The 55,684-nt window shown below is 71.8% G+C and carries 52 protein-coding genes, 1 rRNA gene and 1 pseudogene (1 of these 54 cut by a window edge); 30 read left to right on the forward strand and 24 right to left on the reverse strand.

The window, feature by feature from the left end:
• From rrf to ABFX46_RS39790, 6 genes are all read left to right on the forward strand, one after another.
• Positions 1–114: ribosomal RNA gene (gene rrf, locus ABFX46_RS39765) — 5S ribosomal RNA — on the forward strand; the annotation flags it as partial.
• A gap of 52 nt (positions 115–166) precedes the next feature.
• On the forward strand, positions 167–319 hold the full coding sequence (locus tag ABFX46_RS39770) for a hypothetical protein (RefSeq protein WP_346049187.1): 153 nt from the start codon (positions 167–169) through the stop codon (positions 317–319).
• 62 nt (positions 320–381) lie between these two features.
• Positions 382–978, forward strand: coding sequence for a TetR/AcrR family transcriptional regulator (locus ABFX46_RS39775; RefSeq protein WP_346049189.1), 597 nt, complete (start codon positions 382–384; stop codon positions 976–978).
• Positions 979–993: 15 nt separating this feature from the next.
• Positions 994–2,031 carry an NADP-dependent oxidoreductase gene (locus ABFX46_RS39780; RefSeq protein WP_346049191.1) on the forward strand — a complete coding sequence of 346 codons (1,038 nt, stop codon included), beginning with the start codon at positions 994–996 and terminating at the stop codon, positions 2,029–2,031.
• Complete coding sequence (locus tag ABFX46_RS39785) at positions 2,032–2,547, forward strand: DinB family protein (RefSeq protein WP_346049193.1); 516 nt, start codon at positions 2,032–2,034, stop codon at positions 2,545–2,547.
• A gap of 167 nt (positions 2,548–2,714) precedes the next feature.
• Positions 2,715–2,921: a DUF397 domain-containing protein gene (locus tag ABFX46_RS39790; protein WP_346049195.1), complete on the forward strand. Its 207-nt coding sequence runs from the start codon at positions 2,715–2,717 to the stop codon at positions 2,919–2,921.
• Positions 2,922–3,051: 130 nt separating this feature from the next.
• On the opposite strand, the gene ABFX46_RS39795 is transcribed toward ABFX46_RS39790, so the two are convergent.
• On the reverse strand, positions 3,052–3,549 hold the full coding sequence (locus tag ABFX46_RS39795) for a 2-thiouracil desulfurase family protein (RefSeq protein ID WP_346049197.1): 498 nt from the start codon (positions 3,547–3,549) through the stop codon (positions 3,052–3,054).
• Between the two features lie 146 nt (positions 3,550–3,695).
• On the opposite strand from ABFX46_RS39795, the gene ABFX46_RS39800 reads away from it, so the two are divergent.
• Positions 3,696–4,892 carry a PP2C family protein-serine/threonine phosphatase gene (locus ABFX46_RS39800; RefSeq protein WP_346049199.1) on the forward strand — a complete coding sequence of 399 codons (1,197 nt, stop codon included), beginning with the start codon at positions 3,696–3,698 and terminating at the stop codon, positions 4,890–4,892.
• Positions 4,893–4,898: 6 nt separating this feature from the next.
• Here ABFX46_RS39800 and ABFX46_RS39805 read toward each other — a convergent pair whose 3' ends face one another.
• The 4 genes from ABFX46_RS39805 to ABFX46_RS39820 all read right to left on the reverse strand — a co-directional run bounded on the left by ABFX46_RS39805 (position 4,899) and on the right by ABFX46_RS39820 (position 9,126).
• Complete coding sequence (locus ABFX46_RS39805) at positions 4,899–5,717, reverse strand: SDR family NAD(P)-dependent oxidoreductase (RefSeq protein WP_346049201.1); 819 nt, start codon at positions 5,715–5,717, stop codon at positions 4,899–4,901.
• Between the two features lie 124 nt (positions 5,718–5,841).
• Complete coding sequence (locus tag ABFX46_RS39810) at positions 5,842–7,377, reverse strand: flavin-containing monooxygenase (protein WP_346049203.1); 1,536 nt, start codon at positions 7,375–7,377, stop codon at positions 5,842–5,844.
• Between the two features lie 2 nt (positions 7,378–7,379).
• The gene (locus ABFX46_RS39815) at positions 7,380–8,381 is read right to left on the reverse strand and encodes an AurF N-oxygenase family protein (protein ID WP_346049205.1); all 1,002 of its coding nucleotides are present in this window, start codon (positions 8,379–8,381) and stop codon (positions 7,380–7,382) included.
• 76 nt (positions 8,382–8,457) lie between these two features.
• Positions 8,458–9,126, reverse strand: a complete 669-nt coding sequence (locus ABFX46_RS39820; RefSeq protein WP_346049207.1) for a TetR/AcrR family transcriptional regulator — start codon at positions 9,124–9,126, stop codon at positions 8,458–8,460.
• A gap of 203 nt (positions 9,127–9,329) precedes the next feature.
• On the opposite strand from ABFX46_RS39820, the gene ABFX46_RS39825 reads away from it, so the two are divergent.
• The 3 genes from ABFX46_RS39825 (at position 9,330) to ABFX46_RS39835 (ending at position 13,941) form a co-directional block, all read left to right on the forward strand.
• Positions 9,330–10,100 (forward strand): ABC transporter ATP-binding protein, encoded by a 771-nt coding sequence (locus ABFX46_RS39825; protein WP_163062843.1) that lies wholly within the window; start codon positions 9,330–9,332, stop codon positions 10,098–10,100.
• A complete protein-coding gene (locus tag ABFX46_RS39830) occupies positions 10,097–12,607 on the forward strand; it encodes an ABC transporter permease (RefSeq protein ID WP_346049209.1) in 2,511 nt (836 codons plus the stop codon). Before ABFX46_RS39825 ends, ABFX46_RS39830 begins: the two co-directional genes overlap by 4 nt.
• A gap of 122 nt (positions 12,608–12,729) precedes the next feature.
• A complete protein-coding gene (locus ABFX46_RS39835) occupies positions 12,730–13,941 on the forward strand; it encodes a pyridoxal phosphate-dependent aminotransferase (RefSeq protein ID WP_346049211.1) in 1,212 nt (403 codons plus the stop codon).
• Position 13,942: 1 nt separating this feature from the next.
• Here ABFX46_RS39835 and ABFX46_RS39840 read toward each other — a convergent pair whose 3' ends face one another.
• On the reverse strand, positions 13,943–15,988 hold the full coding sequence (locus tag ABFX46_RS39840; protein ID WP_346049283.1) for an ATP-dependent DNA helicase: 2,046 nt from the start codon (positions 15,986–15,988) through the stop codon (positions 13,943–13,945).
• A gap of 188 nt (positions 15,989–16,176) precedes the next feature.
• On the opposite strand from ABFX46_RS39840, the gene ABFX46_RS39845 reads away from it, so the two are divergent.
• The gene (locus ABFX46_RS39845; RefSeq protein WP_346049213.1) at positions 16,177–17,154 is read left to right on the forward strand and encodes a DUF4192 domain-containing protein; all 978 of its coding nucleotides are present in this window, start codon (positions 16,177–16,179) and stop codon (positions 17,152–17,154) included.
• A 79-nt stretch (positions 17,155–17,233) separates the two neighbouring features.
• Here the strand turns inward: ABFX46_RS39845 and ABFX46_RS39850 are convergent, their stop codons facing one another.
• Together ABFX46_RS39850 and ABFX46_RS39855 are read right to left on the reverse strand one after the other, a co-directional pair.
• On the reverse strand, positions 17,234–17,401 hold the full coding sequence (locus tag ABFX46_RS39850) for a hypothetical protein (RefSeq protein WP_346049215.1): 168 nt from the start codon (positions 17,399–17,401) through the stop codon (positions 17,234–17,236).
• Positions 17,402–17,450: 49 nt separating this feature from the next.
• Positions 17,451–17,822 (reverse strand): hypothetical protein, encoded by a 372-nt coding sequence (locus tag ABFX46_RS39855; RefSeq protein ID WP_163062977.1) that lies wholly within the window; start codon positions 17,820–17,822, stop codon positions 17,451–17,453.
• A 151-nt stretch (positions 17,823–17,973) separates the two neighbouring features.
• On the opposite strand from ABFX46_RS39855, the gene ABFX46_RS39860 reads away from it, so the two are divergent.
• The 4 genes from ABFX46_RS39860 (at position 17,974) to ABFX46_RS39875 (ending at position 22,268) form a co-directional block, all read left to right on the forward strand.
• Entirely contained in the window at positions 17,974–18,807 is an 834-nt protein-coding gene (locus tag ABFX46_RS39860; protein ID WP_346049217.1) for a polysaccharide deacetylase family protein, read from the forward strand.
• Between the two features lie 35 nt (positions 18,808–18,842).
• The gene (locus ABFX46_RS39865) at positions 18,843–19,361 is read left to right on the forward strand and encodes a DUF1707 and DUF4870 domain-containing protein (RefSeq protein WP_346049219.1); all 519 of its coding nucleotides are present in this window, start codon (positions 18,843–18,845) and stop codon (positions 19,359–19,361) included.
• A 197-nt stretch (positions 19,362–19,558) separates the two neighbouring features.
• Complete coding sequence (locus ABFX46_RS39870; protein WP_346049221.1) at positions 19,559–20,926, forward strand: FAD-binding oxidoreductase; 1,368 nt, start codon at positions 19,559–19,561, stop codon at positions 20,924–20,926.
• Positions 20,927–21,002: 76 nt separating this feature from the next.
• On the forward strand, positions 21,003–22,268 hold the full coding sequence (locus ABFX46_RS39875; RefSeq protein WP_346049223.1) for a class I SAM-dependent methyltransferase: 1,266 nt from the start codon (positions 21,003–21,005) through the stop codon (positions 22,266–22,268).
• Between the two features lie 218 nt (positions 22,269–22,486).
• Here ABFX46_RS39875 and ABFX46_RS39880 read toward each other — a convergent pair whose 3' ends face one another.
• A complete protein-coding gene (locus tag ABFX46_RS39880) occupies positions 22,487–22,858 on the reverse strand; it encodes a DUF4267 domain-containing protein (protein ID WP_346049225.1) in 372 nt (123 codons plus the stop codon).
• A 297-nt stretch (positions 22,859–23,155) separates the two neighbouring features.
• Between ABFX46_RS39880 and ABFX46_RS39885 the strand changes: the two genes are divergently transcribed.
• On the forward strand, positions 23,156–24,163 hold the full coding sequence (locus tag ABFX46_RS39885) for an ATP-dependent DNA ligase (protein ID WP_346049227.1): 1,008 nt from the start codon (positions 23,156–23,158) through the stop codon (positions 24,161–24,163).
• A gap of 27 nt (positions 24,164–24,190) precedes the next feature.
• Here ABFX46_RS39885 and ABFX46_RS39890 read toward each other — a convergent pair whose 3' ends face one another.
• Positions 24,191–25,069, reverse strand: coding sequence for an alpha/beta fold hydrolase (locus ABFX46_RS39890; protein WP_346049229.1), 879 nt, complete (start codon positions 25,067–25,069; stop codon positions 24,191–24,193).
• Positions 25,070–25,232: 163 nt separating this feature from the next.
• Between ABFX46_RS39890 and ABFX46_RS39895 the strand changes: the two genes are divergently transcribed.
• A complete protein-coding gene (locus ABFX46_RS39895; protein WP_346049231.1) occupies positions 25,233–26,624 on the forward strand; it encodes an aspartate aminotransferase family protein in 1,392 nt (463 codons plus the stop codon).
• Between the two features lie 130 nt (positions 26,625–26,754).
• On the forward strand, positions 26,755–28,041 hold the full coding sequence (locus ABFX46_RS39900) for a cytochrome P450 (RefSeq protein WP_428831368.1): 1,287 nt from the start codon (positions 26,755–26,757) through the stop codon (positions 28,039–28,041).
• An 8-nt stretch (positions 28,042–28,049) separates the two neighbouring features.
• On the opposite strand, the gene ABFX46_RS39905 is transcribed toward ABFX46_RS39900, so the two are convergent.
• On the reverse strand, positions 28,050–28,388 hold the full coding sequence (locus ABFX46_RS39905; RefSeq protein ID WP_428831369.1) for an SDR family NAD(P)-dependent oxidoreductase: 339 nt from the start codon (positions 28,386–28,388) through the stop codon (positions 28,050–28,052).
• A 240-nt stretch (positions 28,389–28,628) separates the two neighbouring features.
• Between ABFX46_RS39905 and ABFX46_RS39910 the strand changes: the two are divergent.
• A pseudogene (locus tag ABFX46_RS39910) lies at positions 28,629–28,966 on the forward strand (MmyB family transcriptional regulator).
• Positions 28,967–28,988: 22 nt separating this feature from the next.
• Here the strand turns inward: ABFX46_RS39910 and ABFX46_RS39915 are convergent.
• On the reverse strand, positions 28,989–30,533 hold the full coding sequence (locus tag ABFX46_RS39915; protein ID WP_346049237.1) for a long-chain-fatty-acid--CoA ligase: 1,545 nt from the start codon (positions 30,531–30,533) through the stop codon (positions 28,989–28,991).
• Between the two features lie 364 nt (positions 30,534–30,897).
• Between ABFX46_RS39915 and leuS the strand changes: the two genes are divergently transcribed.
• On the forward strand, positions 30,898–33,366 hold the full coding sequence (gene leuS / locus ABFX46_RS39920) for a leucine--tRNA ligase (protein ID WP_346049239.1): 2,469 nt from the start codon (positions 30,898–30,900) through the stop codon (positions 33,364–33,366).
• Positions 33,367–33,489: 123 nt separating this feature from the next.
• Here leuS and lexA read toward each other — a convergent pair whose 3' ends face one another.
• Positions 33,490–34,188: a transcriptional repressor LexA gene (gene lexA, locus ABFX46_RS39925; protein WP_346049241.1), complete on the reverse strand. Its 699-nt coding sequence runs from the start codon at positions 34,186–34,188 to the stop codon at positions 33,490–33,492.
• 175 nt (positions 34,189–34,363) lie between these two features.
• Here lexA and ABFX46_RS39930 point away from each other — a divergent pair, with 175 nt between their 5' ends.
• From ABFX46_RS39930 to ABFX46_RS39940, 3 genes are all read left to right on the forward strand, one after another.
• Positions 34,364–34,696 (forward strand): LysM peptidoglycan-binding domain-containing protein, encoded by a 333-nt coding sequence (locus tag ABFX46_RS39930; protein ID WP_346049243.1) that lies wholly within the window; start codon positions 34,364–34,366, stop codon positions 34,694–34,696.
• 284 nt (positions 34,697–34,980) lie between these two features.
• Entirely contained in the window at positions 34,981–35,454 is a 474-nt protein-coding gene (gene nrdR, locus ABFX46_RS39935) for a transcriptional regulator NrdR (RefSeq protein WP_067636063.1), read from the forward strand.
• 119 nt (positions 35,455–35,573) lie between these two features.
• Complete coding sequence (locus ABFX46_RS39940) at positions 35,574–38,390, forward strand: vitamin B12-dependent ribonucleotide reductase (RefSeq protein ID WP_346049246.1); 2,817 nt, start codon at positions 35,574–35,576, stop codon at positions 38,388–38,390.
• A gap of 82 nt (positions 38,391–38,472) precedes the next feature.
• Here ABFX46_RS39940 and ABFX46_RS39945 read toward each other — a convergent pair whose 3' ends face one another.
• Positions 38,473–39,159, reverse strand: a complete 687-nt coding sequence (locus tag ABFX46_RS39945; protein WP_346049248.1) for a DoxX family protein — start codon at positions 39,157–39,159, stop codon at positions 38,473–38,475.
• A gap of 104 nt (positions 39,160–39,263) precedes the next feature.
• On the opposite strand from ABFX46_RS39945, the gene ABFX46_RS39950 reads away from it, so the two are divergent.
• Positions 39,264–39,725 carry an OsmC family protein gene (locus ABFX46_RS39950; RefSeq protein ID WP_346049250.1) on the forward strand — a complete coding sequence of 154 codons (462 nt, stop codon included), beginning with the start codon at positions 39,264–39,266 and terminating at the stop codon, positions 39,723–39,725.
• Between the two features lies 1 nt (position 39,726).
• Here the strand turns inward: ABFX46_RS39950 and ABFX46_RS39955 are convergent, their stop codons facing one another.
• Positions 39,727–40,692 carry a pirin family protein gene (locus ABFX46_RS39955; RefSeq protein WP_346049252.1) on the reverse strand — a complete coding sequence of 322 codons (966 nt, stop codon included), beginning with the start codon at positions 40,690–40,692 and terminating at the stop codon, positions 39,727–39,729.
• A 104-nt stretch (positions 40,693–40,796) separates the two neighbouring features.
• On the opposite strand from ABFX46_RS39955, the gene lplAB reads away from it, so the two are divergent.
• The 3 genes from lplAB (at position 40,797) to ABFX46_RS39970 (ending at position 44,225) form a co-directional block, all read left to right on the forward strand.
• Positions 40,797–41,846 (forward strand): lipoate-protein ligase LplAB, encoded by a 1,050-nt coding sequence (gene lplAB, locus ABFX46_RS39960; protein WP_346049254.1) that lies wholly within the window; start codon positions 40,797–40,799, stop codon positions 41,844–41,846.
• 118 nt (positions 41,847–41,964) lie between these two features.
• Entirely contained in the window at positions 41,965–43,464 is a 1,500-nt protein-coding gene (locus ABFX46_RS39965; protein ID WP_346049256.1) for a TerD family protein, read from the forward strand.
• A 98-nt stretch (positions 43,465–43,562) separates the two neighbouring features.
• A complete protein-coding gene (locus ABFX46_RS39970) occupies positions 43,563–44,225 on the forward strand; it encodes a nitroreductase family protein (RefSeq protein ID WP_346049258.1) in 663 nt (220 codons plus the stop codon).
• A gap of 7 nt (positions 44,226–44,232) precedes the next feature.
• Here the strand turns inward: ABFX46_RS39970 and ABFX46_RS39975 are convergent, their stop codons facing one another.
• The 7 genes from ABFX46_RS39975 to ABFX46_RS40005 form a co-directional block, all read right to left on the reverse strand.
• Complete coding sequence (locus tag ABFX46_RS39975; protein WP_346049260.1) at positions 44,233–44,865, reverse strand: HhH-GDP family DNA glycosylase; 633 nt, start codon at positions 44,863–44,865, stop codon at positions 44,233–44,235.
• Between the two features lie 62 nt (positions 44,866–44,927).
• Positions 44,928–45,632, reverse strand: coding sequence for a ribonuclease HII (locus ABFX46_RS39980; RefSeq protein ID WP_346049285.1), 705 nt, complete (start codon positions 45,630–45,632; stop codon positions 44,928–44,930).
• A 69-nt stretch (positions 45,633–45,701) separates the two neighbouring features.
• Complete coding sequence (locus tag ABFX46_RS39985; RefSeq protein WP_346049262.1) at positions 45,702–46,610, reverse strand: haloalkane dehalogenase; 909 nt, start codon at positions 46,608–46,610, stop codon at positions 45,702–45,704.
• Positions 46,611–46,642: 32 nt separating this feature from the next.
• Entirely contained in the window at positions 46,643–47,248 is a 606-nt protein-coding gene (locus tag ABFX46_RS39990) for a response regulator (RefSeq protein ID WP_346049287.1), read from the reverse strand.
• 5 nt (positions 47,249–47,253) lie between these two features.
• Entirely contained in the window at positions 47,254–48,441 is a 1,188-nt protein-coding gene (locus tag ABFX46_RS39995; RefSeq protein WP_346049264.1) for a sensor histidine kinase, read from the reverse strand.
• A 62-nt stretch (positions 48,442–48,503) separates the two neighbouring features.
• Positions 48,504–49,232: an ABC transporter permease gene (locus ABFX46_RS40000; RefSeq protein WP_346049266.1), complete on the reverse strand. Its 729-nt coding sequence runs from the start codon at positions 49,230–49,232 to the stop codon at positions 48,504–48,506.
• On the reverse strand, positions 49,229–50,164 hold the full coding sequence (locus ABFX46_RS40005; protein ID WP_346049268.1) for an ABC transporter ATP-binding protein: 936 nt from the start codon (positions 50,162–50,164) through the stop codon (positions 49,229–49,231). The genes ABFX46_RS40000 and ABFX46_RS40005 overlap by 4 nt, the downstream gene beginning before the upstream one ends.
• Positions 50,165–50,348: 184 nt before the next feature.
• On the opposite strand from ABFX46_RS40005, the gene ABFX46_RS40010 reads away from it, so the two are divergent.
• From ABFX46_RS40010 to ABFX46_RS40020, 3 genes are all read left to right on the forward strand, one after another.
• Positions 50,349–52,907, forward strand: coding sequence for an AAA family ATPase (locus ABFX46_RS40010; RefSeq protein ID WP_346049270.1), 2,559 nt, complete (start codon positions 50,349–50,351; stop codon positions 52,905–52,907).
• Positions 52,908–52,942: 35 nt separating this feature from the next.
• Positions 52,943–54,028, forward strand: coding sequence for a winged helix DNA-binding domain-containing protein (locus ABFX46_RS40015; RefSeq protein ID WP_346049272.1), 1,086 nt, complete (start codon positions 52,943–52,945; stop codon positions 54,026–54,028).
• 66 nt (positions 54,029–54,094) lie between these two features.
• Positions 54,095–54,790 carry a histidine phosphatase family protein gene (locus ABFX46_RS40020; RefSeq protein WP_346049274.1) on the forward strand — a complete coding sequence of 232 codons (696 nt, stop codon included), beginning with the start codon at positions 54,095–54,097 and terminating at the stop codon, positions 54,788–54,790.
• Here the strand turns inward: ABFX46_RS40020 and ABFX46_RS40025 are convergent.
• Both ABFX46_RS40025 and pxpB read right to left on the reverse strand, forming a co-directional pair.
• Positions 54,787–55,635: a 5-oxoprolinase subunit C family protein gene (locus ABFX46_RS40025; protein WP_346049276.1), complete on the reverse strand. Its 849-nt coding sequence runs from the start codon at positions 55,633–55,635 to the stop codon at positions 54,787–54,789. The two genes, ABFX46_RS40020 and ABFX46_RS40025, sit on opposite strands and share 4 nt — an antisense overlap.
• A gap of 13 nt (positions 55,636–55,648) precedes the next feature.
• Positions 55,649–55,684, reverse strand: the final stretch of a protein-coding gene (pxpB, locus tag ABFX46_RS40030; RefSeq protein ID WP_346049277.1) for a 5-oxoprolinase subunit PxpB. 579 nt of this gene lie beyond the right edge of the window; only the last 36 of its 615 coding nucleotides appear in the window; its start codon lies off the right edge, out of view; its stop codon occupies positions 55,649–55,651.

Here is a 55,684-nt window from a genome sequence, read left to right on the forward strand (position 1 = left end):
GGTGGTTTTGGCGAAGGGGAAACACCCGGTCCCATCCCGAACCCGGAAGTTAAGCCCTTCAGCGCCGATGGTACTGCATGGGAGACTGTGTGGGAGAGTAGGACGCCGCCGGACATATATTGCAGAAAGGGCCCCGCCGACACGGCGGGGCCCTTTCTCATTTCACGTGAGTTCTCCTCACCCGGCCGCCACTACCGGTTTCTATGACGACCTGCCGGCCGACGTCGCCCGGCTCGCTGAGATCACGCGTGGACTGATGATTCATCGCGTCGGGGACGATCTCGGTTGGCTTTCTGTCGCCGGGCAGGACGATGCCTGAGCAGGGGCGAAGTGCAGCCGGATACGACGGCGTATTTGGATACCATGATGTATCGTTGAGGCATGGCGGTACGGGAGACGCGGGCTGAGCGGCGGGAGCGGACGCGCGAGGAGCTCGTCATGGCGGCGATGCGGCTGTTCGCGGAGCGCGGCGTCGCTGCGACGTCGGTCGAGGCGATCGCGGAGACGGCCGGGTACAGTCGCGGCGCCTATCACAGCAATTTCGAGAGCCGGGACGAGGTCCTGGACGCCGTCGTCGCGCGGGTGGTCGGGGCGATCGGGCCGGAACTCGCCGCAGTGCTGGGCGGCCACGGCAGTGTTCTGGACCGGCTCGCGGCCTATGTTCGCGGCTTCCTCCTCTACTGTGCCCGGTCGCCGCTGGAGACCCGTGCCCTGATCGCTGTCGTCGCCCACCGCGCGACGGTCGCCGCGGACGCCTACGACGAGCTCGTGGCGGCGTCCCTCTCCGAGATCGTCGCGCTGTTCCAGGAAGGGCAGCGCAGCGGTGAGCTGCGCGAGTTCGACTCCGTCATGATGGCGTCGATGATCCGCCGCACCCTCGATGTCGAAGGGCTGCGGGTCGCGCGCGGTGCCTCCGTGGAGGCCGTCATCGCCGAACTGACCGAGACTTTCGTCCGAGCCACGCGCTCCGCCCCCTGAGAGAGGCTCCCCTTCATGGCCGACGGGACCTTCCGGCAGATCGTGCTACGTGAACGACCTGCCAGCGGCATCACATCTGACACGTTCGCCGAGAGGAGCAGGCCCCTGCCCGCACTCGCCGACGGGGAAGCCCTGGTGAGGGTCGCCTGGCTGGGGATCGACGCGACGCAACGCACGTGGCTCAACCCCGATGCCACCTACATGGCGCCGGTCGGCATTGGCGATGTGATGCGCGGCAGCGGCGTCGGGTGCGTGGTGTCCTCCAGGAATCCTGCGCTGCCAGAAGGGCAATGGGTCTACGGCGTCCTGGGATGGCAGGAGTACGTGGTGGCTCGGGACGGCGGCCTGTTCGGCGTCAACCCCGTCCCGGACGGGATCGATCCGCGTCACATGCTCACGGTCTTCGGAGTGAGCGGGCTGACCGCGTACGTCGGAGTGTCCCGTGTGCTGGAGGTCGCGGAGGGAGACGCGGTGCTGGTCACCGGTGCGGCGGGCAGTGTCGGCTCGCTGGCCGGGCAGATCGCGCGGCTCTCCGGTGCGCGCGTCATCGGTACCGCCGGCTCGCCCGAGAAGGCCGCCTGGGTGAAGGACGTCGCCGGGTTCGACGCGTGCGCGGACTACCGCGCCGACAGTGTTCCGGACGCGCTGCGCGACTTCGCCCCCGACGGCCTCAACGGCGTTTTCGACAATGTGGGCGGTGTCCTGCTGGAGAACGCACTCGACCGCCTCGCACTGCACGCGCGGGTCGCGCTGTGCGGGTCGATCTCGTCCGGCTACACGGCCGCGGGGTACGGCGCGGGCCCGGCCAACTATATGCAGCTGGCATTCCGGCGGGCCCGGATGGAGGGCTTCATCTTCTTCGACCACCATCGCCATTTCCCCGAGGCGCTGTCCCGGCTCGCCGGCTGGGTGTCCGCGGGGGAACTGCGCTGGGCGGAGGACGTGGTCGAAGGTCTGCACAATGCTCCCGCGGCACTGCAGCGGCTGTTCGACGGGGCGAACCTCGGCAAGCAACTGGTGCGAGTGGCTCCAGCGGAAACGGAGGCCGGCTGAATGGCCGACGTCAAGCGAGTGCTCGAAGGGCAGCTCGGCATCGCCTGGGCGCTGCTCGACTTCCACGTCCGGCAGTGGCGCGACGACGACCTGTTCTGGGAACCGGCGCGAACGCATTGGACCATGCACCGCGTCGAGGGCGCATGGGTTGCCGACTGGGCCGAGGCGGAGCCCAGTCCCGTCCCGGCCCCGACGATCGCCTGGCTGACCTGGCACATCGGCTGGTGGTGGAGCACGGCGCTCGCACACCTCGAACAGGCCGATGTCCCCAACCGTGAGGACGTCGTCTGGCCGGGCACCTGCGCGGCGGTCGCGGAATGGCTGGGGAACATCCATGAAGCGTGGCGGGCGGCGCTGTCGGCCACCGACCGCCTGGACGAGGAATCGGCGTTCCCGTGGCCGGCGGGGTCCGGGTTCAGCGTCGCCGATCTGTGCGCGTGGGTGAACATCGAACTCATGAAGAATGCGGCGGAGATCGGTCAGTTGCTGATTCTCAGGCGTGCGGGTCCGGCCTGATACTGGGCTCCAAGGGTCGCGAAGGCCCTCCGGTCGCCGGAGGCGGGTATTCGGGCGGCCGCCGGCTTCGGGCATTCCGGCGGCCGGGTTTCGAACGGCCGAAAACGGGGCTTTCGCATGTCTTCTGTGCCGTGGGTACATCCTGCGCGGACCCAGGGAGGATTCGGATGGACCGTCCCGCTCGCGACCGGATCGCGTGGCGCAAGAGTTCACGGAGCAACGGATCAAGCAACTGCGTAGAGGTCGCCGATCTAGGGATCGGCATCGGAATCCGGGACAGCAAGGCGCCGGCGGAACCCGCGCTGGTGCTCGATCTGGGGTATGGGAGGGCGTTCATCGATGCGATCAAGGCGGGGGAGCATGACCTGAGCTGACCGGGCGGTCGGCCCGCCCCGCGCTCGTCCACCGGTGTTCGGCATCGGCGGGCGAGCGCGGGGCGCGGTGGCCGGTGAAGGCCGCGGACCAGGCGGTGGAAGCCCTATGCGGCAGGCGTGCCTGTAGCGGTCAGGGGGTTCGCTCTAGGGCGGCCAAGTGGGCTTGGACGGGGGCCAGATCGGTTTCGGCGAAGACCTTGATGCCGGCGCGTTCCAGGAGGGCCGTCGTCACGCCGGTGCCGGGGGCGGGGGTGCCGGTGAAGGTGCCGTCGTAGATGCGGTGGGTACCGCAGGACGGGCTGCCCTCCTTGAGGAGCGCCGTGCGGGCGCCGGAGCGGCGGGCCGTTTCGAGCGCGAGGCGGGCACCGCGCAGGAACTCGTCGGTCACGTCCTCGCCGGTGCCGGTGAGGATGCGGGCCGTGCCGTCGAGGACGTCGCCTCCGTCGCCGCCGACGATTTCGGCGGGTGGGCGCGGCACGGTCAGGCCGCCCGATATTTCGGGGCAAAATGGTATGAGGCGTCCTTCGGCGCGCCAGCGCTCGAAGAGGTCGGCTTCCACCGGCTTGGCTGCGCCGTCGTAGCGGACGGGCCGCCCCGCCAGGCAGGAGCTGACCAGTATGCGTTCCACGTCCTCCAGACTATGTCGGCCGTCCCGCCGGCTCGCGGTCTGTGACCCGCGTCACCGCCGGGATCGGTGCTCGCGCCTGGGGTAACAGTGGCAGATGAGTAGATTTCGCATATGTGGGTGGAAGGTTGGAGAAGTCAGCGGATGACGTGAAGAGCGCGGTCCGCAAGCTCGAGAACATCCGGGCGATCACCGACGAGGCGTTCGCCCATATGGGCGTGGACGAATTCCTCGACACCCTCCTCGACCGGGTGCGCGAGATCCTGCACGTGGACACCGCCGTGGTCCTGCTCCTGGACCGGCAGCGGCGGTTCCTCGTGGCGGCGGCCGCGAAGGGCATAGAGGAGGAGGTCAGCCAGGCCGCCCACGTCCCCGTGGGGCAGGGGTTCGCCGGGCGCGTCGCGGCGGAGCGGAGGCCCGTCTACATCGCGGACGTGCCGACCGCGGGGGTGTTCAACCCGCTGCTCGTCCAGCGGGGGCTCCGGTCCCTGCTCGGCGTGCCGCTGATCGGCGGCGGCGCGCTCGTCGGCGTGCTGCACGTCGGGACGCTGACCGCCCGCCGGTTCACCCCGGACGACACCGAGTTCCTCCAGCTCGCGGCCTCGCGCGCGGCGATGGCCGTGCAGGGGCTGCAGAACCGCGCCGAACGCTCCGGCGCCCTGGAGTTGCAGCGCAGCCTGGTGCCGTCCGCGCTGCCCGACATCCCCGGCGCCGATCTCTCCGCGCGCTACCGTCCCGGCAAGGCCGACGTCGGCGGCGACTGGTACGACGTGTTCACGCTCCCGTCCGGGGAGATCGGCATCGTCATGGGGGACGTCGCCGGGCACGGCTTCGCGGCCGCCGTGGTCATGGGGCGGATGCGCAGCGCGCTGCGCGCCTACGCGCTGGAGACCGACGATCCGGCCGAGGCCCTGCGCAGGCTCGACCGGAAGATGCAGCATTTCGAGCCCGACGCGACCGCGACCGTCCTGTACGCGATCTGCGAGCCGGGGCTGGAGCGGGTCCGGCTGTCGTCGGCCGGCCACCTCCCGCCGGTGATCGCCGTGCCCGGGGAGCCCGCGTGCACCGTCGACACCAAGCCCGACGTCCTGATCGGCATGGGCGACGAGGTCCCCCGGCGGACGATCACCATCGACCTCCCGCCCGGGGGGCTGCTCTGCTTCTACACCGACGGGCTGATCGAGCGGCGGGACAGCTCGCTCAACACCGGCATCGACCGGCTGTGCGCGGCGGTGACGGCGGGCCCGGCCGAGGCGGTCGGCGCGGCGGTGATGGCGGCGCTCATCGGCCGGTGGCAGGCCGAGGACGACGTCGCGCTGCTGGTCGTCCGCCGCGCCCCCGCCTGACCGGGGTCACTTCCCGGAGCGGATCCGGTCCACGGCGATCTGCGCGACGCGGACGGCGGCGCCCGGGTTGAGGCGGACGCCGCGCCAGGCGAGCCGGCCGTGCGCGGGGGCGACGATGAGCGCCTGGTTCTTCGCGACGCCGCGCATGATGTCGCGGGCCAGCTTCTCCGCCGTGTAGAGGCGCGGGGACGCCTTGGCGATGTCGCCGGTCGCGTCGCCGCTCATCGGCGTCTCGGGCAGGTCCGGGTTGACGTTGTGCAGGAGCGGGGTGTCGACGAAGGACGGGCAGACGACGCTGACCTTGACGCCGCGTCCGGCGGCCTCCGCGCGCAGCCCGAGGGACAGGCCGACGACGGCGTGCTTGGTGGCGGTGTAGGGGATGCCGATCGGCATCGGGACGAGCCCGGCCAGCGACGCGGTGTTGACGATGTGGCCGGAGCGCTGCTCCAGCATGATCGGGTAGGCGGCGTGGACGCCGTGGACGACGCCCTTGAGGTTGATGTCGATGGCGCGGTTCCAGTGGTCGAGGGTGAGCTCCTCGGCCAGGCCGCCGATCGCGATGCCGGCGTTGTTGAACACGAGGTCGAGCCGCCCGTGGTCGGCCTTCACGCCCTGGTAGAGGTCGGCGACGGCGGCGGCGTCGGTGACGTCGAGCGCGGCGGAGGCCGCCTTGCCCTTGCCGAGGGTGTTCAGCTTCTCGGCGACCTTGGCGGCGCCGTCGGCGTTGATGTCGGTGACCACGACGGTGTCGCCGCGCGCCACCAGGGACGTGGCGATCGCACGGCCGATGCCGGATGCGCCTCCGGTCACGATCGCGATGCTCATTGCGCGCTCCGCTCGATGGACCGCGGGTCCGGGCGCGTGGGGGAGTGGCCCGGCCCGCAGTGGCTAATTGGATTCATTGTGTAATTGCGGGGAAGTCTAGGGGGTGCGCCGGCCGCGCCGGTAGTCACGCGTCGACGAAACCGCGCTCGCCGTCCCGCCGCTCGATCTGGAAGTCGGCGGGGTTCAGCCGGCGGGTGCGCAGCCAGTAGTTCAGCGTCGACGCCGGCCACGCCGCCCGGTTCACCCCGTCGCGGTCGAGGTACCAGCTGTCGCAGCCGCCGGCGACCCAGACGGCGCCCTCCGACCTGCGCTGCACCCACTGGTTGAACCGGTCCTGGACGGACGGCTTCACCGAGATCCGCGCGCCGCCCGCCGCGTCCAGCATCGCCAGGCACTGCAGGACGTAGCGGACCTGCGCCTCGATGATGAAGATCATCGAGTTGTGGCCGAGCCCGGAGTTCGGGCCGAGCAGCAGGAACAGGTTCGGGAAGCCCGCGACCGCGACGCCGAGGTGCGCCTCGATGCCGTCCTTCCAGGCGTCCTGGATCTTCAGCCCGTTCCGGCCGACGATGTGCGCGCCGTCGAACGCGTCGGTGACGTGGAAGCCGGTGCCGAAGATGATCGCGTCGACCTCGTGCTCGCGCCCGTCGCGGGTGACGATCGAGTGCTCGCGGACCTCCGCGATGCCCTTCGTCGTCAGCTCGACGTTGGGCCGCATCAGCGCCGGGTAGTAGTCGCTGGACACGAGCGTCCGCTTGCAGCCCATCGTGTAGTCGGGCGTCAGCTTGCGGCGCAGGTCCCGGTCGGGGACCTGGCGGGCGAGGTGCATCCGCGCGAGCGAACTGGCCGCCCTCAGCAGCCGCGGGTTCTTGAACCCGAGGACGAAGCTCTCCTGCATCAGGTAGATGCCGTTGCGGTATCCGCGCTGCACGAGCGGGACGCGCCGGAACAGCGTCCGCTCCAGCCCGGTGACGCGGCGGTCGGGCTTCGGGATGATCCACGGCGGCGTCCGCTGGAACACCGTCAGGTGCCCGGCCGTCTTCGCGATCTGCGGGACGAACTGGATCGCGGACGCGCCCGTCCCGATCACCGCCACCCGCTTGCCGGCCAGGTCGCAGGAGTGGTCCCACTCGGCCGAGTGGAACGTCGTGCCCTCGAAGGCGGCGAGGCCGGGCAGGTCCGGGATGCTCGGGCGGTGCAGCGGCCCCATCCCGGCGACCAGCGCCCGTCCCCGGACGACCTCGTCGCCGTTGACGGTCACCCGCCAGGTGTCGGTGGCGTCGTCGTACTCCGTCCCGGTCGCCTCGGCGTTGAACCGGATGTGCTGCGCCAGGTCGTACTTGTCGACGATGTCCTTGATGTACTGCAGGAGTTCCGCCTGCTTCGGGAACATCCGCGACCAGTCGGCCTTGGGCTCGAACGAGTACGCGTACAGCAGCGACATGATGTCGCACGCGCACCCCGGGTAGGTGTTCTCCCGCCAGGTGCCGCCGACCTCGTCCGCCTTCTCCAGGACGACGAAGTCGTGCACGCCGGCCTTCTTCAGCCCGATCGCCATGCCGAGGCCGGAGAAGCCCGTCCCGATGATGACGACCTTGTACGGACCGCCCGGCCCCGCCGCCGGCGTCACCACGGCGGGGCCCGCCTGAACGTCGGCCATGCTCACGCGGCCTTCGGGGCCTCGAGGGGACGGCGCGTGCCGGGCTCGTCCCAGATGCCGAACGCCTTCCAGATCCGCCGGTTCACCGGGTCGATCACGCCGAGCTCGGCCATCAGGTCGCGGATCTTGCCGACCGAGTTGGAGATCTCCGCCTGCGACGCCGGGTTCTTGTAGGCGGCGCGGACGACGTCCTTCGGGATGTTGAAGTGCCGCACCATCGGGCCGGGCGGGGACAGCATGATCCGCGCCATCACGCCGAGCACGACCGGGGTCGCGGCGCCGAGGATGCGGCGGCGCGCCGGGCTCATGTTCGGCACCCGGTGCTTGAGGTAGTGCCGGGCGAACGAGATGTGCCGGGCCTCCTCCGCGATGTGGATCTTCATGATGGTCTCTTCGAGCGGGTGCTTGATGTGCCCGCCCTTGAGCGACTTGCGCTGGACGTAGTCGATCGGGTCCTCGCCGCCGAGCACGAACACGAAGAACATCTCGGTGCTGACCAGCGGGATCCACGGCGCGGCCTGCGCGATGAGGTTGAGCGCCCGCGGCATGCCGCGGATCGGCATCTTCGTCCGGTTCACGAACTCCTGGAACATCATCCCGTGGTGACATTCCTCGGTCGTCTCGTGGTAGACGTACCGGAACTCCGGCCGCCCGTTCGGCAGCCGGTAGGCGTAGTTGAGCAGCCCGCGCTTCAGCAGGTTCTCGAACTGCAGGCCGATCTTCATCGCGGTGGCGACGCGCCACAGCCCGATCTGCGCCTGGATCTCCGGCGGCTGCGCCTTGTACCAGGCCGTCTCGCCGAGCCGGTCGAACTCCGGCAGGACCCAGCGCGGGTCGTTCTTGTCGACCGTGAACTCGGGGTCGTCCCAGGGGATGTCGGCGTAGGCCTCCCAGTGCTTCTCCACCGACGCCTTGTTCAGGCGGTCGATGACGCCGAGGTACGACTTCTTGTCCTTGACCTGCTCGCGGAGCTCGCTGGCGAGGTCGGTGGGGGCTTTCGGCATGTGGGGCGCTCCCTCGGGGGCTGCGGCCTCGGGCGGACGCCGGGCCGGCGGTGTCACAGGAGGTGTCGGGGGTGGGTCACTGTTCGGTTGTGGGCGCCGCCGCCCCCTGCTGGGGGACGATCAGCAGCGCGACGTCCTTGATCTGGCGCAGCACCGCGGCCTGGTGGCCTTCGGCGTCGTCGTCCAGGGCGTTCTGTATGGAGAGCCCGACGAACATCGCGAACAGGGCGCGCAGCATCGTCGGGGCGAAGCCGGGGGCGAGCGTGTTCTGCGGGAACAGCCGCTCGAACGTCTCCAGGATCACCTGGAGGATCCGCTCGTTCAGGTCGATGCACAGCGGCCGCAGCTCGTCGTCGGTGCGGGCGGCCACGGCCAGCTCCATGAGGGCCTTGGCCGGACGGCCGCGGAACACCTCCCACAGCAGGTCGAGGGCGCCCGAGACGTTGCGCCGCTCGGGCGGCAGCACCGCGAACGCGGTCTCGTACGCGAGCCGCTGCGCCTCCAGCAGGTGCTCCAGCGCCGCCGCGACCAGCACCATCTTCGTCGGGTAGTGGTGCTGCTGCGCGCCGCGCGAGACGCCGGCGCGGCGGGCCACCTCCGTGGTGGACGTCCCGGACCAGCCGAGGTCGACCAGGCACTCCATGGTCGCCTCCAGGAGCCTGGCCCGCGTGCGCGACCGGCGTTCCTCCTGCGTGCGGCGGCCCGACGAGCCGTGCCGGTGGCGTCGGCGGCTGCTTACTGCCATGGCTCAGACGGTACGAGCGGACAAACAAGCAAGCAAGCCTGCATGTATGTTGCCCGCATCACAATTGGACATCGAGTCTTATTGATCTTCCCGCGTACCGCGGGGGACGTAGCCGGACGGGGCGCGGTGCGTCCGGGGGAGCAGGCGGGGTGCCTCTCCTCGCACGACGACGGGCGGCATGGCGCGCGGCCACGATCCCGGACATGGGAAACGCAGCAGAGGCACGACGAACGGTCAGTGAAGTCGGCGGCGGTGCGCGCACCGTCCGCCTCGGCAAGGTGTACGGGTCGGGCGACATGGCGGTGCGCGCGCTCGACGACGTCACCGTGGAGTTCCCGGACGGGCGGTTCACCGCCATCATGGGCCCGTCCGGCGCCGGCAAGTCCACGCTCATGCACTGCGTGGCGGGGCTGGAGGACGCCACGTCCGGCAAGGTCTACGTCGGCGACCAGGAGCTCGGCGCGCTGTCGGACCGGCGGCTCACCCGGCTCCGGCGCGAGCGCATCGGGTTCGTGTTCCAGGCGTTCAACCTGATCCCGACCCTGACGGCGCGCGACAACATCCTCCTTCCCCTGACGCTCGCGGGGACGAGGCCGGACGGCGAGTGGCTGGACACCGTCGTCCGCGTCCTGAAGCTGGGGGACCGGCTGTCGCACCGGCCGGCGGAGATGTCCGGCGGGCAGCAGCAGCGGGTGGCGCTCGCCCGCGCGCTGGTCACCCGCCCGCAGATCGTGTTCGCGGACGAGCCGACCGGCAACCTCGACTCCCGCACCGGCGCCGAGGTCCTGGCGCTGCTCCGCAACGCCGTCGACGACCTCGGCCAGACCGTCGCGATGGTCACCCACGACCCGGTCGCCGCCGGGCACGCCGACGCGGTCGTGTTCCTCGCCGACGGCAGGGTCGTCGACGTCATGGAAGCCCCCACGCCCGACCGGGTGCTGGACCGCATGCGAGGGCTGGGAGACCGCTCATGATGGCACTCGTCTTCAAGGAACTGTGGGGACGCAAGCGCCGGATGGCCGGCTCCCTGGTCGCGGTCTTCCTGGGCGTGACGTTCCTGACCGGAACGCTCGTCCTCGGCGACACGCTCGCGGCGAGCATCGACGGGTACTTCTCCAAGGCGTACGGCAACACGGACGTGACCGTGCGGAACGCGACCAAGGTGAGCGACGCGCCGTGGGGCGCGCGCGGGCAGATCGACGGCTCGGTCCTGGACAAGGTCCGCCAGGTGGACGGTGTCGCCAGTGCCGAACCCACCATCCAGGGGTCGGGGCAACTGCTCGCCAAGGACGGCACCACGATCCAGTCGCGCGGTCCCCGGGTCGCCGGCAACTGGATGACCGATCCGGAGCTCAACCCGTACCACCTTGTGTCGGGACGGGCGCCGCGCGCACCGGACGAGGTCGTCATCAACAAGATGTTCGCCGACGACGGGGACCTGAAGGTCGGCGACCGGACGGCGGTGCTCACGCCGCAGAAGATCCCCGTGACCGTCGTCGGGATCAGCAGGTTCGGCGACGAGGACGCGTTCGGCGAGACGTCCTTCACCGCGTTCTCGCTCGCCGGCGCCCGCGAGTACGTCGCCAAGGGCACGGGCCGCGTCAGCGGCGTCGCCGTCCGGGCGGAGGACGGCGTCAGCCAGGCGGAACTGGCCGCGCGGATCGCGCCGGCCCTGCCCGCCGGGGTGGAGGCCGTCACGAACAAGGCGCAGGTCGAGGAGGGCATGAGCCTCGTCGAGAGCGGCTTCCTGCGCGTGTTCCGGATCGTGCTCGCCGCGTTCGGCGGGGTCGCGCTGCTCGTCGCCGCGTTCTCGATCCACAACACGTTCGCGATCACGATGGCGCAGCGCACCCGCGAGTCCGCGCTGCTGCGCGCCCTCGGCGCCGGACGCCGGCAGGTCGTCGCGATCGTCGGCTTCGAGGCCCTCGTCGTCGGCGGCGCCGCCACCCTCGCCGGGCTCGCCGGCGGGCTCGGCTTCGCGGCCCTGCTCCGGCAGCTGTTCACGCAGTTCCGGATCGGGATCGCGATGGAGGGGCTCACGGTCGCCGGCACCTCGATCCTCATCGCGGTGCCGGTCGGGCTGGTGGTCACGCTGGTCGCGGCGCTCGGCCCCGCGCTGAAGGCGTCGCGGGTGCCGCCGCTCGCCGCGCTGCGCGAGGTCGCGGCCGAGCCGTCCCGCCCGTCGGAGACCCGGGTCATCGTCGGCGGCGTGTTCGCGGCGGTCGCCGTCGGGACCGTCGTGTTCGGGGCGGTCACCGAGCAGCTGGCGATGGCCGCCGCGGGCGCGCTGGTGACCGTCGTCGCGATGGTCGCGCTCGGGCCGGTCGCCGCCCGTCCGGTCGCGGCCCTGCTCGGCGGGCCCGCGGCTCGGCTGCGCGGCGTGCCGGGGGCGCTCGCCCGCGACAACGCCTCCCGCAGCCCCGCCCGCACCGCCGGCGCCGCGACCGCGCTGATGATCGGCGTCGGGGTCGTCACGCTGATGACGGTGTTCATCGGGTCGCTGCGCGCCTCGCTGGAGGACGGCGTCGCCGGGTCGTTCAAGGGCCCGATCGTCGTGAACGCCGGGAACAACGAGACGGGCGGGTTCAGCACCGCGCTCGTCCAGGACGCGGCGAGGCTGCCGCAGGTGAGCGGGGTCGCCGGGCTCGGCACGGGCAGCATGCGCGTGGACGGCTCGCCGTCCACCGTGAGCGTGGCCGACCCGTCCAGCCTGCGTCGCGTCCTCGACCTGGACGTCAGGGACGGCGGCCTGACCGGCGCCGGTACGTTCGCCGTCTCCGCCAAGGTCGCGGACGACAACGACTGGCACGTGGGCACCCCGGTCGGCGTGACGTTCGCGGACGGGACCTCGCAGAAGCTCACCGTGGGAGCCGTCTACGAGAACACCGACCTGACCGGTGACTACCTCGTCCCGCGTGCCGTATGGGACGTGCACACCAAGCAGCCCTTGGACACGCGTGCCTTCGTCGAACTGAACCCCGGCGCGTCGGCCGCGTCCGCCAGGCAGGCCCTGACGGCGCTCGCCAAGCCGTACGGAGCGCCCGAGGTCCAGTCGCGGGACGAGTTCGTCGCCGCGCAGACCGAAGAGATGTCCGGTTTCATCACGGTCGTCTACGGGATGCTCATCCTCGCCATCGTCGTCGCCCTGCTCGGCATCGCGAACACGCTGTCGCTCGCCGTCCACGAGCGGACCCGCGAGCTCGGGCTGCTCCGCGCGGTCGGCGCGACCCGCCCGCAGATCAGGTCCATGGTCCGGTGGGAATCGGTCATCGTGGCGCTGTTCGGCACCGGCGGCGGGCTCGGCCTCGGCGCGTTCCTCGGCTGGGGGCTCGGCGCGGCCCTCGGGAACCCGTTCGCGCCGTCCGCCGCGACCATGGCGGTCATCGCGGTCGTCGGCGCGGTCGCCGGGGCCCTCGCCGCGGTCCGCCCGGCCCGCCGCGCCGCGCGGCTGGCGATCCTCACCGCGATCGCCGCACCGTGACGCGTCCGCCCGCCCCGGCCCCCCGGCTCCTCAGCGGCCGGGGGACCGGGGCGTCCGGCCCCGGCCACCGGTGCGGCGGGGTGGCGGGCGTGTCGCGGGCGGCCCGCGGTTATGGTGAATCCATGCAGGTCAACCAGTCGGGCAAGCTGACCAACGTCTGTTACGACATCCGCGGGCCGGTGCTGAAGCGCGCCAAGCAGCTGGAGGCCGAGGGCAGCAAGATCCTCAAGCTGCACATCGGCAACCCGGCCCCGTTCGGGTTCGAGGCCCCGCCCGAGCTGCTCCAGGACATGATCCGCAACCTGCCGGAGGCGCACGGCTACAGCGACTCCAAGGGCATCCTCGCCGCGCGCCGCGCCATCGTGCAGCGCTTCGAGGACAGCGGCGTGTCCGGCATCGACGTCGAGGACGTCTACCTCGGCAACGGCGTGTCCGAGCTCATCGTCATGACCCTGCAGGCACTGCTCAACGACGGCGACGAGGTCCTCATCCCCGCGCCCGACTACCCGCTGTGGACGGCGTCGGTGTCGCTCTGCGGCGGCACCCCCGTCCACTACCTGTGCGACGAGGACGACGGCTGGCAGCCGAGCCTGGACGACATCGAGGCGAAGATCGGCGACCGCACCCGCGCCATCGTCATCATCAACCCGAACAACCCCACCGGCGCCGTCTACTCGCGGGAGGTCCTGTCCCGCATCGTCGAGGTCGCGCGCCGCCGCAACCTGCTGGTCTTCGCCGACGAGATCTACGACCGGATCCTCTACGACGACGCCGAGCACGTGCCGATCGCGTCCCTGGCGCCCGACCTGCTCTGCCTCACCTTCGGCGGGCTGTCGAAGAACTACCGGGTCGCCGGGTTCCGGTCGGGCTGGGTCGTGCTGTCCGGGCCGAAGGAGCACGCCGAGTCCTACATCGAGGGCCTCGACATCCTCGCCAACATGCGGCTGTGCCCGAACGTCCCCGGCCAGCACGCCATCCAGGCCGCGCTCTTCGGCTACCAGAGCATCGACGACCTCGTCCTGCCGACCGGCCGGCTCGGCGAGCAGCGCGACCGCGCCTGGAAGCTGCTGAACGACCTGCCGGGCGTGAGCTGCGTCAAACCGCAGGGCGCCCTGTACGTCTTCCCGCGCCTCGACCCGGAGATGTACCCCATCGAGGACGACATGCGCTTCGCCCTCGACCTGCTCGAACAGCAGAAGCTCCTCGTCGTCCAGGGGACGGGCTTCAACTGGCCGGCCACCGACCACTTCCGCGTCGTCACCCTCCAGTACGCCGACGACCTGGAGGACGCCGTCGGCCGCATCGGCGAGTTCCTGCAGACCTACCGCCGCTGAGTCACCCCTGCGCGGCGGCGTCGAGGCGGCGGAGCGCGCCGCGGACCACGTCCGGGTCGGTCGTCGCCCAGAACGGCGGCAGCGAGTTCTTCAGGAAGCCGCCGTAGCGGGCCGTGGCGAGCCGCGGGTCGAGGACGGCGACGACACCGCGGTCGTCCATCGACCGCAGCAGCCGGCCCGCGCCCTGCGCGAGCAGCAGCGCGGCATGCGTCGCGGCGACCGCCATGAACCCGTTGCCGCCGCGCGCCGCGACCGCCCGCGACCGCGCCGACGACACCGGGTCGTCCGGGCGCGGGAACGGGATGCGGTCCATGATGACGAGCTGCAGCGACGGGCCGGGCACGTCCACGCCCTGCCAGAGCGACAGGGTGCCGAACAGGCAGGTCCGCTCGTCCTCGGCGAACTGCTTCACCAGCAGGGACGTGGAGTCCTCGCCCTGGCACAGCAGCGGATGCGTCAGGTGGTCCTTCAGCTCGTCGGCGGCCTGCCGTGCCGCCCGCATCGAGGAGAACAGGCCCAGCGCCCGCCCGCCCGCCGCCTCGATCAGCTCGGTGATCTCGGTGAGGTAGGCGTCGGCGAGGCCGTCCCGCCCCGGCTGCGGCAGGTGCCGCGCGACGTAGAGGATGCCGGCCTTCGGATGGTCGAACGGCGAGCCGACGTCCAGCCCGGACCACACGACCTTCGTCTCCTCGCCCTTCTCCGTCGCGGTCTGCGCGAGCCCCTCCGCGGCGGTCTTGGCGTCCCCAGAGGACTTCTCGTCCAGCGGCGGCAGGCCCCACTGGCGCGCGAGCGGCTCGAACGACCCGCCGAGCGTCAGCGTCGCCGACGTCAGGATCGCGGTGCGCTGCTCGAACAGCGTCGCGCGCAGCAGGCCGCCGACCCCGATCGGCGCCACGTGCAGCGCCGGCGGACGCTTCGGACGGCCGTCCTGCACGAACGGCTTCTCCACCCACACCACGTCGAAGCGCTGCGCCATCTCGGGCTGGAACGCCTCCAGCATCCGCACGGCCGTGTCATGGAGCTCCTCCAGCGACGACCGCGCCGCCTTGCGCGCGGCCATGTCACCGGGATCAGAGTCCTTCTTCTCCGGCCCGATCGCCGTGATGCACGCGTGTGCGGCGTCGCGCACCACCGCGAGGGTGTTGCCCAGGGCGGACGGGAGGACGTCCATACGCCCTTGGGGCAGATCCTCAAGCAGGATGCCGAGGCCCTCCGCGGCCTCTTTCAGCCGGTCTGCGACGGCCTCTTCGATCAGCCGCCCGCAGCGCCGGGCGGTGGTCTCCACCCCGGTCGCGCTCAAATCTCCCGTGGCCACCGACGTCACCCGGTCGACCAGCTCATGGGCCTCGTCCACGATGACGACATCGTGCTCGGGGAGGACCTGGAACTCCTCCAAGGCATCGATGGCCAGCAGCGCATGGTTGGTGACCACGATGTGCGCCTCGCCCGCCTCGGCCCTGGCGAGCTCGGCGAAGCACTCCGTCCCGTGCGGGCACCGCTGCGCGCCCAGGCACTCCTTCGCCGTCACGGCCACCTGCCGCCACGCCTGCTCGCTCACTCCGGGCACCAGCTCGTCGCGGTCGCCGGTGCGGGTCTCCTCGGCCCACTCGTTGAGGCGCTTGACCTGCCGTCCCAGCGATGAGAGCTGCTGCGGGTCGAACAGACTCGGCCCGTCCTCCTCTTCGGGGACACCGGTCTGCACCCGGTGCAGGCACAGGTAGTTGCGGCGGCCCTTGAGGATCGCGAACTTCAGCTCCGTCCCGAGCATCGGCCCGAGCGCCTCCGCCAGCCGGGGCAGGTCGCGGTCGACGAGCTGCCGCTGCAGCGCGATCGTCGCCGTCGACACCACCACCGTCGTCTGCTTCTCCACCGCGTGGCGGATCGCGGGCACGAGATAGGCGAGCGACTTGCCCGTCCCCGTGCCGGCCTGCGCGGCGAGATGCTCCCCGGCGTCGATCGCCTTCTCCACCGCGCGCGCCATCTCCACCTGACCCGGGCGCTCGGCACCCCCGATGGACGCGACGGCCGCGGCGAGGAGGGTCGCCATGTCCGGAATCTGGGTATCGCTGCCGGTCAGCAGATCAGGGGTGGGCACGCCGCCCAACGCTACCGCCCCCGGCCGACACCCGCGTCCCGTCACGGCCAAGAGCCCGCCCGCCCGGGCCCGGCCGCGGAGTTATCCACAGTTCCGTGAGCCGCCACCGGCCGCCCCGCGGGGCTGCGAACGTCGACGTCATGGCACCTCTCGTGATCCGCACAGCCCAGGACGCCATCGCGGCCGTCCCCTACCTGCTGGGCTTCCACCCGTCCCGCAGCCTCGTCGTCATCGGCTTCGAGGGCCGCGACCGCGGCACATGCGCGATCCGGCTCGACTTACCGGCCGCCGGCGCGGCCGGCCGGGTGGCCGCGCTCCTCGCCGCCAACGGCTTCACCCGCTCCCTGCTCCTCGGCTACGGCCCGGCCGCCGAGGTCGAGGAATCGGCCGGCCCGGTGCGCGAGGCCCTCGCCTCCGCCGGCGTCCCCGCCGCCGAGGCGATCCGCGTCGCCGACGGCCGCTGGTGGTCGCTCACCTGCCGCGCCGACTGCTGCCCGCCCGAGGGCACCCCGTACGACATCTCCGCCAGCGTCCTCGCCGCCCAGGCGACCTATGCGGGCCACGTCGCGCTCGCCGACCGCGCCGAACTCGTCCGCTCCGTCCAGCCCCTGGACGGCCCCGCCCGCACCGCCATGCGCGAAGCCACCGCGAGAGCCGAAAAGCGCCACCTCGCCCAGGGCCGCACCACCGAGGAGGACCTGGCCTTCGTCCTGACGCTGCTCACCCACGTCCGCACCGGCATGAGACCCACCGACGACGAGGTCGCCCGGCTCGGCTTCCTCCTCACCGACCTGCGCCTGCGCGACGAGGCATGGATCCGCATCGACGAGGAGGCTCCGGCCGCCGACATCGCCTTCTGGCGCGGCATCGTGCGCCGCGTAGAGACCCCGTACGCCCCCGCCCCCGCGTCCCTCCTGGCCTTCGCCGCCTACTCCGCGGGCGACGGCGGCCTCGCCAACGTGGCCCTCGAACGCGCCCTGGACGCCGACCCCGCCTACTCGATGGCCGTCATCCTCCGCGAGGTGATCAACGCCGGCATCCCGCCCTCCCAACTCCGCCTCCGCATGACCTCCGAAGACCTGGCCGCCGCCTACAACCACCCAAGAAAAGCCAGCTGACCCGACCCCGACCCCGAGCGAGCACATGCCCCTCCAAGCACCACCACAAGCCCACCGACGCACGCCCCCACGAGCCCACTCAGCGCTGGCGCACATGCCGACCTGCAATCAACACCAGCCCAGCCCCCACCACCAGCCCCGCCGTCACCAGCCCAGCCACCGTCACCCGCCCGGCCGTCACCCGCCCGGCCGTCACCCGCCCGGCCGTCACCCGCCCGGCCGTTGCCAGTCCGGCCGTCACCTGCATGGTTGGTGCGGTGCCGGGTGTCGGTGTTGGTGTGCTTGGTGGGGGTGGGTCAGGGGGCTACGGCTTGGCCGGGGGTGCCGGGGTCCAGGCGGCGGTCGGGGTTGCGGGCGTTCCAGGCGCGCATGCGGGGCGGGTAGCCGACGATCTGGACGTCGTAGACGGGGAGGCCGAGGTCGCGGGCCACCTTGCCGATGACCTTGGGGGAGCCCACGCGGCGGCGGGTCCATTCGCCGTCGTGGGCGACGGCGACCGCGGTGGTGTCGGTGGCGAAGGTCTCCGGTTCGACGAAGAACTCGACGCCGCGGCGGGAGCGCGCGAAGGCGATCAGCGCCTCGATGTCGGTGTCGTTCGCCTCGCGGTCGAGCCTGGTCACCGTGGACCCGCGGTTCTTGCGGATCCCGAATCGGTCCCGGAACCTCATCGCCTTACCCCGTCGTCTGGTGCGGATGCGGTGTACGACGATAACGACATCACGGGTGCGCCGGTTCCCGACACAGGCGGCGGCATCCCCGGCGCGGCAGGGGCCGAGCCCTAGACTGGCGGACTTCGGGGGATCGGCAGCGGGGGTGTTGATGGACGGGCTTGACCGCGTCCGGCGGGGGGCCGCGGCCCTGCTCGCCGCCGCGGTTTTCGGGGGACTGAGCACGCTGGCCCCGTCGCCTGGGCAGGTGACGGCCACCGCCGCGCCGAGGGCGGGGCCGGCGAAGGCGGAACCGAGACCCAAGCCCGAACCGCCGCCACCGTCGCCGGACTGCTCGCGGGTGAAGTGCGTGGCGCTGACGTTCGACGACGGGCCGGCGGAGAGCACCGAGGAACTGCTCGGCATCCTCGCGGCTCGGCACGTGCGGGCGACGTTCTTCCTGGTGGGGGAGAACGTTGCGAAGCATCCGGAGCTCGTCCAGCGCGAGCATGCCGCCGGGCACGAGCTCGGCGACCACAGCTACACGCACGCGGACCTCGGGACGGCCTCCAAGAAGAAGGTCATGGAGGAGCTGACGCGGACGCAGGACGCGATCCGGCGGGCGTCCGGCGTCACGCCGGTGCTGCTCCGGCCGCCGTACGGGTCCATGTCGAAGCGGCTCACGGGCATCACGCGGGAGATGGGCCTGGCCCAGGTGCTCTGGACGGTCGACCCGCTCGACTGGGAGCACCGCAACACCCAGTACGTGGAGAAGCGGGTGCTCAAGGCGGTGAAGCCGGGCTATGTCGTGCTCATGCACGACATCCATCCGACGACGGTGAAGGCGGTTCCGACGATCATCGACCGGCTCGCCGCGGAGGGGTACGTCTTCGTGACCGTGTCGGAGCTGTACGGCGGGAAGCTCGTCCCCGGGAAGGAGTACGGGCAGACCGGCCGCCCGATGGTCCACCAGGACGATTCAGGGGCGGCTCAGGGTCTTCCCTGATGGCCGCGCGGCGCGCGCCCGTTCAGCATGGAGATATGGACAGCAGCTACGCGGTGGGGGATCTAAGGGTCTCGGACGCCGAGCGCGAACCGGTCATCCAGCGGCTTCAGGACGCGTACGCCGAGGGACGCCTCGACGAGGACGAGTTCGACATGCGCGTGCAACTGGCCATCACGGCCAAGACGCGCAACGACCTCGCGGCCGTCACCCGCGACCTGGAGCCCGTGCGGAAGGCGCACGTCGCGCAGGTCGCGCAGCGCGAGACGGGCGAGGACCGGATGCTCGCCGCGGCGGCGCACGCCGTGGCCGTCCCGACGCTGTTCGTCGGGCCGCTCGTGCTGATGCTGGTCAGCGGCAAGCGGTCGGAGTACGTCCGGCGGCAGGCGGCGGAGGCGGTCAACTTCCAGCTGACGCTGCTGCTGCTCACGATCGTCACCTTCGGCGTCGGCGGCGTCGTGTACGCGGTCGCGTGGGTGCTGTCGGCGGTCGCCGCGGTGTTCGCGCTGACCGGCCAGACGTTCCGCTACCCGTGGATTCTGCGCCTGGTGAAGTGACCAGGGTTTGTCGGCATGCGCCTCTGGGGAAAGGTTGACGTGGCCGCCCTGTAGCGGTTCTGTCGCCTCCAGGAGACGAAACGACGCCGATGTATGCACCTGCGGGTTTATTCCCCTCCCGACCTGTGACTCCCGCGACGTCCCAATTATGTGGACCGTACATGGGATGATCGATTAACTATGTCCGGGAGGGGTAGATGACGGAGCTTGCGGTCAAGGGCGACCACCAGCGGGCGGTGGACGCCCTCAGACGTTCCTACGAGGCGATCCCGGCGGGCACGCCGGTGCGGCTGGCGAAGCGGACCTCGAACCTGTTCCGGTGGCGGGACCCCTCGGAGGCGCCCGGCCTGGACGTGTCCGGGTTCGACAGGGTGCTGAGCGTCGACGCCGAGGAGCGCACGGCGCAGGTCCAGGGCATGACGACCTACGAGGACCTCGTCGACGCGACGCTGCCGCACGGGCTGATGCCGACGGTCGTCCCCCAGCTGAAGACGATCACGCTGGGCGGGGCGGTGACGGGCCTCGGCATCGAGTCGACGTCGTTCCGCGACGGGCTGCCGCACGAGGGCGTCCTGGAGATGGAGGTCCTCACCGGGGACGGCGAGATCGTCACGGCGACGCGCGACAACGAGCACGCCGACCTGTTCTTCGGGTTCCCGAACTCCTACGGGACGCTCGGCTACTCGCTGCGGCTGAAGATCGAGCTGCGGCCGGTCCGCCCGTACGTCCGGCTCCGCCACCTGCGGTTCGGCGACGCGGCCGCGCTGGCCGAGGCGATGGGCGAGATCACCGAGTCGGGGACGTTCGAGGGCGAGTCCGTCGACTTCATGGACGGGACGTACTTCAGCCCCGGCGAGCAGTACATCACGCTCGGCTTCTTCGCCGACTCGGCGCCGTACACCTCCGACTACACCGGCCGGCGGATCTACTACCGGTCGATCCAGGAGCGGTCGGTCGACTTCCTGACGATCCGCGACTACATCTGGCGCTGGGACACCGACTGGTTCTGGTGCTCGGGCGCGTTCGGCGTGCAGAACCCGACCGTCCGGCGGCTGTGGCCCGACAAGTACAAGCGCTCGGACGTGTACCGCAAGCTGGTCGCCTACGACCGCCGGTACCACATCATCGCGCGCGCGGAGCGGTGGCGCGGCCTGCGTCCCCGCGAGGACGTCATCCAGGACATCGAGGTGCCCGTCGAGCGGCTGCCCGAGTTCCTGGAGTTCTTCCACGACAAGGTCGGCATGAGCCCCGTCTGGCTGTGCCCGCTGCGCGCCAAGGAGCGGTGGCCGCTGTACCCGCTGGAGACGGGCCGCACGTACGTGAACGTCGGCTTCTGGGGCACGGTCCGGATTCCGCCCGGCCAGATCCCCGAGTACCACAACCGGCTCATCGAGCGGAAGGTCGCTGCCCTCGACGGGCACAAGTCCCTCTACTCGACCGCCTTCTACGGCCGCGACGAGTTCTGGCGCTACTACGACGGGGAGACCTACCGGCGCCTGAAGGGCAGGTACGACCCGGGCGAGCGGCTGCTGGACCTCTACGACAAGTGCGTGCGCGGGCGCTGAACATGCGTCCGCGGTATCGGGGGAGCCCAACGGGCCGGCCAGCGCCGGCCCGGGCGGAGAGACAGGAGGGAACACAATGACGCTGGCCAGCGTCTTCGAGCGGCTCGCCGGGGCCGAGGCGCCGGTGGAGTTCACGGCGTACGACGGATCGCGGGCGGGGGTGCCCGGCGCAGGGATCCGGTTCGACGTCCGTTCGCCGTACGCGGTGTCGTACCTGCTGCACTCGCCGGGTGCGCTGGGCCTCGCCCGCGCCTACGTGACCGGGATGATCGACGTCGACGGCGACATGATCGACGCGCTGACGACGATGCAGCAGGTGCTGAGCGATGTCACGCCGGCGGACAAGGCGCGGATCGCCGCGTCGGTCCTGCGCGACCCGCTGCTGCGCGGAGCGGTGTCCCGCCGGCTGGACCCGCCCCCGCAGGAGGCGCCGTTCAGCCGCATCCCGTCGTGGCTGCGGCACTCCAAGAAGCGGGACGCGAAGGCCATCTCGCACCACTACGACGTGTCCAACACCTTCTACGAGTGGGTGCTCGGCCCCTCGATGGCGTACACGTGCTCGTGCTATCCGCACGAGGGCGCGACCCTGGAGGAGGCCCAGTTCAACAAGCACGACCTGGTCGCCAAGAAGATCGCGCTGAAGCCGGGGATGCGGCTGCTGGACGTGGGCTGCGGCTGGGGCGGCATGGTGATGCACGCCGCGAAGGAGTACGGCGTCAAGGCGCTCGGGGTCACGCTGTCGAAGCAGCAGGCCGAGTGGGCGCAGAAGGCGATCGCCGACCGGGGCCTGTCCGACCTCGCCGAGGTCCGGCACATGGACTACCGGGACGTGACCGAGACCGGTTTCGACGCGATCAGCTCCATCGGGCTCACCGAGCACATCGGGAAGGCCAACCTCCCGTCCTACTTCTCGTTCCTGTACGGGAAGCTGCGCAAGGGCGGGCGGATGCTGAACCACACCATCACCCGTCCGGACAACACGGCCCCGTCCCGCAAGGAGAACGGGTTCATCAACCGGTACGTGTTCCCGGACGGTGAGCTGGAGGGGCCCGGCTACGTCCAGAGCCAGATGAACGACGCGGGCTTCGAGATCCGCCACCAGGAGAACCTGCGCGAGCACTACGCCCGCACGCTGACCGCCTGGTCGAGGAACCTCGACGAGCACTGGGACGAGGCCGTCGCCGAGGTCGGCGAGGGCACCGCCCGCGTGTGGCGCGTCTACATGGCGGGCTGCGTTCTCGGCTTCAACCAGAACTGGATCCAGCTGCACCAGACGCTCGGCGTCAAGCTGCACGACGACGGCACGAGCAACATGCCGCTGCGTCCCGACTGGGGATCGTGACGGCGGAACCGCTCCCGCCGCGAAGACGAGCCGACCGGACGCCCCGGTCGGCTCGTCGCCGTTACGACCCCTTCCCTCACGCCCTGGCGTCGTCCCCGCCGGACGCGGCGGCGAAGGCGTGCGCGAGCCCCGGCGGGACGACCGTTGACCTGCGGCGTGTTGTTGTTATGAGGGCGCTGAAAACAACAACACGCCGCAGGTCAACGAAGTGGTGGGGGTTAGAGGGCGAAGAGCAGGGCGGCGCTGAGCAGGACGACGGCGGCGGTGGCGAAGTGGATGCCGAACGCGGCGGCCTTCGTGCCGCCGTGGCGCAGGACGATCAGGGTGTCGCCGAGCGGTGCGAGCGCGACGACCAGCATGTACCAGCCCGCGGCGTGCGCGCCGGCGAAAGCGATCAGGGCGAGGCCGAGGACGCCGAAGGTCAGGTCGCGCACACCCTTGATCTCCAGGTAGGCCGCGTCGCCGTCCGGTTTGGCGGCGACGCCGTAGCCGGCGGCCGCCGCCTGCGGCGCCATCAGGAAGCGCGCGCCGATGAAGGCGACGAACAGGGCGAGCACGGTGGCCAGGGCATAGGCGGTGACGGCGAGCATGAGGACTCCAGTAGCTAGCAGTGCTAGGAACAAATACGACGCTAGCATAGCGGCGGCAAGCTTGCTAGCGGTGCTAGAAGTGCTGCCGTGGCCACGCGGAGTGGGCGAGAGCGAGCCGGGCGCGAGCGGTGGTTCGACGCCGCCGCGCCCGGCCCCGCGCCGAGGGCCCCGCCGTCCCGGCGCGGAGCCTCCCGAACTGATCTCCCGCCGGTCAACATTCGTCCTGCGGTGATATCGCCGCAGGTCGGCATGGGTAGGCCATGATCACGACCAGCGAGCTCGGGGGGACGGGAGGCCATGCACATCCGGTCCCCGGTCAAGCCGATGCTGGCCGTGACGATCGACCACATCCCGCCGCCGCAGGCGTGTCCGGGCGGCTGCCGGTACGAGCCGAAGTTCGACGGGTTCCGCGCCGTCGCGATGGTGGACGAGGCCGGCGCCGTGCGGCTGTGGTCCCGCCGCCGGGTCGCCTTCAACGAGGCGTTCCCCGAGGTCGTCGCGGCCGTCCGCGCGCAGATCCCGCCCGGTACGGTCGTCGACGGCGAGATCGTCCGCTGGGGGCCGGACGGGCGCCTCGACTTCGGCGCGCTGCAGCGCCGCCACGTCGCGGGACGCCGCCGCACCGACCTCGCCCGCAGCGAGCCCTGCCATTACGTCGTGTTCGACGTCCTCGAAACGGGCGGCGCCGACCTGCGTCCCGAACCGCTGCGCGAGCGGCGCGCCGTCCTGGAGGCCCTCCTCGGCGACGCGCCGCAGGACGCGCGGGTGATCGCCACCCCGCAGACGCCCGACGCGGACGAGGCGCGGCTCTGGTTCGACGCGCTCGCCGGGCAGGGCATTGAGGGCCTGGTCGTGAAGGACGCCGACGGCCCCTACCTGGAGGGACGGCGCCGCTGGTGGAAGGTGAAGCGGCGCGTCACCACCGAGGCGGTCGTCGGCGGGGTGACCGGCACCCGGCAGGCGCCCGAGTCGCTGATCCTCGGCCGCCACGACGCCGGCGGCCGGCTCCGCGTCGTCGCGCGGACGACGCCGCTGGCGCCGTCCGCGCGCACCGTCCTCGCGGGGGTGCTGCGGCACGCCGGGCCGGACCATCCGTGGCCGCCCGAGCTGCCCGCCGGGTTCGCCGGCGGGCTGTACGGGGCGCATCCGCCGATCCGCTACGTCCGGACCGAGCCGGAGGTCGTCGTGGAGTTCAGCGGGGACGCCGCCGTGGAGGGCGGCCGGTGGCGGCACGCCGTCCGCTACGTCCGCATCCGGACGGACCTGTCGCCGGCCCAGGTCCCGCGGTTCGGCGAACCGCCCTGACCGCGGACCCGGCGGCCCTCCGCACGGTCAGCGCAGCCAGTCGAGGATGTGCGCGTTGACGTCCTTCGGCCGGTCCAGCTGGAGGAAGTGACCGGCGCCCGGGACGAACTCGCCGCGCGAACCCGGCGGAAGGGCCGCGCGGACGGCGTCGAGGTCGATCACGTCGGCGCCCAGGCAGCCGTCCTCGGCGCCGTGCAGGTAGAGGACGGGCAGCTCGCCGACGGCAGAGGCGGCCGCCTGCTCGGCGGCGTAGCGGTCGATCAGCCGGGACGGGTCGAGCATGGCGCGGTAGTAGCCGATCGCCGCCTCGGTATTGGCCGGAGTGGCGAGGCAGTCCATGACGTGGTCGACGTCCTCGGTGCGGTCGCGGCCGTCCGCCGGCGACCAGTCGCGCCACAGCCCCTCGACGAACGCGCGGTCCAGCGCCATCCCGGCCAGCGGCGTCTGGAAGACGAAGATGTAGAACGAGCGCTTGAGCTGCTCGTAGTCGAAGAAGGCCGTCCCCATCACCGACATCGGGGGAACGGACATCGCGACGACCCTCCGCCACCGGTCCGGCGCGACGTTCGCGGCGCCGTAGGCGGTGAACGCGCCCCAGTCGTGCCCGACGACGACGGCGTCCGGGCCGCCGCCGAGGGCCTCGTGCAGGGCGACGGCGTCGGCGGCGAGGGCGCCGGTCTGGAAGGCGCCGTCCGCCGGGACGGACGTGGGCGCGTACCCCCGCATGAACGGCGCCACGGCGCGGTATCCGGCCGCGGCGAGTTCGGGCATGAGGTGCCGCCAGGTGTGCGGCGAGTCCGGGAAGCCGTGCAGGAGCAGCGCCAGCGGGCCGTCCGCGGGGCCCGCCGTGAGATATCCGAAGTCGAGCCCGTTCGCGCTGACCGATCCGGTCGCGATGTCGCCCATGTCCAGCCTCCTCGGTTCGCGGCGCACGCTACCCGGCGGCCGTGCGGGCGAGGAGACCGGGTCGGGTGACCTTCGGATATCGGTGTATGACTTGCTATTTACAGCGGAATCCGTACTCACTTAGCATCGAGACGACTGGATCGATCGCACTGAGGGAAGCGTGATGACGGAGCCGGACGTGACCAGCCAGCAGCACGACGCGATGCAGAGGGCGGCGCGCGACCATCTGTGGATGCACTTCGCGCGCCACTCGGGATCCCAGGGCGGCGGCGAGATCCCGGTGATCGTCCGCGGCGACGGCGCCTACGTGTACGACTCGGCCGGCCGCCGCTACCTGGACGGGCTGTCCGGACTGTTCACCGTCCAGGCCGGGCACGGGCGCGAGGAGCTGGCGCAGGCCGCCGCCAAGCAGGCCGCCGAGCTGGCCTACTTCCCGATCTGGTCCTACGCGCACCCGAAGGCGGTGGAGCTGGCCGAGCGGCTCGCCGGCCTCGCGCCCGCCGATCTGAACCGGGTCTTCTTCACCACCGGCGGCGGCGACGCCGTCGAGAGCGCCTGGAAGCTCGCCAAGCAGTACTTCAAGATGACCGGACGGCCCACCAAGCACAAGGTGATCAGCCGCGCGGTCGCCTACCACGGCACCCCGCACGGCGCGCTGTCGCTGACCGGGCTGCCCGGTCTGAAGGCCCCTTTCGAGCCGCTCGTGCCGAGCGCGTTCCGGGTGCCGAACACCAACATCTACCGGGCGACCGAGCACGCCGACGACCCGGAGGCGTTCGGCCGGTGGGCCGCCGACCGCATCGAGGAGGTCATCGAGTTCGAGGGCCCCGACACCGTCGCGGCGGTGTTCCTGGAGCCGGTGCAGAACGCGGGCGGCTGCTTCCCGCCGCCGCCCGGCTACTTCGAGCGCGTCCGGGAGATCTGCGACCGGCACGACGTCCTGCTGGTGTCGGACGAGGTGATCTGCGCGTTCGGCCGCCTCGGCACGATGTTCGGCGCGCAGCGCTACGGCTACACGCCCGACATCATCACCTTCGCCAAGGGCGTGACGTCCGGGTACGCGCCGCTCGGCGGCATGCTCGTCTCCGACCGCCTCTTCGAGCCGTTCCGGCACGGGACGGAGATGTTCGCGCACGGCTACACCTTCGGCGGCCACCCCGTGGCGGCGGCCGTGGCGCTGGCCAACCTCGACCTGTTCGAGCGCGAGGACCTGAACGGCCACGTCATGCGCAACCGGGACGCGTTCCGGGGCACGCTGGAGCGCCTGCTCGACCTGCCGATCGTCGGGGACGTCCGCGGCGACGGCTTCTTCTACGGCATCGAGCTGGTGAAGGACCGGGACACCCGCGAGACGTTCGACGACGACGAGTGCGAGCGGCTGCTGCGCGGGTTCCTCGACAAGGCGCTCTACGAGGCGGGCCTGTACTGCCGCGCCGACGACCGCGGCGACCCCGTCGTCCAGCTGGCGCCGCCGCTGATCTGCGGCCAGGCGCACTTCGACGAGATCGAGCAGATCCTCCGGTCCGTCCTCACGGAGGCGTGGGCCCGGATGTGAGCGGGATGCCGGGTCCGGGGACGCCCCGGGCCCGGCACGGCTAATGTGAGGCGGGTCACCACCGCGATCAGTGTGCGCTTGCGTCTTTACTTTGAGAGGCTGCGTGTAAACCGAATCGGGTTCGGCATTGATGGGTGGTGGGCGCGTGCTCAAGGTCGAGGACATCAACCTGACCGACTGGGAGTTCTGGCGGCGGCCGCACGAGTACCGGCACGAGGCCTTCAAGGCGCTCCGCCGGCACTCGGAGCTGGTCCGCTTCGAGGAACCCGACATCGTCATCGCGCCGCGGGGGCCCGGCTACTACGCGCTCACCCGGCACGCCGACATCATCGAGGCGTCCCGCCGCCCGCAGGACTTCTGCTCCGGCCGGGGCGCGATCAGCATCCCGGACATGCCCGGCGACATGCACGAGTACTTCGGCTCGATGATCAGCATGGACGACCCGCGGCACGCCAAGATCCGGCGCATCGTGTCCCGCGCGTTCTCCCCGCGCATGATCCAGCGGTTCGAGGACAAGGTCGAGTCCGTCGCCGGGGAGATCGTCGAGAACATGGCGGCCGGCGGCGGCAGCGGCGACTTCGTCGCGGACGTCGCCGCGCGGCTCCCGCTGCGGATCATCTGCGACATGATGGGCATCGGCGAGGAGCACTACACGACCGTCCTGGACGCCACGAACGTCATCCTCGCCGGCAACGACGCGGAGTTCCTCCCGTCCGGCAACGCCGAAGAGATGGCGATGGCGCTGCTCGGCGCCGGTGAGACGCTCAAGGGCATCGTCGAGGACCTCGGCCGGCGGCGCCGCGAGGACCCCGCCGACGACCTCACGTCCGCGCTGGTGAACGCCGAGGTCGGTTCGGGCGGAGAAATCGAGCCGGGCGGCGAGTCGCTCACCGACCAGGAGCTCGGCTCGTTCTTCATCCTGCTGGTCGTCGCCGGCAACGAGACCACCCGCAACGCCATCGCGCACGGCCTCGACCTGTTCACCCGCAACCCCGACCAGCGGGCGCTGCTCACCGAGGACTTCGACGGCCGCATCGCGGGCGCCATCGAGGAGATCGTCCGGTACGTGTCGCCGGTCATCTGGATGCGCCGCACCGCCACCCGCGACACCGTGCTCAACGAGCGCGAGGTCAAGGAGGGCGACAAGCTCGTCCTCTACTACTGGTCGGCCAACCGCGACGAGTCGGTCTTCACCGACCCGGAGAAGTTCGACATCCTGCGCGACCCGAACCCGCACGTCGGCTTCGGCGGGCCCGGGCCGCACTTCTGCCTCGGCGCGCACCTGGCCCGGCGCGAGATCACCGTGATGTTCCGCGAGCTGCTGCGCCGGACGCCGGACATCCGCGCCGCCGCCGAGCCCGACCGGCTGGAGTCCAACTTCATCAACGGCATCAAGCGCCTGCCGTACACGTTCTGACCCGAGGGCTACCAGGGCGGCCGGCCGTCCTCGGCGAGGAACGCGCCCGTCGGTCCGTCGTCGCCGAGCACGGCCGCCCCCTCCGCCGGCGTCCGGTCCCCGGTGCGGTCGTTCAGATCCGTCGCGCAGAATCCGGGCGTGGCGGCGTTCACCGTGATGGAGGTGCCGGCCAGTTCCTTGGCGTAGGCGACGGTGACGGCGTTCAGCGCGGTCTTGGAGGCGTTGTACGGCAGCAGGTTGACGTCGCGGACGACGCTGGACGGGTCGCTGTGCATGGTCAGCGAGCCGAGCCCGCTGGAGACGTTGACGATCCGCCCGGCGGGGGAGCGGCGCAGCAGCGGCGGCATCGCGTTGGTGACCGCGACGGAAGCGGGCGCCGATCCCCTCGGCGCCGAGCTCCGCCGCGGCCCGCTCGCCGCGCTCGGCCGAACGGGCCCCGAGCAGGACGGTGATCCCGTCGCGGCCGAGGATGCGGGCACCTCTACCACCTGGCCGGCGAGCCCCCCGAGCCGCCGGGCGGGCCTTCACAGGACGTCCCGCCGGGCATCCTGCACCTGCTCGAACGGCTGGACGACACCCCCGCCTACGTGCTGAACGCCCGCCAGGACATCCTCGCCTGGAACCCTCTGGCGGCGGCGCTCCTGCCCGACTTCTCCGGCGACCCCGGCATCGCTCGGCTGGTCGCCGAGGTCGCCGGCGCAGCGCGCTGTTCGCCGGGCTGTGGGCGGAGGGCGAGGTCGGGATCAGGCGCGGCGGCCGCAAGCGCATGGCGCATCCGGTGGTCGGCGAGCTGGGATGCACTGCGACGTCCTGTACGTGCCCGACCCAGCGGGTCGTCCTGTACACCACCGCGCCCGGCACGCCGTCCCACGAGGCGATGAAGCTGCTGCGCGTCGTCGGGACCCAGGACCTCAGCGCCCGCTGAGGTCCTGGGCCACGGCGGGCGGTCAGCGCAGTTCGCGCTTGAGGATCTTGCCGGTGGCGGTCATCGGCAGCTCGTCGCGGAACTCCACGATCCGCGGGTACTTGTAGTTGGCGAACTGCTCCTTGCCCCAGGCGACCAGCTCGTCCTCGGTCACCGCCGCGCCCGGCTTGCGGATCACGTACGCCTTGATCTCCTCGCCGTGCGAGGGGTGCTCGACGCCCACGACCGCGGCCAGCGACACGTCCGGGTGCGTCATGAGGACCTCTTCGAGCTCCCGCGGGTACACGTTGTACCCGCCCCGGATGATCATGTCCTTGGAGCGGTCGATGATGTAGTAGTAGCCGTCCTCGTCGCGGCGGGCCACGTCGCCGGTGCGGAACCAGCCGTCCCTGATGGACGACTCGGTCGCCTCCGGGCGGCCGTAGTAGCCCTTCATGATGTTGTGCCCGCGGATGGCGATCTCGCCGGGCCCCTCGCCCTCGATCTCCTTCCAGTCGTCGTCGATCAGCTTCATCTCGACGCCCCAGACGGGCAGGCCGATCGAACCGGGCTTGGTCGGGCGGTCCGGGCGGTTGAACGAGGCCACCGGCGACGTCTCCGACAGGCCGTAGCCCTCCAGGACGTCCACGTCGAACTTCTGCTTGATCCCCTTGAGGACCTCCATCGGCAGCGCCGACCCGCCCGACACCGCGACCCGCAGGTTCTCCTTGATGGTGGCGATGTCCTCAGCGGACGTGTCGTCGGTCAGCAGCCCCCAGTACATCGTGGGGACGCCGGCGAAGATGTTCACCTTCTCCTTCACCATCAGCTCGATCGCCTGCTTGGCGTCGAACCGCGGCTGCATGACGAGCGTCGCGCGGCGGTAGAAGCCGACGTTCATCACGCAGGTCTGCCCGAAGATGTGGAACAGCGGCAGCGTCACGAGCGAGGTGTCGTGCAGCGTCCGGTAGAAGAGCGTGTCGTCCACCATCGCGTTCGACAGCAGGTTGCTGTGCGTGAGCTCGGCGCCCTTCGGCTGGCCCGTCGTCCCGCTGGTGTAGATGATCACGGCGGTGTCGTCCGGGGAGGCCTGCGCCGTGTCGAACGTGCCCGGCTGCCCGGCGAGCGCGGCCCAGAACAGCTCCGCGCCCTCGATCGGGGACTCGGTCGCCGCCGGGTTCGCGGGCAGCAGGAAGAAGTGCTCGCACCCCTCGGCCTGCGCGAAGCCGGCGTGCCCCATCTCGCCGAGCGGCAGCTCCGGCGTCCCCTCGAAGCAGAAGAACGCCTTCGCGTCGGAGTCGCCCAGGTGGTAGGCGATCTCCCGCGGCTTGAGCAGGACGTTCAGCGGCACGACCACCGCGCCCGCCTTGAGCGCCCCGAAGTACACCATCGGGAAGTACGGCAGGTTCGGGCTGGACAGCGCCACCTTGTCGCCCGGTCCGATGCCGCGCGACCGCAGGAGGTTCGCGACCTGGTTCGCGACCGAGTCGATGAACGCGTAGGAGAGCCGCAGGTCGCCGAACACGACGGCGTCCCGGTCGGGGGTCTCCCTGGCGGCGTCCTCCAGCAGCACGGACAGGTTGAGCATGGCACTCCTCGCGCGGGAAAAGGTGACCGGCAGGTTAGTTACCGCCGAGTCTACGAACGGTTCCGCACATCCTGATGCACGGGGCCGCGGAAAGGCCACCCTTTCCGGCGCTTTGACGTGCTGCTTCGGATCACACGCCGGCTCCGGCGCCGGGAAACGGCGAGCCGGGAGCGTTGACCACCGGCGAGAGGGCTTGCGGCTGCGCTACTCTTGATGTATGTCGGCCAGGCTGCTCCTCGAACGACCACGTTGACGCGCAGACGTCAGCGTGGTGGCCCCTCCTTGCGAGGGGCCGTTTCATGTCGGCGGACGGCCCACGACCAGGAAGCACGAAGCCAAGCGGTACGAAGCGGAGTCTGTAAGCGTGAGCAGCGACGAGCAGTACGACCCCCGGGCAGTTCAGGACAAGTGGCAGGCCCGCTGGGCGGAGCTCGACCCGTTCGCGGCCGATGAGAAGGACACCGGCACCGAGCGGCGCTACGCGCTGGACATGTTCCCCTACCCCAGCGGCGACCTGCACATGGGGCACGCGGAGGCGTTCGCCATCGGGGACGTCCCCGCGCGCTACTGGCTGCAGCGCGGCTACAACGTCCTGCACCCCATCGGGTGGGACTCCTTCGGCCTGCCCGCCGAGAACGCCGCCATCAAGCGCGACTCGCACCCCGCCGAGTGGACGTACGCCAACATCGAGACGCAGGCGGCCTCCTTCCAGCGGTACGCGCCGTCCTTCGACTGGTCGCGGCGCCTGCACACCTCCGACCCCGAGTACTACAAGTGGACGCAGTGGCTGTTCCTGCGCTTCTACGAGCGGGGCCTGGCCTACCGCAAGGGCGGGCACGTCAACTGGTGCCCGAAGGACCAGACCGTCCTGGCCAACGAGCAGGTCGTCGGCGGGCACTGCGAGCGCTGCGGCGCGCTGGTCGAGAAGCGCGTGCTGACCCAGTGGTACTTCAAGATCACCGACTACGCCGACCGGCTGCTGGACGACATGGAGCAGCTGGAGGGCAAGTGGCCCGAGCGGGTCCTGCTGATGCAGCGCAACTGGATCGGCCGCTCCACCGGCGCCGACGTCGACTTCGTCATCGAGGGGCGCGACGAGCCCGTCACCGTCTACACGACCCGTCCCGACACGCTGTACGGCGCCACGTTCATGGTCGTGGCGGCCGACGCGGCGCTGGCCGAGGAGGTCTGCCACCCCGACCACCGGGCCGCGTTCGAGGCCTACCGCGAGGAGGTCTCGCGGGAGAGCGAGATCGAGCGGCTGTCCACCGAGCGCGAGAAGACCGGCGTGTTCCTGGGCCGCTACGCGGTCAACCCGGTCAACGGCGAGCGGCTGCCCGTCTGGGCGTCCGACTACGTGCTGGCCGAGTACGGGCACGGCGCGATCATGGCCGTCCCGGCGCACGACCAGCGCGACCTGGACTTCGCACTGAAGTTCGGCCTGCCCGTCCGCGTCGTCGTCGAGACCGGGCTGCCCGACCCCGCCGAGACCGGCGTCGCCACCCCCGGCGACGGCGCCATCGTCAACTCCGGGCCGATCGACGGGCTGACCAAGGCCGACGGCATCGCCCGCATCATCGAGATCCTGGACGAGCGCGGGACCGGCCGCGCCTCGGTCAACTTCCGGCTGCGCGACTGGCTGGTGTCCCGGCAGCGGTTCTGGGGCTGCCCGATCCCGATCGTGCACTGCGAGGCGTGCGGCGAGGTCCCCGTCCCGGACGAGCAGCTGCCGGTGCGGCTGCCCGAGGGGCTGCGCGGCGCCGACCTGGCGCCCAAGGGCACCTCGCCGCTGGCCGCCGCGTCCGACTGGGTCGACACCGAGTGCCCCAAGTGTGGCGGCGCCGCCAAGCGCGACACCGACACCATGGACACGTTCGTCGACTCGTCCTGGTACTACTTCCGGTACTGCTCGCCCGGCTACGAGGGCGGCCCGTTCGACGTCGAGCAGGTCCGCCGGTGGATGCCCGTCGACCAGTACACCGGCGGCGTCGAGCACGCCATCCTGCACCTGCTGTACAGCCGGTTCTTCACCAAGGTCCTGTACGACATGGGCATGGTCGAGTTCACCGAGCCGTTCCGCCGGCTGCTGAACCAGGGCCAGGTGATCAACCAGGGCAAGGCGATGTCGAAGTCGCTGGGCAACGGCGTCGACCTGGGCGAGCAGATCGGCGAGTTCGGCGTGGACGTCGTCCGGCTGGCGATCCTGTTCTCCGGCCCGCCCGAGGACGACATCGACTGGGCGGACGTGTCCCCGCACGGCATGGCGAAGTTCCTGTCCCGCGTGCACCGCATCGCCACCGAGGTGTCGTCGCCGGCCGGCGCCGACCCCGCGACCGGCGACACGGCGCTGCGCCGCGTCACGGCCCGCACCGTCGACGAGGCCACCACGCTGGTCGAGACCGAGCGGTTCAACGTGGCGATCGCGCGGATCATGGAGCTGGTCACCGCGACCCGCAAGGCGATCGACTCCGGGCCCGGCGCCGCCGACCCGGCCGTCCGGGAGGCCGCCGAGACGATCGCGGTGCTGCTGTCGCTGTTCGCGCCCTACACCGCCGACGAGGCGTGGGAGCTGCTGGGCCGCACCGCCCCGGTGATCCGCGCGGGCTGGCCGTCCGCCGACCCGGCGCTGCTGGTCGAGGAGTCGGTCACCTGCGTCGTGCAGATCGCCGGGAAGGTCCGCGACCGGCTGGAGGTCGCGCCCGGCATCGCCGAGGAGGAGCTGGAGCGCCGCGCGCTGGCCTCCGCCAAGGTCCAGGACGCGCTGGGCGGTGCCGAGATCATGAAGATCATCGTCCGCGCCCCCAAGATCGTCAACATCGTCCCCAAGCGCTGACCGCTCCCGCCCCGCGCCGCCACCGCGGCGGCGCGGGGCCGGGGCGCCGTGACCGCTCGCGGACATGACGGCGGGCATGCCGAAGGGCCGCCGGGGTGCCCCCGGCGGCCGCTCGGGCGTGCGCTACATCTTGCGGAGGACCGCGACGACGCGGCCCAGGACCGACGCCTCGTCGCCGGGGATCGGCTCGTAGGCGGAGTTCTGCGGCATCAGCCAGATGTGGCCGTCGCGGCGCTTGAACGTCTTCACCGTGGCCTCGCCGTCGATCATGGCGGCGACGATGTCGCCCTGCTCGGCCACCGGCTGCTGCCGGACGACGACCCAGTCGCCGTCCGCGATCGCGGCCTCGATCATCGAGTCACCGGTGACCTTCAGCAGGAAGTGCGTGCCCTCGCCGACGAGCTGCTTCGGCAGCGTGAACACGTCCTCGACGGCCTCCTCGGCGAGGATCGGGCCGCCGGCGGCGATCCGGCCGACGAGCGGCACGTAGGCGGGCGCGGGCTGTGCCGAGGCCGGCTGGCCCCCCGCCGCCTCGAAGGCCTCCTCCTCGGTGCGCACCGGGGTCGCGCCCGGCACCCGCACCTCGACCGCGCGCGGCCGGTTGGGGTCGCGCCGCAGGAACCCCTTGCGCTGGAGCGACCGGAGCTGGTGGGACACGCTGGAGGTGCTGGTCAGCCCCACGGCCTCGCCGATCTCGCGCATCGAGGGCGGGTACCCGCGCCGCTGGACGGAGTCGCGGATCACCTCCAGCACCATGCGCTGCCGCTGCGTCAGGCCCGTCTCGTCCATCGGCCCGTCGGGCAGCTCCCGGACCTTGCTCATCGCTTGTCGCCTCCCGGGCGCCTCGATCGGTCACTCCTTGTCATGAACGCTATCGCGTCCCGGCCTAATGATCAAACAATTGTTCGAAGATGTACTCGCTTTTTCGGACCGCCTCCTGGTAGAACATCGTACAGGCGTTCGATCGAAAATTCATTCGACGTCGAGGAGGGGAGAGATGTCCGGTTCGCCGCGCGGTGACCGTCCCCCGATCCGCCTGACCCGGCGCGGCCGCGCCGTCCTGGTCGGCTTCGCCGCCACCGTCACCCTCGTCGCCCTGTGGCTCACCGTCGGCCCGGGCGCCTTCGCCGGCGATCGCGGGCACGGCGGGCCGTCCCGTCCGGCCCGCACCGTGGTCGTCGGGCCCGGTGACACGCTGTGGGGCATCGCGTCCGCCGCCGACCCGGGCGCCGACCCGCGGCGGACCGTCCAGCGCATCATGGACCTCAACGGCCTCGGCGGCGACCCGGTCGTCCGCCCCGGCCAGGAGATCCGCCTGCCCGCCGGCTGAGGCCGTCGGCGATGCCGCCGCTCGGCGGGCCCGCGACGCCTCCGACCAGGCGATCCGTGACGGCGGCGGACGCTGCGTGACGACACGCCCGGGGCGAAATCCAGGACGCGCGAGATGACCTGCGCGGACGTGCCGGATGTGACGCGCGAGGCTCCCGATCAGGTTGCGAAGGCCTCCGCCGAGCCGTACGGTTGACCACAACATCTAGTAGTAACACCGATGTAGTTCCCTATATATGGCGCCTCCATCGGTGTAAGTCGTTTACGTCAGGGGAGGGATCGAACGTGCACTGCCCGTTCTGCCGCAACCCCGACACCAAAGTGATCGACAGCCGTTCCACCGACGACGGCGGCGCCATTCGGCGGCGCCGCTCGTGCGCGGAATGCGGCAAGCGATTCACGACGCAGGAGAATGTGCTCGTGATGGTGGCCAAGCGCAGCGGGGTCACCGAGCCGTTCTCCCGGGAAAAGATCATCGCCGGGGTGCGCAGGGCCTGCCAGGGCCGTCCGGTCGACGAGGATGCGCTCGCGAAGCTGGGGCAGCGGGTCGAAGAGGCGATCAGGTCGTCCGGATCCGCGGAAATCCCCTCGCACGAGATCGGCCTCGCCATCCTGGGGCCGCTCGGCGAACTCGACGAGGTCGCCTATCTGCGATTCGCCTCGGTCTACCGGAGCTTCGAGTCGCTGGACGACTTCGCCAAGGAGATCGAAGCACTGCGGAAGGCCGGTTCCTCGGGGGAGCCCGGCCCGTCCCGGTAGGGACGGATTCCGGCACCACAAAGCAGCACATTGAAGGCGCCTCCGCGCGGGCATGTCCCGTGCGGCGGCGGAGTTGTTCCTGAACAGGGCCCGGCGGGAGCCCGAGAAGGGGGAAGTCCATGACGGAGACGGTGAGCGGCTCGGCGGCACGGCGCGGCAAGGGGGGCCGCAAAGGGCTGAAGATCGAGCGCATTTTCACCACGCCCGGCGTGCACCCGTACGACGAGATGCGCTGGGAGCGGCGTGACGTCGTCATGACCAACTGGCGCGACGGCTCGGTCAACTTCGAGCAGCGCGGCGTCGAGTTCCCCGACTTCTGGTCGCTGAACGCCGTCAACATCGTCACGTCCAAGTACTTCCGCGGCGCGGTCGGCACCCCGCAGCGGGAATGGAGCCTGAAGCAGCTCGTCGACCGCGTCGTCCGCGGCTACGTCGAGACGGGCCTCGACGAGGGCTACTTCGCGTCCCCGGAGGACGCCGAGATCTTCGACCACGAGCTGAAGTACGCCCTCGTCCACCAGCTCTTCAGCTTCAACTCGCCGGTCTGGTTCAACGTCGGCACCAAGTCGCCGCAGCAGGTGAGCGCGTGCTTCATCCTGTCGGTCGACGACACGATGGAGTCGATCCTCGACTGGTACAAGGAAGAGGGCGTCATCTTCAAGGGCGGCTCCGGCGCCGGCCTGAACCTCTCCCGCATCCGCTCCAGCCGCGAACTGCTCTCCTCCGGCGGCACGGCCAGCGGCCCCGTCTCCTTCATGCGCGGCGCCGACGCCTCCGCCGGGACGATCAAGTCGGGCGGCGCGACCCGCCGCGCGGCCAAGATGGTCGTGCTCGACGTCGACCACCCCGACATCGAGGAGTTCATCGAGACCAAGGCGCGCGAGGAGGACAAGATCCGCGCGCTGCGGGACGCCGGGTTCGACATGGACCTCGGCGGCAAGGACATCGGCAGCGTCCAGTACCAGAACGCCAACAACTCCGTCCGGGTGTCGGACGAGTTCATGCAGGCCGTCGAGTCCGGCGGCGAGTTCGGGCTGCGCGCCCGGATGACCGGCGAGGTCGTCGACACGGTCAAGGCCAAGGACCTGTTCCGCCTGATGGCCAAGGCCGCCTGGGAGTGCGCCGACCCCGGCATCCAGTACGACGACACGATCAACGACTGGCACACCAACCCCGAGACCGGCCGCATCACCGCGTCCAACCCGTGCTCGGAGTACATGAGCCTGGACAACTCGTCCTGCAACCTCGCCAGCATCAACCTGCTGAAGTTCCTCACCGACGCGGGGACGTTCGACGTCGCCAAGTTCGTGAAGCTCACCGAGCTGATCATCACAGCGATGGACATCTCGATCACCTTCGCCGACTTCCCGACGGAGAAGATCGCCGAGACGACCCGCGACTACCGGCAGCTCGGCATCGGCTACGCCAACCTGGGCGCGCTGCTGATGGCGACCGGGCACGCCTACGACTCCGAGGGCGGCCGGTCCATCGCCGCCGCGGTCACCTCGCTGATGACGGGCGTCGCCTACCGGCGGTCCGCGGAGATCGCCGGCGTCGTCGGCCCGTACGCCGGCTACGCGCGCAACGCCGAGGCGCACAAGCGCGTCATGCGCAAGCACGCCGCCGCCAACGACGGCATCCGCACGCTGGACGAGATGGACAAGGCGATCCACGCCGCCGCCGCCAAGCAGTGGGCGGACTGCCTCAAGGCCGGCGAGAAGCACGGCTACCGCAACGCCCAGGCCAGCCTCCTCGCGCCGACCGGCACGATCGGCCTGATGATGGACTGCGACACCACCGGCATCGAGCCCGACCTCGCGCTGATGAAGTTCAAGAAGCTCGTCGGCGGCGGGTCGATGCAGATCGTCAACCACACGGTGCCGCGCGCGCTGGAGAAGCTCGGCTACCAGCAGGAGCAGATCGAGGCGATCGTCGAGTACATCGCCGAGCACGGCCACGTGGTGGACGCGCCCGGCCTGCGCCCCGAGCACTACGAGGTGTTCGACTGCGCGATGGGCGAGCGGGCGATCAGCCCGATGGGGCACGTCCGGATGATGGCGGCCGTCCAGCCGTTCCTGTCCGGCGCGATCTCCAAGACGGTCAACATGCCGGAGAAGGCCACCATCGAGGACATCGAGAAGGTGTACTTCGAGGGCTGGCGGCTCGGCCTGAAGGCCCTGGCGATCTACCGCGACAACTGCAAGGTCGGCCAGCCCCTCTCCGCCGCCGGCAAGAAGGAGAAGGAGAAGGCGGAGCCCGCCGAGGCGCTGGCGCCCCGCCCGGTCCGCCGGCGGCTGCCGAAGCAGCGCCCCGCGACCGTCACCCGCTTCTCCGTCGCGGGCGCCGAGGGCTACATGACCGCCTCGTCCTACCCGGACGACGGCGTCGGCGAGGTCTTCCTCAAGCTCGGCAAGCAGGGCTCCACGCTCGCCGGCGTGATGGACGCCTTCTCCATGGCGATCTCCATCAGCCTGCAGTACGGCGTCCCGCTGGAGACGTGGGTGGAGAAGTTCACCAACATGCGGTTCGAGCCCGCCGGCATGACCGACGACCCCGACATCCGCATGGCGACCTCGGTGATGGACTACATCTTCCGCCGCCTGGCGCTGGACCACCTCCCCTACGAGGAGCGCGCGGGCCTCGGCATCTTCACCGCCGACGAGCGCGCGATGCAGGCCAACGGCGAGGACCCGGCCGCCCTGCACGCCGAGGACGAGGTCGACCACGAGTCGCTCGCCCAGTCCGCCGCGATCACCCCGCCCGCCGCCCCGGCCCCGGCCCCGGCGCACGAGGCGCACTCGTCCGTGGAGGCCATCGAGAGCCGCCAGGGCCGCACCGCCGACGCCCCGCTCTGCCTGACCTGCGGCACCAAGATGCGCCCCGCCGGCAGCTGCTACGTCTGCGAAGGCTGCGGCTCCACCAGCGGCTGCAGTTGACCTACCGCGGACCCCGGTGAGCACGTCCAGTACCCGGCGTGCTCACCGGGGTTCTCACTTGCCGCTCTGCCGACGGGCCGGGTCAGGTTGATTTGGGGTCGTCCGTGGGGGGCTTGATGGGCTGGGTGGTGGAGGAGCGGCGGCGTTGGGAGGGCTTGCGGCGGCCTGCTACCAGGAGGTCGTCGGCTGAGCCTTCGGGGGTCGGCTTTTCTGGGGGGCCGGCTGGTTCGGGTACCGCGGGCTTGGGGGTGCGGCGGGGCTTCTTGGGGGGCTTCGACTCGGCTTGGCGGAGGGATTCCACGAAGCTCGCGGCGTCGTCCTCGTCGTCGGCGGCGGTCGAGGCGCGCAGGCGCTTGCCGATGATCCACTGGTCGAGGGTGAGGCGGCCGCCGCCGCCCGCGGCGAAGACGAGGCTCGCCATGCCGAGGGCCAGGACGAGTTCGTAGCCGTTGCGGAGCGTCCCGCCGTCCACCACGAAGAGGCCCTGGTCGGCGTGGACGAAGATGAACGCGCCGGCCATGTCGATGAACAGCAGCGCGCCGGTGACGGGCAGGCCGAGCCCCGCGATGAGGGCGGCGCCGCCGAGCAGTTCGACGAAGGCGGAGTAGACGGCGGCGGCGGTGGGCAGCGGCACGCCGAGGCCGTCGAACGTGCGGCCGGTCGCGGTGATGCCCGCCTCGATCTTCTGCCAGCCGTGCGCCATGAAGACGATGCCCACGCCGAGCCGCGCGAGCACTGCCACGACGTCGTAGAGCGGCCGAGAGCGCATGCCGTCGACTCCTTCAACACGGGGATGGGGCCCGGTCAGACGGAGAGTATGACGGTACGGGCGGAGATATCGCGAACGTCGCAGGTGGCGGCTATGGTCGGCGGGTGAGAAGGCACAAGTACGAAGTGTCGGTCGTCTGGACCGGGAACACCGGGTCCGGGACGAGTTCCTACCGCGCCTACGAGCGCGCGCACGAGATCCGGGCGGAGGGCAAGCCGCCGGTCCCGGGCAGTTCGGATCCCGGTTTCCGCGGAGACCCCGCGCGGTGGAATCCCGAGGAACTGCTGGTCGCCTCCCTGTCGCAGTGCCACATGCTGTGGTTCCTTCATCTGTGCGCCGTCGAGAAGCTCGTGGTGACCGGTTACGAGGACGACCCGCGGGGCGTCATGGTCGAGACACCGGACGGCGGCGGACGGTTCGAGGAGGTCGTCCTGCGGCCCCGGGTGACGCTGGCCGACCCCGGGCAGGCCGAGCGGGCCGCCGAGCTGCACGAGAAGGCGCACGAGCTCTGCTTCATCGCCAACTCGGTCAACTTCCCCGTCCGGCTGGAGGCGGACCGGGGGTAGGTCAGCGGGTCCGGCCGCGGGGCTTCAGCGGCGTCGGCGGCATGGCGGGCGCGGCGAGGCGGGCGCCGTCGTAGCCGTGCACCGTGCCGAAGCGGTCGCCGGTCATCCAGTCCTCGCGGGCTTCGGCGATCTCCTCGCCGGCGCGGGCGATGAAGTTCCACCACATCACGAGCTCCTCGGCGAACGGCTCGCCGCCGAGAAGGAGGAAGCCGCCGGCCTCGTCGGCGCGTACCCGCAGGTCGCGGCGGCCGCAGCCGAGGTACAGCATCGAGCCGGGCTCCACCCGCTCGCCGTCGATGTCGAGGACGCCCGACATGGTGAGCGCCGCGTACTCGAAGTCCGGTTCGACCGGCACGCGGACGTCGGCGCCCTCGTCCAGCGTGATGTCGGCGCCCATGATGGGCGTGAACGTCGTTCCGGGGGACGCCGCGCCGTCCAGGTCGCCGAGGAGAAGGGTGGCGGTGAAGCCGGGGGCGGTCACCACCGGGAGGTCGTCGTGGAACTCCCAGCGGGGGTCGGTGTGCCGGTGGACGTCCGGGAGCGCGACCCACAACTGGGCGCCGTGCAGGATGGGGGAATGCGCGCGCGGCGACTCCTCCGAGTGGGAGATGGCCCGCCCGGCGGTCATCAGCCCGAGCTGCTTCGGGCGGATGGTCTGCAGGCTGCCCAGGCTGTCGCGGTGGAGCACCTCGCCGCCGTGCAGCCAGCTCACCGTCTGCAGCCCGATGTGCGGGTGCGGCGGCACCTGCATGCCGGGCTCGTCGGTGATGTCGTCCGGCCCGTAGTGGTCGACGAAGCACCACGCGCCCACCATCCGCCGCCCCAGGCTGGGCAGCAGCCGCCGGACGACCGTGCTCTCGCCCAGCGGGACGCGCCGAGGCGGCAGCAGTTCGTGGACGGGCCCGCCCGCCACGTCGTCCCGCCCGCCGCACGCGACCGGCTTCGGCCGGACATCGAGATTGCTCACCAGAACCGTCCTCCCCACGACACCGTCCCTTAACGATGCCCTACGGCCCGCGTAGTTGAACCTCACGGAATGGCCCGTGCGCGCGGCCGGTTCTCATCAGTGTGATGCACGGTGAGTACAAGGTCCCCGGCGGCAAGCTCGTGGTCGCCGACATCGACGTCGTGGACGGCCTCCTGCGCGACCCCAGGATCAGCGGAGACTTCTTCCTGGAACCGGACGACGCCCTGGACGCGATCAACGGCGTCCTCGACGGGCTGCCCGCCGCGCTGGACGCCAGGGCGATCGGGGTCCGCGTCCAGGCGGCGCTGCCGCGCGGCACGGTGATGCTCGGCCTCACCGCGGAGGCCGTCGGTATCGCGGTGCGGCGGGCCATCACCCGCGCGTCGGACTGGCGCGACCACGACTGGCGGCTGATCCACGAGCCGCCGCAGGAACCGGCGCTGCACATGGCGCTCGACCAGGTGCTCGCCGAGGAGGTCGGCGCGGGCCGCCGGCCGCCGACGCTGCGGGTGTGGGAGTGGGCGTCGCCCGCGGTGGTCATCGGCAGCTTCCAGTCGCTGCGCAACGAGGTCGACGCCGAGGCGGCCGGACGGCACGGGGTGGAGGTGGTGCGGCGCATCAGCGGCGGCGGCGCCATGTTCATCGAGCCCGGCAACACGATCACCTACTCGCTGTACGCGCCGCAGTCGCTGGTGGCGGGCATGTCGTTCGCGGAGAGCTATGCGTTCCTGGACGACTGGGTGCTCGGCGCGCTCGGCGAACTCGGGATCCGGGCCTGGTACCAGCCGCTGAACGACATCACCTCCGACAACGGCAAGATCGCCGGCGCGGCGCAGAAGCGGCTCGCGTCCGGCGCGGTGCTGCACCACGTGACGATGGCCTACGACATCGACGCCGCGAAGATGACGCAGGTGCTGCGGATCGGCCGGGAGAAGATCTCCGACAAGGGCATCGCCAGCGCGGTCAAGCGGGTGGACCCGCTGCGGCGGCAGACCGGCCTGCCCCGCGAGGAGATCATCGACCGGATGATCGCCCACTTCCGGACCCGGTACGGGCTGACCGGCGACCGGGTGGGCGAGGACGAGCTGCGGCTGGCCGGCAAGTACGTCACCGACAAGTTCGCCACCGCGGAGTGGACGGCCCGCATCCCCTGACGCGCGTCCGGCCGGAACCATGGGGCGCCGCCGTGCGTCCTCCCCTCAGGGCAGGTCGCGGGGGTGGTGCGGCACGCCGTAGGTTTGGGGTCACGTCGGCCGATGATGAGGAGCGTTCATGTCGATGCAGAAGGGCGCCAACACCGCGGTGCCGGTTCCCTCGGTGCGGGTCGAGCTGGGGTGGCAGGCCGGTCCCGGCGTGCCCGACGCGGACGCGTCGGCGCTCCTGGTGACCGAGAGCGGCCGGGTGCGCTCGGACGACGACTTCGTGTTCTACAACCAGCCGGCGCACGCGTCGGGTGCGGTGCGGCACGAGGGCAAGCAGCAGGGGCCGACCGTGCTGGACGTCCTCGGCGTCGACCTGGACCGGGTCGAGCCCTCCATCGACAAGATCGTGATCGCGGCGTCCTCGGACGGCGGGACGTTCGGCCAGTTCCAGGGCCTGTACGTGCGGGTCGTGGACGCGGCGGGCGGCGCGGAGGTCGCCCGGTTCGACAGCCAGGGCGCCACCACCGAGACGGCGTTCGTCCTCGGCGAGCTGTACCGGCGGCAGGGCGCGTGGAAGTTCCGCGCGGTCGGCCAGGGCTACGACTCGGGGCTCGCCGGTCTGGCCACCGACTTCGGCATCTCGGTCGACGACCCCGGTCAGGCGGCGCCGCCGCCCCCGCCGGCCCAGCCGCAGGCGCCCGTCCCGCCGGCGCCTCCGCAGCAGCAGTACGCCCCGCCGCCTCCTCCCGGTCAGTACGCGCCGCCACCGCCGCCCCCCGGCGGCCAGTACGCGCCCCCGCCTCCTCCGGGCCAGTACGCGCCGCCCCCGCCTCCGCCGGGCGGCCAGTACGCCCCGCCGCCGCCCGGAGGCCAGTACCCGCCGCCCCCGCCCGGCGGTCAGTTCGCGCCGCCCCCTCCGCCCGGTGGCCAGTACGCGCCGCCGCCCCCGCCCGGCCAGTACGCGCCCCCGCCGGGGCCGGCGCAGCCGCAGCAGGGCGGCGGCAAGATCTCGCTGACGAAGAACGCGCCGTCGGTGTCGCTCACCAAGCACGGTGCGACCGGCGGCCACATGCGCGTCAACCTCAACTGGACGGCGCGCGAGGGCGCCGCCAAGGGGCGCCTCGGCAAGCGCCGCCGCGGCATCGACCTCGACCTCGACCTGTGCTGCCTCTGGGAGCTGCAGGACGGCCGCAAGGGCATCATCCACGCGATCGGCGACATGGGCGCGCTCGACCGCGCGCCGTTCATCAAGCTCGACAAGGACGACCGCACCGGCGCCATCGAGTCGGGCGAGAACCTGCACATCAACCTCGACCACACCAAGGACTTCAAGCGGATCCTGGTGTTCGCCGAGATCTACGAGGGCGCCGACGACTTCCGCGGCCTGGACGCCATCGCCACGCTGTTCCCGGTGGGCGCGCCGCCGATCGACATGCGGATGGACGACTGCATGGACGCCTCCCGCGACGCGGTGCTGGCGCTCATCGAGAACGTGAACGGCGAGCTGGTCGTCCGCCGCGAGGGGCGGTTCATCCTGCCGCCGCCCGGCCGCCCGCGCTGGGGCAAGATGGCCGTCGACCAGGCCTACTCCTGGAACCTGGAGTGGGTCGCCTCGCGCGGCAAGGACTGACCGACCCGCCGGTTCGCGCATGTGCTCGCGGCGGGCCCGGAATGTTGGCTGATCATGCCGATTGTCCCGGGCCCGCCGCGGACGGTAGGAACGACCGCATGAGCACTCAGCGGCAGTATCCCGTCGTCCCGGCACCCCGTTTCGACGTCCCGGCGGCGGAGGCGGCGCGGCGCGCCGAGGCGTTCGCCGACACGATGGCGCTGCGCCGCACGGTGCGGGACTTCTCCGCCCGCCCGGTGCCGCCGGGCGTCATCGAGCACGCGATCCGGGCGGCGGCGACCGCGCCGAGCGGCGCGAACCTGCAGCCGTGGCGGTTCGCGGTCATCACCGACCCCGAGCGCAAGAAGCGGCTGAGGGCGGCGGCCGAGGAGGAGGAGCGCGAGTTCTACGAGCGGCGCGCCTCCCAGGAGTGGCTGGACGCGCTGGCCCCGCTGGGCACCGACTGGCGCAAGCCGTTCCTGGAGGACGCCCCGGCGGTCATCGTCGTCTTCGAGGTGCACAAGGGTCCGGAGACACCGCGCCCCTACTACGTGAAGGAGTCCGTCGGCATCGCCGTCGGTTTCCTCTTGGCCGGGCTCCACCAGGCCGGGCTCGCGACCCTCACGCACACGCCGAGCCCCATGCGCTTCTTGAACGAGGTGTGCGACCGTCCGCAGGAGGAACGCGCGTACGTCGTGATCCCCGTCGGCTACCCGGCGGACGAGGCGATGGTGCCCGACATCACCCGCAAGCCCGTGGACGAGGTCGTCGTCCGCATGTGACCGGCGGTCACGCAGCCTTGAGCTGGTCCGCCAGCTTTTTGTCGTGGGCGACGCGCACCAGGGCGGCGGTGAACCGGGCCAGGTCCTTGTCCGGGACCTCCTCGGCGAGTTCGCCGGCGCCGGTGGGCAGGCCGAGCCGGTCGGCCCCCTTCTTGACCTGGTCGTCGACGTAGGGGCGGAGCCAGGGCCAGATGGCCTGCGCCTCGCGGCAGAAGATGTCCGCGCCGGTGGGGCCGACGCCGGGGAACTCCTGGAGCAGGTCGCCGGCCTTGCCGGGGTCGCGTCCCGACTCGATGGCGAGGCGCCGCAGGTCGCCCTTGTACTTGTCCTGGACGATCTCGGCGGTGTCGCCGAGGCGGGACGCGGTGGACTCGTCGTAGCGGACGTAGTGGCCGCGTCCGAGCGCGTCCACCCGGTCCTGCCAGGACAGCCTGCCCATGCCGCGCGCCGTTCCGCCGCCGGCCTCGAACAGCTCGCGGGCGGCGGAGACCGCGATGTCGGACGAGATGCGCGCGCTCAGCAGGTTGGCCAGGACGAGCAGCTTGAACAGCGCGGCCGGCTGGTCCTTGAGCGTTATGCCCGCCTCCTCGGCGAACGTCCGACCGGACTCGCGCAGCAGCTTCTTCACGACGGCATCCATGGCATGTACCTCCCGTGGATGGCGCCTACCCGGCCGGCGGGCGATGACTCACAAAGGACGAGTCACAGGAGGCTGAGCTGGCCTTCGCCGGCGAGCGGGTCGCGGTGCTTTTTCAGGTGCCGCCAGCGCGGGAGGTCGTCCAGGTACGACCAGGACATCCGGTGGTGCGGCGTGGGCCCGTGCTCTTCGAGGGCCTTCTGGTGGACGGGCGACGGGTACCCGGCGCTGTCGGCGAACGCGTAACCGGGGAATTCGCCGTCCAGCCCTGCCATCAGCCGGTCGCGGTGGACCTTCGCCAAGACGGAGGCGGCCGCGACCGTGACCGACCTCTGGTCGGCCTTGACCTCGCACCGCACGCGCCAAGGGCGCCCCAGGAAATCGTGCTTGCCGTCCAGGATGACCACGTCGGGACGGACGGGCAGTGACTCCAGCGCTCGGACGGCGGCGCGCCGGAGCGCCTCCGTCATGCCGACCTCGTCGATCTCCTCGGGTGACGACGCGCCGATGGCGTGCCCGGTGAGCCATCCGGGGAGCAGGCCGGCGAACGATTCGCGGTGCGCCTGGGTGAGGAGTTTGGAGTCGGTGAGCGCGACCGTCTTCTTACCGCGGCCCTGCAGGACGGGCGGCGGGGTCAGGTCGGTGACCGCGGCGCACACCACGACGGGGCCCGCCCAAGCGCCGCGGCCGACCTCGTCCACCCCGGCGATCGTGACCGGACGCGCGGCTCGGAGCTCGTCCTCGATCTCGTAGCCCGCGGCACGCGAGATCCGCGTGGAGCCGCCGGGGGCGGGGGCGAATCCGGGCAGGGCGTCGGCGGGGTCGGTCAAGGAGGCTCCTCAGGAACGGATGAACGCCGCGATCGCGTGGCCGAGCCGTTCCCCGTCGTCCTCCTGGAGGAAGTGGCCCGCGCCGTCGATCGTAGGGTGCTCGACGTCCCGCGCGCCGGGAACCAGCTGCTTGAACAGCGGCGCCATCGCCCCGGTGATGGGGTCCTTGTCGCTGAACGCCACCAGGAACGGCCTGTCCCACGCGCGCAGGACGTCCCAGGCGTCGCGGTTGGGCTGCGCCTCCGGGTCGTCGGGTTCGGCCGGGACGAGCGCCGGCATGGCGCGCGGCCCCGCCTTGAACGACTCGTCCGGGAACGGCGCGTCGTAGGCGGCCCGCACGCCGTCGGACAGGGGCGTGCGGCACCCGGAGGCGATGTTGCGGGCGATGTCGAACTCGGGCGCCGTGCGGACCGACCGGCGGAACCTCAGCCACGTCTCCGGCATGGGGAAGTCGCCCGTGGGCAGCCCGGTGTTGGCCACGACGACCCGGGAGAAGCGGTCCTGGTGGGCGGTCACCAGGCGCAGGCCGATGAGGCCGCCCCAGTCCTGTCCGACGAGGGTGACGCCACGCAGGTCGAGGGCGTCGAACACCAGCGAGCGCGTCCACTCGATGTGGCGTGCGTAGGTGTGGTCGGTCATCTCCGCGGGCTTGTCCGAACGGCCGAAACCGACCAGGTCTGGCACGATGACGCGCAGCCCTGCGTCGGCCAAGACCCGCATGACGTGGCGGTAGAGGAACGACCAGCTCGGTTCACCGTGCAGGCACAGCACGACAGGAGCGTCTGACGGGCCTGCCTCGACGTACGCCATCCGCAGGGTTCCCTCACCGCCCTGGGACGGGACGTCGGCGTAGCGCGGTTCGTAGGGGAAGTCCGGGAGGCCGCTGAAGCGTTCGTCGGGCGTACGCAGGATCCGCATCCGCCCATCATGGCAGCGGCCCCGCGCGCGGGTCAGAGCCAGCCGTTGTGGCGCGCGGTGCCGACCGCCTCGATGCGGTTGCGCGTCCCCGTCTTGCCGATCGCGGCGGACAGGTAGTTGCGGACGGTGCTCTCCGACAGGTGCAGGCGCCTGGCGATGTCGGCGATGGTCGACCCGTCGGCCGCGGCGGCCAGCACGTCCCGCTCCCGGTCGGTCAGCGGGTTCGGGCCCACCGACAGCGCCGCCGTCGCCAGTGCGGGGTCGACGACCCGCTCCCCGGCCAGGACGCGGCGCAGGGCCGTGACCAGGTCCTCGATGGGGCCGTCCTTCACCAGGAACCCGCTCGCCCCGGCGTCCATCGCGCGGCGCAGGTAGCCGGGACGCCCGAACGTGGTGACGATGAGCACCTTGCACGCGGGCAGCTCGCGGCGCAGGTCGGCGGCCACGTCGAGGCCGCTGCGGCCGGGCATCTCGATGTCGAGCACGGCGACGTCGGGGACGGTCCGCAGCGCCTCCGGCAGCACCCGCGCGCCGTCGCCGACCTCGGCGACGACCTCGACGTCCTCCTCCAGGCCGAGCAGCAGGGCGAGCGCGCCCCGCATCATGCCCTGGTCCTCGGCGAGCAGCACCCTGATCACGTCGCTCATTGTCCACCCGCGTCCGGCCGCAGGGGGATCTCGACCGCGAGCCGGAAGCCGCCGCCCGGTGCGGGACCGGCCCCGACGGTCCCTTCGGCCGCCGCGAGCCGCTCGGAGAGGCCGCGCAGACCGTGACCGCCTCCGCCGCCTGCCGCTCCTTTTCCCGCGCCGTCGTCCATCACCGTTAGGGCGGCCCTCTCCTCGTCGGCACGGACCGTGATCTCGCAGTGCGCGGCCCCGCTGTGCCGGATCACGTTCGTGACCCCCTCACGCACGACCCACCCGAGAAGCGCGTCCGCGTCGGGCGGTAGCGAGGGCCCGGTGCGCCGGACGGTGACGTCCACGCCGGCGTCCGACAGGGCCACCCGGGCGGCGTCCAGCTCGCCGGCGAGGCCGCGGCCGCGGTAGCCGCTGACCGCCTGCCGCACCTCGTCCAGGGCCCGGCGCCCCACGGTCTCGATGTCGGCGGCCTGCTCGGCGGCCACCGCCGGGTCGCGCTCGGCGATGCGGCGCACCGCCTGGGCCTTGACCACCATGAGCGACAGCGTGTGGCCGAGCAGGTCGTGCAGGTCGCGGGAGAACCGCAGCCGCTCGCGGGCCACGGCCGCGTCGGCGAGCTCCTCGCGGGCGTCCCGCAGCATGCCGATGACGGTGAACAGCCGCAGGATGACCGCGGTCACCACCCCCGCCGTCGCGGTGCCGTACCAGTTCGCGACGAGGGCGCCGCCGTCCTCGCCGCCCGCCCAGCCGACCAGGACGCCGAGCACCGAGACGCCGCCGATGCCGCCGAGCATGGGAAGCTCCGGCCCGCGCCCGTTCCGGGGCATGTGCCCGACGAGGACCCCGGCGGCGAGCCCGAGCAGCGGGAACATCGTGTACCAGCGGCCCTGGAAGGCCAGCGACGCCGCGGACGCGACCCCCGCCTCGGCGACCAGCAGCACGATCGGCACGTGTATCGGGACGCGCCCGTCGAACGAGGTCCGGACGACGGCGACGTGCAGGAGCGCGAACGCCAGCAGCGCGGCGACGGCGAGCCACACGGGACGCGCGCGGCCGTCGGCGACGTCCCACAGCGGCCACACCAGGACGATGAGCCAGAACACGAAGGCGTGGCCGCCCGGCCCGTCGCGGTCCACCTTCTCCAGGTCGAGGTCGGGAACACGCCGTTGCGGAACGCCCTTCCAGGAGATCACCCGTCGTTCTCCATCTCCACGAAGCCACGGTATGCCGGTGCCGCGGCCCACGGTGCCACTGGTCACAGGGTGCGGGCCGAGCGCCGGTAGCAGTAGGCGGCGAACACGACGAAGACGGCGCCCCACGCCGCGAGGAGCGCGACGCCCGTCAGTGTCGGCGCGTGGCCGTCGGTGACGCGCCAGGACAGCTCGCCGTACCGGTTGATCGGCGTGGCGGTCGCGATGTGCCGCAGCCACGCGGGGAACCGGGCGATCGGCACCCACAGGCCGCCCAGCAGCGACAGGCCCATGTAGCAGGTCAGCGCCGCCATCTGCGCCTGCTGGGCGGAGAGCAGGTACCCGAGGCCGATCCCGAGGACCGCCATGGGCGCGACGCCCGCCCAGAGCAGCACGAGCACGGCCGCCCACTGGCCCGCGCCGAGCGACACGTGGTTCACGAGGCCGCCGGCCAGGCAGATGGAGGCGATCGGCGGGACCGTGACGGCCATCGCGCACAGCGTCCTGCCGACGACCACCTCCGACGGACGCAGCGGCAGCAGCCGAAGCTGCCGTATCCAGCCGAGCGGCTTGTCCTCGGCGATGGACACCCCGTTGTTCAGCACGGCGCCGACCGCGCCGAACCCGGCCATGCCCACCATCGCGTACACCGCGCCCGCATCACCGGACCGTCCGGTGATGTCGAGACTCGTGAACACGAGGTACATGGTCAGCGGCGAGATCAGGCTCATGACCAGGTAGCCGGGATCGCGCAGCAGCCGCACCATTTCGAGCCGGACGTAGTGCGGGATCACCGCAGGGCCTCCTTCCGCTCGGTGAGGGCGAGGAACGCCTCTTCCAGACCCGCCCCCGTCACCTCCAGGTTCCGGACCATTCCAGCCTCGGCCAGCGCCAGGACGGTCGCGTCGGAGTCGGTGGTGTGCAACTGGACGCGGTCGCCGCGCACCTCGCTGCCGACCACGCCCGGCAGGCCGTCCAGCGCCGCCATCGGCCCGTCCAGGTCGAAGTCCAGGTCGAAGCCGACGGTCCGGCCGGGGACCCGCCGCTTGATGGCCTCGCTGGTGCCGTCGGCGATGACCCGGCCCCGGTCGATGACGACGATCCGGTCCGCGTAGTCGTCGGCCTCGTCCAGGTAGTGGGTGGAGAACAGGATCGTCCGGCCGAGCTCGGCGTAGGAGCGGACGCTGGCCCACAGCTCGCGCCTCGCCTCGATGTCCAGCCCGGTGGTGGGCTCGTCCAGGACGAGGAGTTCGGGCGCGCCCGCCACCGCGATCGCGAACCTGACGCGCTGCGCCTGCCCGCCCGACAGCCGATCGGCCCGCCGCCCCGCGAGACCGGTGATGTGCGCGATCTCCATGGTCTCGTCCAGCGAGGGGACGGTCCGGCCGCGCGCCTTCGCGGCGTAGGCGCGGCGGACGAACCCGAGCAGCTCCCGGACGGTCACCCCGCCGATCAGCCGCCCGCTCTGCGGCATGGCGCCGACGCGGGCGTCCCGCACGGCCCGCCGCGGCGCCGTGCCCAGCACCCGCACCGTTCCCGCGTCGGGCGGGACGAGGCCGAGCAGCATCGCGATCGTCGTGGACTTGCCCGCGCCGTTCGGGCCGAGCAGCGCCACGGACGTTCCCCGGTCGAGGCGCAGGTCGAGTCCGTCGACCGCCCTGACCGCCCCGTAATCCTTGACCGCGCCGGTGAAGACCACCGCCGCTTCCGCAGTTCCGGCTTCCATGGTCGGGACGTTACGGATTCGGCCGGTGTCGGCAGCAGATCCGAACCTCCCCTTCTGGACAGTACAAATGTCCTGGTCTCGGGACTGGGGGCGCCGCGCTCCGCTCCAGGCGGGCCGGACGGGCGGCAACGAACCGCGTGCGGGGAGTCCCGTTCCGGGCGGTCCTGCGCTTTACTCGCTTCTGATGGCTTTGTTCGGCAGGTCCCGCTCCCGCCCGGCGAAGGACGCCGCGACGCGGGATCTCTTCGAGCGCCTGCGGGTGCGCTACTTCCAGATCACGCCGGGGCTGAGGTTCCTCGGCGGGCTGCTCCTGGTCGCGCTGGTGCTGGCGGCCGCGGTGGTCGCGGACGGGCCGGTCCTGGGTGCGGCGGTGTGCGCGGTGGTCCTGCTGGTCGTCGTCCACCTGACGCTGCGCTCGCCCACGGGGATGGCGGTCGTCGCGGTCATCGCGTCCTGGCTCGCGCTGTCGGTGCCCTTGGGCAGGCTCTACCCGGACGGCGACGACCTGTCCTACCTGAGCCCGACATTGCTCCTGGCCGTGCTCGCCCTACCCGTGGCCGTTGTCGCGTTCCGTCTGCGCGGATACGCGCCGTGGAGCACGACCCTGCTCGCCCTGGCCGCCGCCGGGGTGGCGACGGCGGCGATCGCCCAGCTGCTGCCGGAGGCGAACGCGGCGCCCGGCTGGGCCGCCGCGCTGGCCGTCCTCGCCTACCGCTGGGACCGGGCGCGCCGCACGGTGCCCGCGGAGGCGTACGAGACCGGCTGGGTGCAGGAGCAGGCGAGCCCGAAGGGGGACGCCATGACCGGACCGCGAAAGAACCCGCCCAACCTCGATAAACCGGACAAGCGGGACCGGCCCCGGTCCGACCGTCCGGGCGCCGCCGCCGGCGGGGCGGCCGCGCAGGCGGCCCACGAGCAGCGCGCCGCCGCGCAGGCCGCCGAGGCCCCGCCCGTCCCGCCGCCGTCCCCGGCCCCGCCCCCCGAGCGGCGGACGGACGCGGCGCCGGACATCTCCGTCGCCGAGGCGCTCGCCGAGCTGGAGAACATGATCGGGCTGGAGCCGGTCAAGCGGCAGGTCCGCTCCATCGCCGCGTCCATCGAGGCCGCGCATATGCGGGCCGCCGCCGGCGTGCCCACCGAGAAGCCGATGCGGCACTTCGTGTTCGTCGGCCCCTCGGGGACGGGCAAGACGACCGTCGCCCGCGTGCTGGCCAAGATCTTCTACGCGTTCGGGCTGCTGCCGGAGCCGGCCCTGGTCGAGGCCCACCGGGCGGACCTCGTCGGCGAGTACCTCGGCGCGACCGCCCTCAAGACCAACCGGCTCGTCGACTCCGCGCTGGGCGGGGTGCTGTTCATCGACGAGGCGTACAGCCTCGCCAACTCCGCCGAGGGGCAGCCCGACCGCTTCGGTGATGAGGCCGTCCAGGCGCTGCTCAAGCGCGCCGAGGACGACCGCGACAACCTGGTCATCATCCTCGCCGGATACGACGCGCAGATGGCCGAGTTCCTCGACTCCAACCCCGGGCTGGCCTCGCGGTTCGGCACGCGCGTGCACTTCCCGTCGTACCGGCCGTCCGAGCTGCTGCGGATCGCCGACTACCACACGGGCCTCCGCGAGGACCGGCTCGACCCGGAGGCCCGGCGGCGGCTCGCCGTGCGCTTCGACGAGGTCGAACGGCGCGGCATCGTCGACGAACTGGGCAACGGACGGTTCGTCCGGTCGCTGACCGAGGCGGCGGCGCGCGCGCGGGACGTCCGCGTGGTGGACGCCGTCGCCGCGTCCGGCGGTCCGGCCACGCCCAGCGCCGACGACCTCGTCACCCTCCGCGCCGAGGACGTGGAGGCCGCGTTCGCGGAGGTCACCGAGCGGTACCGCGGCTACGCCGAGACGCCCACGCTGGACGAGGCGCTCGGCTCGCTCGACGCGATGATCGGGCTGGAACCGGTGAAGCGGCAGGTGCGGGAGATCGCCGCCCAGCTCCAGGTGGCCCGGATGCGGCAGGAGCAGGGCCTCGTCACCCGCCCGCCGACCCGCCACTTCGTCTTCGCCGGGCCGCCGGGGACGGGCAAGACCACCGTCGCGCGCGTGCTCGGCCGCATCTTCGCCGCCGCGGGGCTGCTCGCCCGCCCCGAGGTGGTCGAGGCCCAGCGCGCCGACCTCGTCGGCGAGCACCTCGGGGCGACGGCCCTCAAGACGAACAAGGTCGTGGACTCGGCGCTCGGCGGCGTCCTGTTCGTGGACGAGGCGTACGCGCTGAGCAACGCCGGCTACTCGGGCGGCGACGCGTTCGGCGCGGAGGCGGTGCAGACCCTGCTCAAGCGCGCCGAGGACGACCGCGACCGGCTCGTCGTCGTCCTCGCCGGCTACGAGGCCGACATGGACCGCTTCCTCGCGTCCAACCCGGGGCTCGCCTCGCGGTTCGACGTGCGCGTCGACTTCCCGTCCTACGGGCCGGACGAGCTGCTCCGCATCGCCCAGCTCATCGCCGAGCAGGGCGGTGACCGCTGGGAGGACGACGCCCTCGACGACCTCGCCCTCGTCTTCCAGCGCGTCTGCGGGACGGGCCGGATCGACGAGTTCGGCAACGGCCGCTTCGCCCGCTCCATGTACGAGAAGGCGTGCGCGTGCCGTGCGCTGCGCGCGGCCGAGCTGGGCGACCGGGCCACCGCCGACGACCTCACGCTCCTCACCACCGGCGACGTGCGCAACGCGTTCGCCGATCTCGCCCACCGACTGGCGTGACGGATCCCGTCCCCGGCCTGCGATGTAATCGGCACATGACCTCGGTGACATGGGAACAGGTCCTCGCCTGGCGGATGCGGCGGCAGTTCATCGACCCCTTGGCCGACGCGTCGGCGGTGGAGGTCGTGCGGCGCCTGGCCGGGGTCCAGGCACAGGTCGCGTCGGCGGGGGAGCTGGCGGTGGCCGTCCGGCAGGCGGCCCCTGAACGCGGCGCCGTGCCGAAGGCGCTGCTCGACGAACGGACCCTCGTCAAGACCTGGGCCATGCGCGGCACCCTGCATCTGCTCCCCGCCGATGACGCCGCCGCCTACCTCGCGCTGTGCTCGACGGTGCGCCAGTGGGAGAAGCCCAGTTGGCAGAGGAACTTCGGAGCTACACCCGCCGACCTCGAAGCCCTTGCCGAGGCGACCACGACCGCCCTGGCCGGGGGTGCGGCACTGACCCGCGAGGAACTGACCGAGGCCGTGGTCGAGGAGACGGGCTCCCACCATCTCACCGAAGTGCTGGGGTCCGGCTGGGGCACCCTGCTCAAGCCGCTCGCCTGGTGGGGTGTGCTCTGCTACGGCCCATCGCAGGGTACGCGCGTCACGTTCACCGCACCGGAGCGATGGCTGCCCGGCTGGACGGGATTGCCGCCCCTGGAGGACGCCGCCCGAACCGTCATCCGTGCTTACCTTGGCGCGCACGGTCCGGCGACACCCGAGATGTTCGACAACTGGCTGATGCGCAAGATGAACCGGAAGAAGGACGTCAGAGGCTGGTTCGCCGCAGCGGAGGACGGCCTGTCCACAGTCGAGGTGGACGGCGTCCAGATGTACGTCCTGGACGAGCACCGCGACGAACTGCTCGCCACCGAGCCCAGTGCGTCCGTGCGGTTGCTGGGCGGGTTCGACCAGTACGTCTTGGGCGCGGGCACGGGAGCGACCTATCTGGTGCCGGCGGAGCATCGCACCAAGGTGAGCCGCACGGCCGGCTGGATTTCGCCGGTCGTCCTCCATGGGGGCCGTGTGGCGGGAGTCTGGGAGGCGAAGAACGGCGACCTGGCCGTGACGCAGTTCGAGGACGTCCCCGCCGGGCCGCTCAAGGAGGAGGTCGACCGCGTGGGCCCGCTGCTGTCCTGACGGTCTTCGGCCGCAGGACGAGGCCCGTTCGGCGGGGCGCCGGACCGGTCGTCTAGGGTGCGGTCCGTGGACGAGCAGGATGAGCCGGTCGAGTACCGGCAGACGCGGTACAAGGCACCCGACGGCGCGACCGAGATCCTTCTGATCAGGCACGGCGCCTCGGCACCGGCCCGTGCCGACCGGCCGTTCCCGCTCGTGGACGGCCAGGCCGACCCCGACCTCGCCCCCGAGGGACGCGAGCAGGCCGACCGGGTCGCCGACCGCCTCGCGGACGACAAGCTCGACGCCCTCTACGTGACGCCGCTGCGCCGCACCGCGCAGACGGCGGCGCCCCTGGCCCGCCGCCTCGGCCTGGAGCCCCGCGTCGAGCCGGGCATGCGCGAGGTGTTCCTCGGCGAGTGGGAGGGCGGGCTGTTCCGCAAGAAGGTCGCCGACAACGACCCCCTCGCGCAGCGGATGTGGGCCGAGGAGCGCTGGGACGTCATCCCGGGCGCGGAGGGCACCGAGGCGTTCGCGGCGCGCGTCGAGGAGAGCCTCACCCGGCTCGCCGCGGCGCACGCGGGCGGCCGCATCGCGGTGTTCACCCACGGCGGGGTCATCGCGCAGGCGCTCGCCGCCACCACCGGCGCCCGGCCGTTCGCGTTCCTCGCCCCCGACAACGCCTCGATCTCCCTGCTGGTGCGGATCGGCGACCTGTCCTCCATCCGCGGCTTCAACGACGTGTCCCACCTGGACTGGTCCGTCCCGGCGCCGCTCACCTAGACGCGGAAGCGGAGCCTCTGGCCCGGACGCAGCTGCGCCGCGTCGGCGACGGCGGCGGACGCGAGCACCGCGATCACCGGATAGCCGCCCGTGGTCGGATGGTCGGCGAGGAAGACGATGGGCAGCCCGCTGGGCGGCACCTGGATCGACCCCGTCGCCATTCCTTCGCTGCCCAGTTCGCCTTCGCGCGCGCGGACGAGGGGAGGCCCGTCCAACCGGACCCCGACGCGGTTGCTGTCGGGTGACACCTCGTAGAGCGCGGACGTGAGCGTCGCCAGCGCGTCCTCGGCGAACCAGTCGTTCCGGGGGCCCGGCAGCAGGCGCAGCACGGGCGCCTCCGGTATGGGCGGCGCCGGGGCGACGTCCACGGCGATGCACGCCAGACCTTCGGACGACCCCACCGGGAGGCGGTCGCCCTGCGTCAGCGGAGCCGGACCTAAGCCGGACAGGAGGTCGGTCGAGCGGCTCCCGAGAACCTCGTCGACCACGACGCCGCCGCGCACGGCGAGATAGCTGCGCAGCCCGGACGGAGGCATGCCGACCTCCACCACGGCACCGTCCGGCACGAAGCACGGCGCGTTCGTCCCATGGGCGCGGCCGTCGATCCGCACGGGAACGGGAGCGCCCGTGACCGCGATCCACGCCCGCCTGCGGAAACGCAGCTCCGCGCCGCCGAACGTGAACTCCACGCCCGCCGCACCCTCCGGGTTGCCGACGAGCCGGTTCGCCAGCCGGAACGCGCGCTCGTCGGCGGCGCCGGAGCGCGGCACGCCGAGATGGGCGCGGCCCGGCCTGCCGAGGTCCTGCACGGTCGCCAGCGGCCCGGGCCGCACGACCTCGATCAACGACGCTCCCCGGTCACCGCGACTCCTCGGGGACGAAGCGGACCCGCGT

Source organism: Actinomadura chokoriensis, assembly GCF_039529475.1.
Lineage (GTDB): Bacteria > Actinomycetota > Actinomycetes > Streptosporangiales > Streptosporangiaceae > Spirillospora > Spirillospora bangladeshensis.

Excerpts from the sequence above, each read along its gene's own strand:
- ABFX46_RS39775 (WP_346049189.1), top strand. The coding sequence starts at position 382 with ATGGCGGTACGGGAGACGCGGGCTGAGCGGCGGGAGCGGACGCGCGAG.
- ABFX46_RS39780 (WP_346049191.1), top strand. The coding sequence starts at position 994 with ATGGCCGACGGGACCTTCCGGCAGATCGTGCTACGTGAACGACCTGCC.
- ABFX46_RS39785 (WP_346049193.1), top strand. The coding sequence starts at position 2,032 with ATGGCCGACGTCAAGCGAGTGCTCGAAGGGCAGCTCGGCATCGCCTGG.
- ABFX46_RS39790 (WP_346049195.1), top strand. The coding sequence starts at position 2,715 with ATGGACCGTCCCGCTCGCGACCGGATCGCGTGGCGCAAGAGTTCACGG.
- ABFX46_RS39805 (WP_346049201.1), bottom strand. The coding sequence starts at position 5,717 with ATGAGCATCGCGATCGTGACCGGAGGCGCATCCGGCATCGGCCGTGCG.
- ABFX46_RS39810 (WP_346049203.1), bottom strand. The coding sequence starts at position 7,377 with ATGGCCGACGTTCAGGCGGGCCCCGCCGTGGTGACGCCGGCGGCGGGG.
- ABFX46_RS39815 (WP_346049205.1), bottom strand. The coding sequence starts at position 8,381 with ATGCCGAAAGCCCCCACCGACCTCGCCAGCGAGCTCCGCGAGCAGGTC.
- ABFX46_RS39820 (WP_346049207.1), bottom strand. The coding sequence starts at position 9,126 with ATGGCAGTAAGCAGCCGCCGACGCCACCGGCACGGCTCGTCGGGCCGC.
- ABFX46_RS39825 (WP_163062843.1), top strand. The coding sequence starts at position 9,330 with ATGGGAAACGCAGCAGAGGCACGACGAACGGTCAGTGAAGTCGGCGGC.
- ABFX46_RS39830 (WP_346049209.1), top strand. The coding sequence starts at position 10,097 with ATGATGGCACTCGTCTTCAAGGAACTGTGGGGACGCAAGCGCCGGATG.
- ABFX46_RS39835 (WP_346049211.1), top strand. The coding sequence starts at position 12,730 with ATGCAGGTCAACCAGTCGGGCAAGCTGACCAACGTCTGTTACGACATC.
- ABFX46_RS39840 (WP_346049283.1), bottom strand. The coding sequence starts at position 15,988 with ATGGCGACCCTCCTCGCCGCGGCCGTCGCGTCCATCGGGGGTGCCGAG.
- ABFX46_RS39845 (WP_346049213.1), top strand. The coding sequence starts at position 16,177 with ATGGCACCTCTCGTGATCCGCACAGCCCAGGACGCCATCGCGGCCGTC.
- ABFX46_RS39850 (WP_346049215.1), bottom strand. The coding sequence starts at position 17,401 with ATGCAGGTGACGGCCGGACTGGCAACGGCCGGGCGGGTGACGGCCGGG.
- ABFX46_RS39855 (WP_163062977.1), bottom strand. The coding sequence starts at position 17,822 with ATGAGGTTCCGGGACCGATTCGGGATCCGCAAGAACCGCGGGTCCACG.
- ABFX46_RS39860 (WP_346049217.1), top strand. The coding sequence starts at position 17,974 with ATGGACGGGCTTGACCGCGTCCGGCGGGGGGCCGCGGCCCTGCTCGCC.
- ABFX46_RS39865 (WP_346049219.1), top strand. The coding sequence starts at position 18,843 with ATGGACAGCAGCTACGCGGTGGGGGATCTAAGGGTCTCGGACGCCGAG.
- ABFX46_RS39870 (WP_346049221.1), top strand. The coding sequence starts at position 19,559 with ATGACGGAGCTTGCGGTCAAGGGCGACCACCAGCGGGCGGTGGACGCC.
- ABFX46_RS39875 (WP_346049223.1), top strand. The coding sequence starts at position 21,003 with ATGACGCTGGCCAGCGTCTTCGAGCGGCTCGCCGGGGCCGAGGCGCCG.
- ABFX46_RS39880 (WP_346049225.1), bottom strand. The coding sequence starts at position 22,858 with ATGCTCGCCGTCACCGCCTATGCCCTGGCCACCGTGCTCGCCCTGTTC.
- ABFX46_RS39885 (WP_346049227.1), top strand. The coding sequence starts at position 23,156 with ATGCACATCCGGTCCCCGGTCAAGCCGATGCTGGCCGTGACGATCGAC.
- ABFX46_RS39890 (WP_346049229.1), bottom strand. The coding sequence starts at position 25,069 with ATGGGCGACATCGCGACCGGATCGGTCAGCGCGAACGGGCTCGACTTC.
- ABFX46_RS39895 (WP_346049231.1), top strand. The coding sequence starts at position 25,233 with ATGACGGAGCCGGACGTGACCAGCCAGCAGCACGACGCGATGCAGAGG.
- ABFX46_RS39900 (WP_428831368.1), top strand. The coding sequence starts at position 26,755 with ATGGGTGGTGGGCGCGTGCTCAAGGTCGAGGACATCAACCTGACCGAC.
- ABFX46_RS39905 (WP_428831369.1), bottom strand. The coding sequence starts at position 28,388 with ATGCCGCCGCTGCTGCGCCGCTCCCCCGCCGGGCGGATCGTCAACGTC.
- ABFX46_RS39915 (WP_346049237.1), bottom strand. The coding sequence starts at position 30,533 with ATGCTCAACCTGTCCGTGCTGCTGGAGGACGCCGCCAGGGAGACCCCC.
- lexA (WP_346049241.1), bottom strand. The coding sequence starts at position 34,188 with ATGAGCAAGGTCCGGGAGCTGCCCGACGGGCCGATGGACGAGACGGGC.
- ABFX46_RS39930 (WP_346049243.1), top strand. The coding sequence starts at position 34,364 with ATGTCCGGTTCGCCGCGCGGTGACCGTCCCCCGATCCGCCTGACCCGG.
- ABFX46_RS39940 (WP_346049246.1), top strand. The coding sequence starts at position 35,574 with ATGACGGAGACGGTGAGCGGCTCGGCGGCACGGCGCGGCAAGGGGGGC.
- ABFX46_RS39945 (WP_346049248.1), bottom strand. The coding sequence starts at position 39,159 with ATGCGCTCTCGGCCGCTCTACGACGTCGTGGCAGTGCTCGCGCGGCTC.
- lplAB (WP_346049254.1), top strand. The coding sequence starts at position 40,797 with ATGCACGGTGAGTACAAGGTCCCCGGCGGCAAGCTCGTGGTCGCCGAC.
- ABFX46_RS39965 (WP_346049256.1), top strand. The coding sequence starts at position 41,965 with ATGTCGATGCAGAAGGGCGCCAACACCGCGGTGCCGGTTCCCTCGGTG.
- ABFX46_RS39970 (WP_346049258.1), top strand. The coding sequence starts at position 43,563 with ATGAGCACTCAGCGGCAGTATCCCGTCGTCCCGGCACCCCGTTTCGAC.
- ABFX46_RS39975 (WP_346049260.1), bottom strand. The coding sequence starts at position 44,865 with ATGGATGCCGTCGTGAAGAAGCTGCTGCGCGAGTCCGGTCGGACGTTC.
- ABFX46_RS39985 (WP_346049262.1), bottom strand. The coding sequence starts at position 46,610 with ATGCGGATCCTGCGTACGCCCGACGAACGCTTCAGCGGCCTCCCGGAC.
- ABFX46_RS40005 (WP_346049268.1), bottom strand. The coding sequence starts at position 50,164 with ATGGAAGCCGGAACTGCGGAAGCGGCGGTGGTCTTCACCGGCGCGGTC.
- ABFX46_RS40010 (WP_346049270.1), top strand. The coding sequence starts at position 50,349 with ATGGCTTTGTTCGGCAGGTCCCGCTCCCGCCCGGCGAAGGACGCCGCG.
- ABFX46_RS40015 (WP_346049272.1), top strand. The coding sequence starts at position 52,943 with ATGACCTCGGTGACATGGGAACAGGTCCTCGCCTGGCGGATGCGGCGG.